General features: G+C 71.0%; 54 protein-coding genes (2 of these 54 running past the window's edge). 18 read left to right on the top strand and 36 right to left on the bottom strand.

The window, feature by feature from the left end; all coding sequences use genetic code 11:
* Positions 1-658 carry the end of a SpoIIE family protein phosphatase gene (locus AC0665_RS02985; protein ID WP_478704306.1) on the top strand. 1,487 nt of this gene lie to the left of the window's left edge, so the window shows 658 of its 2,145 coding nt (coding positions 1,488-2,145); its start codon lies beyond the left edge, outside the window; it ends in the stop codon at positions 656-658.
* Between the two features lie 61 nt (positions 659-719).
* Here the strand turns inward: AC0665_RS02985 and AC0665_RS02980 are convergent, their stop codons facing one another.
* Positions 720-3,008 (bottom strand): transglycosylase domain-containing protein, encoded by a 2,289-nt coding sequence (locus tag AC0665_RS02980; protein ID WP_478604816.1) that lies wholly within the window; start codon positions 3,006-3,008, stop codon positions 720-722.
* Between the two features lie 262 nt (positions 3,009-3,270).
* Between AC0665_RS02980 and AC0665_RS02975 the strand changes: the two genes are divergently transcribed.
* The 5 genes from AC0665_RS02975 (at position 3,271) to AC0665_RS02955 (ending at position 8,148) form a co-directional block, all read left to right on the top strand.
* Positions 3,271-4,206 carry an SPFH domain-containing protein gene (locus AC0665_RS02975; RefSeq protein WP_468407181.1) on the top strand — a complete coding sequence of 312 codons (936 nt, stop codon included), beginning with the start codon at positions 3,271-3,273 and terminating at the stop codon, positions 4,204-4,206.
* Positions 4,203-4,472: a type II toxin-antitoxin system antitoxin gene (locus AC0665_RS02970; protein ID WP_468407179.1), complete on the top strand. Its 270-nt coding sequence runs from the start codon at positions 4,203-4,205 to the stop codon at positions 4,470-4,472. Before AC0665_RS02975 ends, AC0665_RS02970 begins: the two co-directional genes overlap by 4 nt.
* A gap of 129 nt (positions 4,473-4,601) precedes the next feature.
* Positions 4,602-5,126 carry a PadR family transcriptional regulator gene (locus AC0665_RS02965; RefSeq protein ID WP_363117050.1) on the top strand — a complete coding sequence of 175 codons (525 nt, stop codon included), beginning with the start codon at positions 4,602-4,604 and terminating at the stop codon, positions 5,124-5,126.
* The gene (locus tag AC0665_RS02960) at positions 5,123-5,812 is read left to right on the top strand and encodes an ABC transporter ATP-binding protein (RefSeq protein ID WP_468407177.1); all 690 of its coding nucleotides are present in this window, start codon (positions 5,123-5,125) and stop codon (positions 5,810-5,812) included. The genes AC0665_RS02965 and AC0665_RS02960 overlap by 4 nt, the downstream gene beginning before the upstream one ends.
* Positions 5,809-8,148 (top strand): ABC transporter permease, encoded by a 2,340-nt coding sequence (locus AC0665_RS02955; protein ID WP_478704305.1) that lies wholly within the window; start codon positions 5,809-5,811, stop codon positions 8,146-8,148. The genes AC0665_RS02960 and AC0665_RS02955 overlap by 4 nt, the downstream gene beginning before the upstream one ends.
* Before the next feature lie 190 nt (positions 8,149-8,338).
* On the opposite strand, the gene AC0665_RS02950 is transcribed toward AC0665_RS02955, so the two are convergent.
* Entirely contained in the window at positions 8,339-9,289 is a 951-nt protein-coding gene (locus tag AC0665_RS02950) for a LysR substrate-binding domain-containing protein (RefSeq protein WP_478704304.1), read from the bottom strand.
* A gap of 133 nt (positions 9,290-9,422) precedes the next feature.
* On the opposite strand from AC0665_RS02950, the gene AC0665_RS02945 reads away from it, so the two are divergent.
* Complete coding sequence (locus tag AC0665_RS02945) at positions 9,423-9,977, top strand: peroxiredoxin (RefSeq protein ID WP_363117046.1); 555 nt, start codon at positions 9,423-9,425, stop codon at positions 9,975-9,977.
* A 6-nt stretch (positions 9,978-9,983) separates the two neighbouring features.
* Entirely contained in the window at positions 9,984-10,517 is a 534-nt protein-coding gene (locus AC0665_RS02940) for an alkyl hydroperoxide reductase (protein ID WP_361301283.1), read from the top strand.
* A gap of 82 nt (positions 10,518-10,599) precedes the next feature.
* On the opposite strand, the gene AC0665_RS02935 is transcribed toward AC0665_RS02940, so the two are convergent.
* From AC0665_RS02935 to AC0665_RS02920, 4 genes are all read right to left on the bottom strand, one after another.
* The gene (locus tag AC0665_RS02935) at positions 10,600-11,907 is read right to left on the bottom strand and encodes an AI-2E family transporter (protein WP_478507288.1); all 1,308 of its coding nucleotides are present in this window, start codon (positions 11,905-11,907) and stop codon (positions 10,600-10,602) included.
* Between the two features lie 138 nt (positions 11,908-12,045).
* Complete coding sequence (locus AC0665_RS02930; RefSeq protein WP_468407168.1) at positions 12,046-12,747, bottom strand: aggregation-promoting factor C-terminal-like domain-containing protein; 702 nt, start codon at positions 12,745-12,747, stop codon at positions 12,046-12,048.
* A 419-nt stretch (positions 12,748-13,166) separates the two neighbouring features.
* Positions 13,167-14,492 (bottom strand): PhoH family protein, encoded by a 1,326-nt coding sequence (locus AC0665_RS02925; RefSeq protein WP_363117043.1) that lies wholly within the window; start codon positions 14,490-14,492, stop codon positions 13,167-13,169.
* Positions 14,493-14,870: 378 nt separating this feature from the next.
* Positions 14,871-15,644 (bottom strand): isoprenyl transferase, encoded by a 774-nt coding sequence (locus AC0665_RS02920; RefSeq protein WP_363117042.1) that lies wholly within the window; start codon positions 15,642-15,644, stop codon positions 14,871-14,873.
* An 807-nt stretch (positions 15,645-16,451) separates the two neighbouring features.
* On the opposite strand from AC0665_RS02920, the gene AC0665_RS02915 reads away from it, so the two are divergent.
* Positions 16,452-17,612 carry a winged helix DNA-binding domain-containing protein gene (locus AC0665_RS02915; protein WP_478704303.1) on the top strand — a complete coding sequence of 387 codons (1,161 nt, stop codon included), beginning with the start codon at positions 16,452-16,454 and terminating at the stop codon, positions 17,610-17,612.
* Between the two features lie 17 nt (positions 17,613-17,629).
* Here the strand turns inward: AC0665_RS02915 and AC0665_RS02910 are convergent, their stop codons facing one another.
* The 4 genes from AC0665_RS02910 to AC0665_RS02895 form a co-directional block, all read right to left on the bottom strand.
* Positions 17,630-18,544: a methyltransferase domain-containing protein gene (locus AC0665_RS02910; RefSeq protein WP_478604830.1), complete on the bottom strand. Its 915-nt coding sequence runs from the start codon at positions 18,542-18,544 to the stop codon at positions 17,630-17,632.
* Between the two features lie 50 nt (positions 18,545-18,594).
* On the bottom strand, positions 18,595-19,473 hold the full coding sequence (locus tag AC0665_RS02905) for an LLM class flavin-dependent oxidoreductase (protein ID WP_478604832.1): 879 nt from the start codon (positions 19,471-19,473) through the stop codon (positions 18,595-18,597).
* A 168-nt stretch (positions 19,474-19,641) separates the two neighbouring features.
* The gene (locus tag AC0665_RS02900; RefSeq protein ID WP_478605376.1) at positions 19,642-20,601 is read right to left on the bottom strand and encodes a hypothetical protein; all 960 of its coding nucleotides are present in this window, start codon (positions 20,599-20,601) and stop codon (positions 19,642-19,644) included.
* A gap of 53 nt (positions 20,602-20,654) precedes the next feature.
* Entirely contained in the window at positions 20,655-21,314 is a 660-nt protein-coding gene (locus AC0665_RS02895) for a hypothetical protein (RefSeq protein WP_478704302.1), read from the bottom strand.
* A gap of 311 nt (positions 21,315-21,625) precedes the next feature.
* On the opposite strand from AC0665_RS02895, the gene AC0665_RS02890 reads away from it, so the two are divergent.
* The gene (locus tag AC0665_RS02890) at positions 21,626-22,009 is read left to right on the top strand and encodes a DUF192 domain-containing protein (RefSeq protein ID WP_478704301.1); all 384 of its coding nucleotides are present in this window, start codon (positions 21,626-21,628) and stop codon (positions 22,007-22,009) included.
* Positions 22,010-22,196: 187 nt separating this feature from the next.
* Here the strand turns inward: AC0665_RS02890 and AC0665_RS02885 are convergent, their stop codons facing one another.
* From AC0665_RS02885 to AC0665_RS02810, 16 genes are all read right to left on the bottom strand, one after another.
* Positions 22,197-22,811: a hypothetical protein gene (locus AC0665_RS02885; RefSeq protein ID WP_478704300.1), complete on the bottom strand. Its 615-nt coding sequence runs from the start codon at positions 22,809-22,811 to the stop codon at positions 22,197-22,199.
* Between the two features lie 154 nt (positions 22,812-22,965).
* Positions 22,966-25,521 (bottom strand): Flp family type IVb pilin, encoded by a 2,556-nt coding sequence (locus tag AC0665_RS02880; protein WP_478704299.1) that lies wholly within the window; start codon positions 25,519-25,521, stop codon positions 22,966-22,968.
* Positions 25,522-25,716: 195 nt separating this feature from the next.
* On the bottom strand, positions 25,717-26,361 hold the full coding sequence (locus AC0665_RS02875; RefSeq protein ID WP_478704298.1) for an OmpA family protein: 645 nt from the start codon (positions 26,359-26,361) through the stop codon (positions 25,717-25,719).
* 8 nt (positions 26,362-26,369) lie between these two features.
* Positions 26,370-26,954 (bottom strand): hypothetical protein, encoded by a 585-nt coding sequence (locus AC0665_RS02870; protein ID WP_478704297.1) that lies wholly within the window; start codon positions 26,952-26,954, stop codon positions 26,370-26,372.
* A 16-nt stretch (positions 26,955-26,970) separates the two neighbouring features.
* On the bottom strand, positions 26,971-27,588 hold the full coding sequence (locus AC0665_RS02865; protein WP_478604853.1) for a pilus assembly protein TadG-related protein: 618 nt from the start codon (positions 27,586-27,588) through the stop codon (positions 26,971-26,973).
* Positions 27,585-27,818, bottom strand: a complete 234-nt coding sequence (locus tag AC0665_RS02860; protein ID WP_361301215.1) for a hypothetical protein — start codon at positions 27,816-27,818, stop codon at positions 27,585-27,587. Before AC0665_RS02860 ends, AC0665_RS02865 begins: the two co-directional genes overlap by 4 nt.
* A gap of 145 nt (positions 27,819-27,963) precedes the next feature.
* Complete coding sequence (locus tag AC0665_RS02855; protein ID WP_478704296.1) at positions 27,964-28,926, bottom strand: response regulator; 963 nt, start codon at positions 28,924-28,926, stop codon at positions 27,964-27,966.
* 25 nt (positions 28,927-28,951) lie between these two features.
* Positions 28,952-30,406 (bottom strand): sensor histidine kinase, encoded by a 1,455-nt coding sequence (locus AC0665_RS02850; protein ID WP_478704425.1) that lies wholly within the window; start codon positions 30,404-30,406, stop codon positions 28,952-28,954.
* A 622-nt stretch (positions 30,407-31,028) separates the two neighbouring features.
* Entirely contained in the window at positions 31,029-31,916 is an 888-nt protein-coding gene (locus tag AC0665_RS02845) for a DUF5936 domain-containing protein (protein WP_363118347.1), read from the bottom strand.
* Positions 31,917-31,930: 14 nt separating this feature from the next.
* Positions 31,931-32,875, bottom strand: coding sequence for a type II secretion system F family protein (locus tag AC0665_RS02840; protein ID WP_468407135.1), 945 nt, complete (start codon positions 32,873-32,875; stop codon positions 31,931-31,933).
* A gap of 9 nt (positions 32,876-32,884) precedes the next feature.
* Entirely contained in the window at positions 32,885-34,222 is a 1,338-nt protein-coding gene (locus AC0665_RS02835; protein ID WP_478704295.1) for a CpaF family protein, read from the bottom strand.
* Positions 34,223-34,247: 25 nt separating this feature from the next.
* Positions 34,248-34,604, bottom strand: a complete 357-nt coding sequence (locus AC0665_RS02830) for a TadE/TadG family type IV pilus assembly protein (RefSeq protein ID WP_478604864.1) — start codon at positions 34,602-34,604, stop codon at positions 34,248-34,250.
* The gene (locus AC0665_RS02825; RefSeq protein ID WP_468407129.1) at positions 34,601-34,993 is read right to left on the bottom strand and encodes a TadE family protein; all 393 of its coding nucleotides are present in this window, start codon (positions 34,991-34,993) and stop codon (positions 34,601-34,603) included. Before AC0665_RS02825 ends, AC0665_RS02830 begins: the two co-directional genes overlap by 4 nt.
* Positions 34,990-36,225 carry a CpaE/TadZ family protein gene (locus AC0665_RS02820; RefSeq protein WP_363118352.1) on the bottom strand — a complete coding sequence of 412 codons (1,236 nt, stop codon included), beginning with the start codon at positions 36,223-36,225 and terminating at the stop codon, positions 34,990-34,992. The genes AC0665_RS02825 and AC0665_RS02820 overlap by 4 nt, the downstream gene beginning before the upstream one ends.
* A 9-nt stretch (positions 36,226-36,234) precedes the next feature.
* Positions 36,235-36,942 (bottom strand): Flp pilus assembly protein CpaB, encoded by a 708-nt coding sequence (cpaB, locus tag AC0665_RS02815; RefSeq protein WP_363118354.1) that lies wholly within the window; start codon positions 36,940-36,942, stop codon positions 36,235-36,237.
* Between the two features lie 70 nt (positions 36,943-37,012).
* Positions 37,013-37,846: a hypothetical protein gene (locus AC0665_RS02810; protein ID WP_468407650.1), complete on the bottom strand. Its 834-nt coding sequence runs from the start codon at positions 37,844-37,846 to the stop codon at positions 37,013-37,015.
* 431 nt (positions 37,847-38,277) lie between these two features.
* Between AC0665_RS02810 and AC0665_RS02805 the strand changes: the two genes are divergently transcribed.
* From AC0665_RS02805 to AC0665_RS02785, 5 genes are read left to right on the top strand one after another with little or no spacing between them, the layout of a single operon-like run.
* A complete protein-coding gene (locus AC0665_RS02805) occupies positions 38,278-39,837 on the top strand; it encodes a hypothetical protein (RefSeq protein ID WP_478604870.1) in 1,560 nt (519 codons plus the stop codon).
* A 19-nt stretch (positions 39,838-39,856) separates the two neighbouring features.
* Positions 39,857-40,417 (top strand): hypothetical protein, encoded by a 561-nt coding sequence (locus AC0665_RS02800; protein ID WP_478704294.1) that lies wholly within the window; start codon positions 39,857-39,859, stop codon positions 40,415-40,417.
* 2 nt (positions 40,418-40,419) lie between these two features.
* Positions 40,420-40,854, top strand: a complete 435-nt coding sequence (locus tag AC0665_RS02795) for a DUF3592 domain-containing protein (protein ID WP_468407124.1) — start codon at positions 40,420-40,422, stop codon at positions 40,852-40,854.
* Positions 40,851-41,240, top strand: a complete 390-nt coding sequence (locus AC0665_RS02790) for a hypothetical protein (RefSeq protein ID WP_468407122.1) — start codon at positions 40,851-40,853, stop codon at positions 41,238-41,240. Before AC0665_RS02795 ends, AC0665_RS02790 begins: the two co-directional genes overlap by 4 nt.
* A gap of 31 nt (positions 41,241-41,271) precedes the next feature.
* Positions 41,272-42,960: a chitinase gene (locus AC0665_RS02785; RefSeq protein ID WP_478704293.1), complete on the top strand. Its 1,689-nt coding sequence runs from the start codon at positions 41,272-41,274 to the stop codon at positions 42,958-42,960.
* Between the two features lie 6 nt (positions 42,961-42,966).
* On the opposite strand, the gene AC0665_RS02780 is transcribed toward AC0665_RS02785, so the two are convergent.
* The 5 genes from AC0665_RS02780 to AC0665_RS02760 form a co-directional block, all read right to left on the bottom strand.
* Positions 42,967-43,431 carry a hypothetical protein gene (locus tag AC0665_RS02780; protein ID WP_478604880.1) on the bottom strand — a complete coding sequence of 155 codons (465 nt, stop codon included), beginning with the start codon at positions 43,429-43,431 and terminating at the stop codon, positions 42,967-42,969.
* 25 nt (positions 43,432-43,456) lie between these two features.
* Positions 43,457-44,773 carry an Nramp family divalent metal transporter gene (locus AC0665_RS02775; protein ID WP_478604882.1) on the bottom strand — a complete coding sequence of 439 codons (1,317 nt, stop codon included), beginning with the start codon at positions 44,771-44,773 and terminating at the stop codon, positions 43,457-43,459.
* A gap of 166 nt (positions 44,774-44,939) precedes the next feature.
* Positions 44,940-45,422 carry an ATP-binding protein gene (locus AC0665_RS02770; RefSeq protein ID WP_478704292.1) on the bottom strand — a complete coding sequence of 161 codons (483 nt, stop codon included), beginning with the start codon at positions 45,420-45,422 and terminating at the stop codon, positions 44,940-44,942.
* Positions 45,423-45,516: 94 nt separating this feature from the next.
* Entirely contained in the window at positions 45,517-46,419 is a 903-nt protein-coding gene (locus AC0665_RS02765; RefSeq protein WP_478704291.1) for an anti-sigma factor RsbA family regulatory protein, read from the bottom strand.
* Between the two features lie 51 nt (positions 46,420-46,470).
* On the bottom strand, positions 46,471-49,086 hold the full coding sequence (locus AC0665_RS02760) for an ATP-binding protein (protein ID WP_478704290.1): 2,616 nt from the start codon (positions 49,084-49,086) through the stop codon (positions 46,471-46,473).
* A gap of 275 nt (positions 49,087-49,361) precedes the next feature.
* Here AC0665_RS02760 and AC0665_RS02755 point away from each other — a divergent pair, with 275 nt between their 5' ends.
* A complete protein-coding gene (locus AC0665_RS02755; RefSeq protein ID WP_468407108.1) occupies positions 49,362-50,714 on the top strand; it encodes a M14 family metallopeptidase in 1,353 nt (450 codons plus the stop codon).
* Here the strand turns inward: AC0665_RS02755 and AC0665_RS02750 are convergent.
* The 5 genes from AC0665_RS02750 to AC0665_RS02730 form a co-directional block, all read right to left on the bottom strand.
* Positions 50,711-51,256 carry a hypothetical protein gene (locus AC0665_RS02750; RefSeq protein ID WP_468407106.1) on the bottom strand — a complete coding sequence of 182 codons (546 nt, stop codon included), beginning with the start codon at positions 51,254-51,256 and terminating at the stop codon, positions 50,711-50,713. The genes AC0665_RS02755 and AC0665_RS02750 overlap by 4 nt on opposite strands.
* Before the next feature lie 82 nt (positions 51,257-51,338).
* Positions 51,339-52,817 (bottom strand): GntP family permease, encoded by a 1,479-nt coding sequence (locus tag AC0665_RS02745; protein ID WP_478604890.1) that lies wholly within the window; start codon positions 52,815-52,817, stop codon positions 51,339-51,341.
* A 103-nt stretch (positions 52,818-52,920) separates the two neighbouring features.
* Positions 52,921-53,331, bottom strand: a complete 411-nt coding sequence (locus AC0665_RS02740; protein ID WP_468635794.1) for a RidA family protein — start codon at positions 53,329-53,331, stop codon at positions 52,921-52,923.
* Positions 53,328-54,089 carry an IclR family transcriptional regulator gene (locus tag AC0665_RS02735; protein WP_468407100.1) on the bottom strand — a complete coding sequence of 254 codons (762 nt, stop codon included), beginning with the start codon at positions 54,087-54,089 and terminating at the stop codon, positions 53,328-53,330. Before AC0665_RS02735 ends, AC0665_RS02740 begins: the two co-directional genes overlap by 4 nt.
* Positions 54,086-55,120 (bottom strand): sugar kinase, encoded by a 1,035-nt coding sequence (locus AC0665_RS02730; RefSeq protein ID WP_478704289.1) that lies wholly within the window; start codon positions 55,118-55,120, stop codon positions 54,086-54,088. Before AC0665_RS02730 ends, AC0665_RS02735 begins: the two co-directional genes overlap by 4 nt.
* Before the next feature lie 135 nt (positions 55,121-55,255).
* Here AC0665_RS02730 and AC0665_RS02725 point away from each other — a divergent pair, with 135 nt between their 5' ends.
* Entirely contained in the window at positions 55,256-56,530 is a 1,275-nt protein-coding gene (locus tag AC0665_RS02725) for an amino acid deaminase (protein WP_478704288.1), read from the top strand.
* Positions 56,531-56,544: 14 nt separating this feature from the next.
* A protein-coding gene (locus tag AC0665_RS02720) for an N-acyl-D-amino-acid deacylase family protein (protein WP_478604897.1) crosses the window boundary here: on the top strand, positions 56,545-56,839 show its 5' portion. Its footprint extends 1,319 nt past the window's final position; 295 of the gene's 1,614 nt are visible here — the first part of the coding sequence; its start codon is at positions 56,545-56,547; the stop codon falls past the right edge of the window.

The raw sequence follows: 56,839 nt of genomic DNA, 5'->3' as shown, positions 1-56,839 counted from the left end.
CGCCCCGATCGGGGTCGGCGGCGTGGACTTCGAGGCGGTGGAGCTGGACGCGCCCGCCGGAGCGACCCTGCTCCTGTACACCGACGGCCTGGTCGAGTCCCGGCTGCGTGACGTGTGGACGGGCATCGAGCAGCTGCGCGAGAAGCTCGCCGCGGTTGCGCAGCTCACCGGGCCGGACCATCCGCCGCCCCTGGAAGCGCTCTGCGACGAGGTGCTCGACATGCTCGGCCCGGGCGACCGGGACGACGACATCGCGCTGCTCGCCGCCCGCTTCGACGGGATCGCGCCCAGCGATGTGGCGTACTGGTTCCTGGAGCCGGAGGACGCCGCCCCCGGCCGGGCCCGTCGGCTGGCCCGGCGCGCGTTGCAGCGCTGGGGCCTGGAGGAGCTCAGTGACTCCGTCGAGCTGCTGGTCAGCGAGGTCGTGACCAACGCCGTGCGGTACGCGTCGAGGCCGGTGACCCTGCGGCTGCTGCGCACGGACGTGCTGCGCTGCGAGGTCGGCGACGACGTGCCCCAGCTGCCGCGGCTGCGCCAGGCCCGCGCCACCGACGAGGGCGGGCGCGGGCTGTACCTGGTGAACCGGCTGGCCCGGCGCTGGGGCGCGACCCGGCTGAGCACGGGCAAGGTGGTCTGGTTCGAGCTGAACCGCGGCTGACCCGCCGTAGCGACATGCCGAAGGGCGCCCGGTGTCCACCGGGCGCCCTTCGCGTGCGCTGCTATCCGTCGTCGCCCGGCTTGAGCGGGTCCAGCGGGTCACGGCCGTCGCCCGGCGGTGTCGTCGGCGGGGCCGTGGGCGGGGTGGTGGTGGGCGGTGTCGTCGACGGGCTCGGCGGCGGGGACGACGACGGCTTCTCCGACGTGGGCGGCGGGGACGACGACGGCTCCTCGGTCGTCGGCTCCTGGGAGGGCTCCTTGGTCGGCGTCCGTGAGGGCGTCGGCGTCCACGTCGGCTGGACGGCGGCGCCCTGCAGGGTGTCCAGGTCGAACTTGCTGACGTCACCCATCACACCGAAGGTGTACGCCGCCCAGATCTGCGCCGGGAAGTCACCGCCGTTGATGCGGGGCTCGCCGGCCGCCTTGTACATCGGGACCTGGGCGTGGGTCTTGGCGTCCTCGCCGAACAGGCCCACCGAGGTGACCAGCTTGGGCGTGTAGCCGGTGAACCAGGCCGACTTGTTGTTGTCGGACGTACCCGTCTTGCCCGCGACCTGCTGCCCGTCACGCTGGGGGTTGTTCCGTACGGACTTCTGGGCGGTGCCGTCGTCGACCACGCCGGTCAGCACCGAGGTGACCGAGTCGGCGGCCTCACGGCTGATGACCTGGTCGCCGACCGCGTCCGGGATGGTGACCGTGCGGCTGTTGTGCTCGACGGACTTCAGGAGCGTGGGCGTGACCTTCCGGCCGTGGTTGTCGAGGGTGGCGTAGACGCCGGCCATCTGGAGCGGGCTCGCGCCCATGGTGCCCAGGGTCTGCGCGGGCACCGCCTGGAGGCCCTTGGTGTCCATGCCGAGCTCGCCCGCGACCTTCATCACCTCGGACATGCCGACGTCGACGCCCATCTGGGCGAAGACCGAGTTGATGGACTTGTTCATCGCCGTCTGGACGGTGACGTCTCCGTAGCTCCGGTCGTCCTCGTTCTCCGGGGCGAACCCGACCTTGGTGCCGTCGTCCACGACCGGCCGCTTGCTCGTGCCGTCGTAGACCGTGTTCGCCCGGATCGGGGTGCCGTCCTGGGTCTTGGCCTGGCCCTCTAGGGCGGCGGCGAGAATCACCGGCTTGAAGGTGGAGGCGGGCTGGTAGTCGGTGCGGGTGGCGTTGTTGACGTAGTGCTTGAGGTAGTCCCGGCCGCCGTACATGGCGACCACGGCACCGGTCTTCGGGTTCACGGACGCGGCGCCGGCCTGGACGTCCGCGTCGACCTTGCGCTTGGCCGGGTCGAGCCTGCTGTCCAGCTGTCGCTGGACGGACTTCTCCAGCGCCGCCTGCTTCTTCTTGTCGATGTTGAGCGTGACGGTCCAGCCGCCCTGGTCGACCATGGCCTCCGCCTGCTTGGCGTCCTCGGCGGTGCCCTGGGCGACGAGCTGCTTCTCCAGCGCCGCGTTGGCGGCCTTCACCAGGTAGCCGGTCTGGCCTCCCAGGCTCGGGTCGGCCTTCGGTTCCTCGGGGACCGGGAAGGTCAGGCCCTGGCGCTCGGACTCGCTGAGCCAGCCTTGCTTGACCATGTTGTCCAGGACGTAGTTCCAGCGCGCTTTCACCAGCTTCTTACCGGTGTCGGACGCGATGGCCCAGTCGTACTGGTTCGGTGCCTGCAGGAGCGCGGCGAGGTAGGCGCCCTTCGCGACCGAGAGGTCCTTGGCGTCCTCGCGGTAGTAGGCCTGGGCGGCGGCCTGGATGCCGTAGGCGCCACGGCCGTAGTAGCTGGTGTTGATGTAGCCGGCCAGGATGTAGTCCTTGGACTTCTCCCGGTCCAGCTTCAGCGAGATGACCAGTTCCTTGAGCTTGCGCGAGACGGTCTGTTCCTGCGTCAGGTAGTAGTTCTTGACGTACTGCTGGGTGATCGTGGATCCGCCCTGCGCGCCCTTGCCGGTGACCGTGTTGAGCAGACCGCGGGCCGTGCCCTTGAGGTCGACGCCGGCGTCCTTGTAGAAGGTCTTGTTCTCGGCGGCGACGAACGTCTTCTGGACGGGCTTGGGGACCTCGGCCAGATCCACGATCTCGCGGTTGCGGTCGCCGGTACGGCCCAGCAGGGAGCCGTCGCTGTACTTGTAGACGTTGCTCTGCCACTTGGCGTCGGCGTTCCCCTTCGGGATGTCGATCACCATGTACAGCACGATGAAGGCACCCATGCCCAGCAGGCACAGGCCGAGGAAGGTGCCGAGGATCTTCTTCCAGGTGAAGAGCCCGCGTATGCCGCTCTTGCCGGCCGCGCCCGACGGACGGCGGCGCTTGGGTGCCGCCCGGCGCCCACCGCGCTGTCGGGCGCGTCTCTCTTCCGCTCGTCCCATGGGTCCGATCTGCTCCGCTTCGTTCATGTGTGCTCACATGTCACACAGGTTCGCCGCTCAGGTCAGCTCAGAAAGCTAACACCGGGAGATAAGAGATAGGGCTGCCGATCCGGCCCTTTGCGGACGTGACAATCAGCACCCATCCCAACGGAACCGACGTACGAGACACGCGCAGGGTTGCCAGAACGCGGAAAAGTGATATCACTTAGCTAGACAGAAGCTATGCAGGAGTGGCTTCGACCGAAGAAACGGGGGACCACCCATGTCCACGCACGACACGCAGGTCACGGCCGATGTGCCCGAGATGCCGGCGCCACGGGTGCGGGAGTTCACCGCGCACAGCATCGGCGGCGGGCTCGCCCTGCTGCTGGGCCTGCTCGGGCTGCTGGCCGGCGCCGGGCTGATCGCGCTCGCCACCTCGGTGGACCCGGCCGGCGCGCGGGCCGGGCTGATCATCGGCGGCATCCTGGTGGCGCTGGCGGCGTTCCTCGCCATGTGCGGGCTGAACATGGTGGCGCCGGGCGAGGCCCGGGTGGTCCAGCTCTTCGGCCGGTACCGGGGCACCATCCGGCAGGACGGTCTGCGCTGGGTGAACCCCTTCACCTCGCGCACCAAGATCTCGACCCGGGTACGCAACCACGAGACCGCCGTCCTGAAGGTCAACGACGCCTACGGCAACCCCATCGAGCTCGCCGCGGTCGTGGTGTGGCGCGTCGAGGACACCGCCCAGGCCACCTTCGAGGTCGACGACTACATCGAGTTCGTCTCCACCCAGACCGAGGCGGCCGTGCGGCACATCGCCATCGAGTACCCCTACGACGCCCACGAGGAGGACGGCCTCTCGCTGCGCGGCAACGCCGAGGAGATCACCGAGAAGCTCGCCGTGGAACTGCACGCGCGCGTGGAGGCGGCCGGTGTGCAGATCATCGAGTCCCGCTTCACGCACCTCGCCTACGCCCCCGAGATCGCCTCGGCGATGCTCCAGCGGCAGCAGGCCGGAGCGGTGGTCGCGGCGCGGCGGCAGATCGTGGACGGCGCGGTGGGCATGGTGGAGGCCGCGATCGCCCGCATCACCGAGCGGGACATCGTGGAGCTGGACTCCGAGCGGAAGGCGGCGATGGTCTCCAACCTCATGGTCGTGCTGTGCGGTGACCGTGCCGCGCAGCCGGTCCTCAACACCGGGTCCCTCTACCAGTGACGGTCCCTGGCGAAGGTCCGGGCCCCCAGCGCCGGCCGCAGCAGCAGCGCAAGCAGGTGCTGCTGCGGCTGGACCCGGCGGTGTACGAGGCGCTCGCGCGGTGGGCCGGGGACGAGCTGCGGTCCGCCAACGCGCAGATCGAGTTCCTGCTGCGCAGGGCGCTGGCCGAGGCGGGGCGGCTGCCGCGGGAGACCGGGCCGCTGCCCCGCAGGGGGCGTCCGCCCGGGTCGCCCGGAGGCTCGCCCCCGGGCCCGCCGCCCGCCTGAGCGGACCGGCGTCACGGCTGTTGCGGAACCGTGACAACAGGCCCCGACCTGCACGGCCCTACCGCCCCGCCATGAACTGCACACCCAGCGTATACATGGGGCGTATACACGGTGTGTAGAGTCGTCGGCATGTCCATCGGTCACACTCTCCTGGGACTCCTGGAGTCCGGCCCGCGTCACGGTTACGACCTGAAGCGGGCCTTCGACGAGAAGTTCGGTCACGACCGGCCGCTCCACTACGGCCAGGTCTACTCGACGATGTCCCGTCTGCTGAAGAACGGTCTCGTCGAAGTCGACGGCATCGAGGCGGGCGGCGGGCCCGAGCGCAAGCGGTACGCGATCACCGAGGCCGGCATCACCGACGTCGAGCGCTGGCTCGCCACGCCGGAGAAGCCGGAGCCGTACCTCCAGTCGACCCTCTACACCAAGGTCGTCCTGGCGCTGCTCACCCACCGCGACGCCGGCGACATCCTCGACACCCAGCGCTCGGAGCACCTGCGCAGCATGCGGATCCTCACCGACCGCAAGCGCAAGGGCGACCTGGCCGACCAGCTCATCTGCGACCACGCGCTGTTCCACCTGGAGGCGGACCTGCGCTGGCTGGAGCTGACCGCGGCACGTCTGGACAAGCTCCGCGAGGCGGTGGCCCGGTGACGATTCCCGCCGGCTCTCTCCTCACCGCCCAGGACCTGCGCAAGTCCTACGGGCCGACGACCGCCCTCGACGGCGCCGAGTTCTCCATCCACCCCGGCGAGGTCGTCGCCGTGATGGGCCCGTCCGGCTCGGGCAAGTCGACGCTGCTGCACTGCCTCGCCGGGATCGTCATGCCCGACTCGGGCTCGATCACGTACGACGGGCGCGAGGTGACCGCGATGAGCGACGCCGAGCGCAGTGCGCTGCGGCGCTCGGAGTTCGGGTTCGTGTTCCAGTTCGGGCAGCTCGTGCCGGAACTGACCTGCGTGGAGAACGTCGCGCTCCCGTTGCGGCTGAACGGGTCGTCCCGCAAGGACGCCGAACGGACCGCGCTGGCCTGGATGGAGCGGCTGGAGGTCGACGACCTGCGCAAGAAGCGGCCCGGCGAGGTGTCCGGCGGTCAGGGGCAGCGGGTCGCCGTCGCCCGCTCGCTGGTGACGAACCCGCGGGTGGTGTTCGCCGACGAACCGACCGGCGCGCTCGACTCGTTCAACGGCGAGCGCGTGATGGAGCTGCTCACCGACGCCGCCCGGTCCGCCAGCACGGCCGTGGTGCTCGTCACGCACGAGGCGCGGGTGGCCGCGTACTCCGACCGCGAGATCGTCGTACGGGACGGCAGGTCGCGGGACATGGAGCGCGTCGTATGAGCCTCGGGCAGTGGGGCCGGGACCTGGCCATGGGCACCCGGTTCGCGTTCGCCGGCGGACGCGAGGGATGGACCCGGGCGCTGCTCACGGCCGTGGGCGTCGGTCTCGGAGTGGCGCTGCTGCTGCTCACCACGGCCATCCCGAGCGCGCTCGCGGAACGGGACCGGCGCGAGGCGGCGCGCAGCGACCACACGATCGGCCAGCAGGAGATACCGAAGGCCGACGACACGCTGATCATCCTGGACGCGGACACCACGTTCCGGGACCTGGACGTGCGCGGCCGGATGCTGGAGCCGGAGGGCCCGCGGGCTCCGCTGCCCCCGGGAGTCGCGAAGTTCCCGGCGGCGGGCGAGATGGTCGTCTCCCCGGCACTGAAGGAACTGCTCGCCTCCGACGACGGCAAGCTGCTGCGGGAGCGGCTGCACTACCGGATCTCGGGCACCATCGGCGAGCAGGGGCTGGTCGGCTCACAGGAGCTCGCCTATTTCGCGGGTGGCACGGGGCTCGCGAAGGTGCTGGAGGGTCCCGCCGGCGGGGCCCGGATCGACCGCTTCGGCAACGAGGACCTGAGGCAGTCCGACCGCTGGGACCCGGTGCTGCTCCTGCTGGTCCTGGTCGTCTTCGTGGTGCTGCTGATGCCGGTCGCCGTGTTCATCGCCGCGGCCGTGCGCTTCGGCGGCGAGCGGCGCGACCGGCGGCTGGCGGCGCTGCGGCTGGTCGGCTCCGACAGCCGTATGACCCGGCGGATCGCCGCCGGCGAGGCACTCGCCGGTTCCGTGCTGGGGCTCGTCCTGGGCACCGGGTTCTTCCTGCTCGGACGTCAACTGGCGGCCTCCGTCGAGGTCTTCCACGTCAGCGTGTTCCCGAGCTATCTGAACCCCTCGCCCGTGCTGGCCGTCCTGGTCGCGCTGGCGGTGCCGGCGGCCGCGGTCCTGGTGACGATCCTCGCCCTGCGCGGGGTGGTCATCGAGCCGCTCGGCGTGGTGCGCACGGCCAAGCCGGCGCGGCGCCGGCTGTGGTGGCGGCTGCTGCTGCCGCTGGGCGGGCTCGCGCTGCTCTACCCGATGATCGGGCAGGGCGACGACGGCGGGAACTTCAACCAGTACCTCGTCGTCGGCGGCGTGATGCTCCTGCTGGTGGGCGTCACGGCCCTGCTCCCCTGGGTGGTGGAGACGGTCGTGGCCCGGCTGGGCCCGGGCGGGGTCGCCTGGCAACTTGCCGTACGCAGACTCCAGCTGAGCAGTGGTGCGGCGGCCCGGCTGGTCAACGGCATCGCCGTGGCGGTGGCCGGTGCGATCGCCCTGCAGATGCTGTTCGCCGGGGTGGAGGGCACCTACACCAGGGCATCGCGGTACGACGTCTCCCGGGCCCAGATGAGCGTGGACGTGCCGGAGGGCTCCGACGCCGCGGCCGTAGCCGGGAAGTACCGCGACACCGAGGGCGTGCGCAAGGTCACCGCACTGTCCGACGCCTATCTGCGCGACCGGGACCAGGAGGACTCCTTCATCCAGATCACCATGGCCGACTGCGCGTCGTTGCGCGAGGTGGCCACGCTCCCCTCCTGCCGCGACGGGGACGTCTTCGCCGTCAAGGGCTCGCGGTACGACAGCGATAGTGATCACCTGGCCGAGCCGGGCACGGCCCTGTGGACCGAGCCGGACCGCGACGGCGCCCGCTCGGACGGCCACGCGGTCTCCTGGACCGTGCCGGAGGACATCCGTCCTGCCCGGCCCCGCGAGGACCCCACCGGGTACGAGCGCGGCGGCATCCTGATCACGCCCGGCGCGCTGCCCGCGAAGCTCGCGGCGGCCGCCTCCACCCGGCTCTTCGTGAGCGTGGACCCCTCGGTGCCGGACGCCTACGAGCACGTGCGCAACACGGCCGCGCGGTTCGACCCCGTGGTTCAGCCCATGACCTGGCACAGCATCGAGAGCAACGAGCGCTACGCCACCATCCGCACCGGCCTGTCCGTCGGCTCCGCCTGCGTGCTGGCGCTGATCGGGGCGAGTCTGCTGGTCTCGCAGCTGGAGCAGTTGCGCGAACGCCGCAGGCTGCTGTCGGCCCTGGTCGCCTTCGGCACCCGGCGCCGCACCCTCAGCCTGTCGGTGCTGTGGCAGACGGCCATCCCGATCGGGCTGGGCCTGCTGCTCGCCGCGACGGTGGGCATCGCCCTGGGCGCGGTCCTGCTGCGGATGACCAACACGTCGGTCCGCGTGGACTGGCCGAGCGTGCTGTCGATGACCGGCATCGGCGCGGGCGTCGTACTCGTGGTGACACTGCTGAGCCTGCCGCCACTGCTGAGACTGATGCGGCCGGACGGCCTGCGCACCGAGTAGCGACGTCGCCGCGCGCAGCCCGTACGGGCGTCAGCGTTCTGACCCGGCCCCCGTACGGGCGTCAGGTTCCGGACCGGCACCCGTACGGGCCGCCGGGCTTCCTGGTCCGGCACCCGTACGGGCGGTCAGCGCCCTGATCCCGCACCCGTACGGGCCGTCGGGCGGCCTGGACGGGCACCCGCACGAGCCGTCAGGCGTCCCAGTCCAGTACCCGTACGGGCAGGGGCCGCAGGGCCTGCCGGAGGGCGGACGCCAGTTCCTCGTACTCCGCGCCGCGTGCGGCCCCCGCCCGCATCGCCAGGGCGATCCTGCGGGCCGGGGCCGGGTCGGCGAAGTAGCCGGTGAGGAGCTGGTTGCTGCGGGAGGTCTCGACCTTGACGGCGGTGCGCGGCAGCAGGGTGACTCCGAGCCCGCCCGCCACGAGCTGCACCAGCGTGGACAGCCCGGCGGCGGTCGTGGTGACCGGCACGTCGTCGCGGCCGGCCTCCCGGCAGATGTCGAGGGCCTGGTCGCGCAGGCAGTGCCCCTCGTCGAGGAGCAGCAGGTTCAGCTCGCGCAGGGCGTCCCGCGCGATGCCCTCCCGTCCCCCGAGCCGGTGGTCGAGCGGGGTGACGAGCACGAAGTCCTCGTCGAAGAGGGGTAGTTCGACCACGCCCGGGACCCCGAGCGGCACGGCGAGCAGCAGCAGATCGAGCCGGCCGGCGGCGAGGCCGTCGAGCAGGTTGGCGGTCTGCTCCTCGTGCACCTGGAGGTCGAGCTGCGGATACCGCTCGTGGACGAGCCGCAGCACCGTCGGCAGCAGATAGGGCGCGACCGTTGGGATCACCCCGAGCCGCAGCACTCCGGTGAAAGGTGCCCGGACCGCCTCGGCCTCCTCGATGAGGGCGCCCATCTCCGCCAGCACCGCCTTGGCCCGTACGGCGATCCGCTCACCCTCGGGCGAGAGCAGCACCTTGCGCGTCGTACGCTCGAGGAGCGTCACTCCGAGTGTCTCCTCCAGGGCCGACACGGCGCCCGAGAGGGCGGGCTGGCTCATGCCGATCGCCGCGGCCGCGTCCCGGAAGTGAAGGTGTTCCGCCACCGCCGCGAAGGCCCTGAGCTGAGCCAGGCTGGGCTGCCTGCGCTTGTTACCGACCGTCACTGATAACCACCTCCGATCAACCCGACCGAGTGTAGCTATTTCCGTAATCAATCCAGCCTGTGCCAACATCAACACAGTCCAACCCATGGGAAACGCCCGCGATCCGGGTGTTTCTTCGCTGCAAGGAGAATGTGTGCTCACCGTCGGTGACAAGTTCCCCGAGTTCGACCTGACCGCCTGTGTCTCGCTGGAGAAGGGCAAGGAGTTCCAGCAGATCAACCACAAGACCTACGAGGGTCAGTGGAAGGTCATCTTCGCGTGGCCCAAGGACTTCACCTTCGTGTGCCCGACCGAGATCGCCGCCTTCGGCAAGCTGAACGACGAGTTCGCCGACCGCGACGCCCAGGTCCTCGGCTTCTCCGGCGACTCCGAGTTCGTCCACCACGCCTGGCGCAAGGACCACGACGACCTGCGTGACCTGCCGTTCCCGATGATGGCCGACTCCAAGCACGAGCTGATGCGCGAGCTGGGCATCGAGGGCGAGGACGGGTTCGCCAAGCGCGCCGTGTTCATCGTGGACCAGAACAACGAGATCCAGTTCTCGATGGTGACCGCGGGCTCGGTCGGCCGTAACCCGAAGGAGGTCCTCCGGGTCCTGGACGCGCTCCAGACGGACGAGCTGTGCCCCTGCAACTGGTCGAAGGGTGACGAGACCCTCGACCCGGTCGCGCTGCTCTCCGGGGAGTGATCTGACATGTCGCTGGACGCCCTGAAGTCCGCCATACCGGACTACGCCAAGGACCTGAAGCTCAACCTGGGCTCGGTCATCGGCAACTCCGACCTGCCGGCCCAGCAGCTGTGGGGCACGGTGCTGTCGACGGCGATCGCCTCGCGCTCCCCGATCGTGCTGCGCGAGCTGGAGCCGGAGGCCAAGGCGAACCTGTCGCCGGAGGCCTACACGGCGGCCAAGGCCGCCGCCGCGGTGATGGCGATGAACAACGTCTTCTACCGCACCCGTCACCTCCTGTCGGACCACGAGTACGGCACGCTGCGCGCCGGTCTGCGGATGAACGTCATCGGCAACCCGGGCGTCGACAAGGTCGACTTCGAGCTGTGGTCCTTCGCGGTCTCCGCCATCAACGGCTGTGGCATGTGCCTGGACTCGCACGAGCAGGTGCTGCGCAAGGCCGGCCTCGACCGTGAGGTCATCCAGGAGGCGTTCAAGATCGCCTCCGTGATCCAGGCGGTCGGCGTCACGCTGGACGCCGAGGCGGTCCTGGCCGAGTAGGCACGGCCGCACGTCTCACGACGCAGGGCCCCGCCCACCTGAACCGGTGGGCGGGGCCCTGCGGGCGTTCCGGGCTCCGGGACTATTCCGGGGCCGTCTGCGGGCCGGGCTCCGCGCTCACCGCCGTGGCCCCGCGGGGCCGCACCGAGTGCCGCAACGCCGCCCTCTGCGAATACGACCGCAGATATCCGGCGACCGTGTTCGTCACCGCCACCAGCGGCACCGCGACGACCGCACCGCCGATCCCGGCCACCATGCCGCCCGCCGCGACCGACAGCACGACCGCCAGCGGGTGCACGCGCACGGCGCGCCCCAGGATGAACGGCTGGAGGATGTGCCCCTCGATCTGCTGCACGGCGAGCACCACCGCCAGCGTCATCACGGCCGTGAACACCCCCTGGGTGACCAGGGCGACGACCACCGCCAGCGCACCGGACACGACCGCGCCCACCAGCGGGATGAACGCGAACAGGAAGATGAACACCGCCAGCGGCACGGCCATCGGCACATCGAGGAAGTAGATGCCGAGCCCGATGAAGATCGCGTCGATCAGGGCGACGATGACCGTGCCCCGCACATAGGCCGTCAGCGTCCGCCAGGCCGCGGGACCGGCCCCGGCGACCCCGGGCCGCGCGGCGGCCGGCACCAGCTTCAGGGTCCACTCCCAGATCCGCTTGCCGTCGTAGAGCAGGAACAGCGTGCAGAAGACGGACAGCAGGATCCCGGTCAGCGCCTCGACGACGACCGTGACGCCCTCGAGCCCGGCCGAGGTGATCTGGTCGGTGTTCGCCCCGACGGCCTCGCGCAGGTTGGTGGCGATCTCGTTGATCTGCTTGTCCGTGACGTGGAAGGGGCTGTTCAGCAGCCAGTTCCGCAACTCGTCGATGCCGTCCTGGATCTGGCCCGAGAGGTCGTCGATGTTCTCCATGACCTGCCAGGTCACGAACCAGCCGATGAGGCCGATGACGATGAAGCCGAACATCGCCGTCAGCGCCGTCGCCGGTCCGCGCGGCACGCCGTGGCGGCGCAGCCGCGCCACCGTCGGTTGCAGTATCGCCGTGATGAGCAGCGCGATGACGAACGAGAGCACCACGAGCTGGACGGCGCTGATGATCCGCATCAGCACCCAGACGGTGCCCGCGAGGATGAGGAGCCGCCAGCCGGCCTCGGCGGCGACCCGCACCCCCCACGGCACGGCCAGTGCCGGATCGGGACGGGCGGGGACGTCGGGCGCGTAGTCCGGGGGCGGCGGCACGTGTTCGTCGGAGAGGACCGGAGGGTCGGAGTCGTCCCGCTCCCGCTCGGCCTCGGCCCGGCGCTCGTTGTAACGCTCGCTGATCTCGGTCAGCCCGGCACCGAGCCGGCCGAGCCACCCTGGCACTCGCGACATGATCCGTCCTTTTCCCCCGTCTCAGCGCACCACTCCCGCTGGGAGTCGTCCGTCCGACCGTACATGGCGCGAGCCCCGCACCGGACGACGGTGCGGGGCTCGCGTAGGGCAACGGATCGGCCCCAGGGGCCGGTCGGCTCAGTACCAGTGGTTGGCCTGCCAGAACGTCCAGGCCTCACAGGGGCTGCCGTAGCGGTCGTTCATGTAGTTCAGGCCCCACTTGATCTGGGTGGCCGGGTTGGTCTGCCAGTCGGCGCCGGCGGACGACATCTTGGAACCGGGCAGCGCCTGGAACATGCCGTAGGCCCCTGAAGAGGGGTTGACCGCCTTGTAGTTCCAGTCGGACTCGTGGTCCACGATGTTGCTGAAGCACTGGAACTGACCCGACGGCACGATCTGCCGTGCCATCGCCTGGATCTGGGCGATGCTGTAGGAGCTCGCGACGGGGAAGTCCGAGATGTCCTTGGAGCGGCTGGCGGCGGCCTTGACCTCCGCGCGCTCCTTGGCTGCGGCCTCGGCGGCCTTGGCGGCCTTCTCGGCGGCTTCCTTCTTGGCGATGGCCGTCTCGGCGGCGGCCTTGCGGGCGGCCTCCTCGGCGTCCTTCTTGGCGCTCGCGTCGGCCTGGATGGCCTGCGCGTCGGCCTGCTGCGTCAGCGACGCGGTCTGCACCTGGGCCTGCTGGCCCGCGGGGATGTCCGCGAGCAGGGTGGCGCCGCTGGCCGTCGCTTCGGCGTCGTTGTTCTGCGCGGTGCTGCCCGAGGCAACTCCGACGACGCTTCCGACAGCGGTGACCGCCGTGGCCGAGGCCACTGCGAATCCCCGGACCGAGATCCGGCTCACACGGTTTTCCTTCCAGCATCGCCCGCTTCGGTGACCCTCGCGGACGCAATCGTGCCCCTGGCACTGGCCTCCCCAACTGCGGGGTCACGGGAGGCGCGGGCCCGGTGGGCAACTCCCGCGAGGGGAGCGCCGTGTGTAGCTCGGGCGGCATACGACATCGCTATGCAGTTGATGCTGTTGCTCTGTGGTGCCGTACCGCTGGGGGTACAGGTGTGTCGTATGCGGGGCCTGACAGGACTGAGACTCTGCCGTAACCCGACGGGGCAAGGCAATTCTGAGTTGCGTGTGAAAGCTCACATCCCGTTTGGTGCGGGAGATTCACAGGAACGCCCACACGCGAAGGCGCCGCCCGGCTAGGCTCTTCGCCTTTTCCGGACGGCGCCAACTATCGCATAACCGGCCCTACTTACTGGGCGTGGTCAGACCTGCCCGTCTTCGAGCATTTCGGTCACAAGCGCGGCGATCTGGGACCTCTCGGACCGCGTCAGGGTGACATGCGCGAAGAGCGGATGCCCCTTCAGCTTCTCGACGACGGCGACCACACCGTCGTACCGGCCGACCCTCAGATTGTCGCGCTGGGCCACGTCATGGGTGAGAACCACCCGTGAATTGGCCCCGATCCTGGACAGAACGGTAAGAAGTACGTTCCGTTCCAGTGACTGCGCCTCGTCCACGATCACGAACGCGTCGTGCAGCGAGCGGCCGCGGATGTGGGTGAGCGGCAGGACTTCGAGCATGCCGCGCGCGGTCACCTCCTCGATGACCTCCCGGCTGGTGACCGCCGACAGGGTGTCGAACACGGCCTGCGCCCAGGGGCTCATCTTCTCGGCCTCGGTGCCGGGCAGATAGCCGAGCTCCTGCCCGCCCACCGCGTACAGCGGACGGAAGACCATCACCTTCTGGTGCTGACGGCGCTCCAGCACCGCCTCCAGGCCCGCGCACAGCGCCAGCGCCGACTTTCCGGTGCCGGCCCGGCCGCCCATCGACACGATCCCGACGTCCGGGTCGAGCAGCAGGTCGAGGGCGATCCGCTGCTCGGCGCTGCGGCCCTTGATGCCGAAGACCTCGCGATCCCCGCGCACGACGCGGATGGTGCCCTCGGGCGTGACCCGGCCGAGGGCCTTGCCGCGCTCCGACTGGATCATCAGGCCCGTGTGCACCGGCAGGTCGGCGGCCTCGGGCACGTAGACGTGCCCCTCCTCGAAGAGGATGTCCACCTGCTCGCCCGGCAGGGTCAGTTCGGACATGCCGGTCCAGCCGGAGGAGTCCGTGATGGCGAGTTCCGCGCGGTACTCCTCGGCGAGGAGCCCGACGGAGGACGCCTTGATCCTGAGGGGGAGGTCCTTGGACACGACGGTGACGTCGAACCCCTCGGCCTGCAGATTGCGGGCGACCGCGAGGATGCGGGAGTCGTTGTCCCCCAGGCGGTAGCCGCTGGGCAGCACGCTGGGGTCCGAGTGGTTGAGCTCGACACGGACCGTCCCGCCCAGATCACCGATCGGGATGGGGGCGTCGAGGCGACCGTGCCGGACCCGGAACTCGTCGAGCAGGCGCAGGGCCTGCCGGGCGAAGTAGCCGAGTTCGGGGTGGTGCCGCTTGGCCTCCAGCTCCGTGACCACGACGATGGGGAGCACGACCTCGTGCTCGTCGAAGCGGTTCAGGGCGTGTGGGTCGGCCAGCAGGACGCTGGTGTCGAGAACATAGGTGCGCCGGTCTGGCTTGTGGCGCTTTGTGCTGGTCACCACGGAAGGACGTACCCCCTCGGATGAGGTCGGGGAGCGACGGTATGGAGCTGGACCGGTCGTCGGCCGCCCTGCGCGGGCCGAGAACCGGCCCTCCGCCTCTTCGTCCGTGCAGTGACCGCACGATCGGGCTGGTGCAAAGGGCCTCCCGGGCGGACGGCCCCGTGCCGTCCGCTGAGATCCGACACCCGTGGTTCGGGCGTCGACCTGTCTGGGTTATGCCCTCGAACGAGCGTCGCCATGCCACGGCATATGACGGCGAGCCGGTGAACTTGGCGTTACGTGCGCCGTCAACGGGGTACGGGGAGGTGTTGCGGACGTGGGACGTCCCGCGTCCGCGGGGGTGCGTGAGGGGTGCGTCAGCCGTGCGCGACGGGTGCGTCAGCCGCCGTAGCGCCGGTGGCGGGCCGCGTAGTCACGCATGGCGCGCAGGAAGTCGACCTTGCGGAACGCCGGCCAGAACACGTCACAGAAGTAGTACTCGGAGTGCGCGGTCTGCCAGAGCATGAATCCGGACAGCCGCTGCTCGCCGCTGGTGCGGATCACCAGGTCGGGGTCGGGCTGGTCGCTCGTGTAGAGGTGACGCCCGATCATGTCGATGTCGACTGCCTCGGCGAGCTCCTCCATCGAGGTGCCCTTGTCCTGGGCGTCGAGCAGCATCGACCGCACGGCGTCGGCGATCTCCTGGCGGCCGCCGTAGCCGATGGCGACGTTGACCACTATCCCGTCGACGTGCGCGGTGCTCTCCTCGGCCTCCTTGAGGACCGTCTGCATCCCGGAGGGCAGCAGGTCGGGCGTGCCCACGTGGTGCACGCGCCAGCGTCCGTCGGCGGCCAGGGTGCGGACGACGTCCTCGATGATGCCGAGCAGCGGGACGAGCTCGTCGCGCGGCCGGTCGAAGTTGTCGGTCGACAGGAGCCAGAGGGTGACGACCTCGACGTCGGTCTCACTGCACCAGCCGAGGAACTCCTCGATCTTCTCGGCGCCGGCCCGGTGGCCGTGGACGGTGCTGGAACCGGCGGCCTTCGCCCAGCGCCGGTTGCCGTCCATGATGACGCCGATGTGCTTGGGCACCTGAGCGTGGTCCAGGTGGCCTTCCACCCGGCGTGCGTACAGCCTGACCAGCAGGCCACGCAGCTTGTCGCGCAGGTTCACGTGTTTGTCAGCCCCTCCGTACGGATCGGACAGGCCGCGGCGTGCGGCCCGGTCGTGGCCCGCGGGCGGTCCCTGCCCGTATGGCAGTCCCCGGAGGCGAAGCCTACCCCCGCCGCGGCCGTGGGCCGCCAACGGGTGCGGAACGAAAGGTTCCGGCCCGGGTTCGAGCCGCCGGGCGGACCAACAAAAAACGGGCCGGTCCGTGGGGGGGAGACGGACCGGCCCGAGGGGGGGTTTCCACCATAACCCTTTGTAAGTGATGCTGCGTGCATTGGCGGGCCACAACTACTCTCCGGAGCCGCCCGGCGACGCGGCGATGACCGCGGAAGCTCTCGTTCAGGGCGCGCTTCTGGCCGAAACATGGCCCCTGTGCAGGGAAAACAGGATGCACCGGCACCAAATCCGGAGGATCGGACGCGCCGTCAGGGCCACTCGGGTGACTTGTCCCGACATCCCCCCGATGGGTGAACCGCCCGGCCGACATCCGCTTGACCCGGGCACTCCCTCGCAACCGCCCCGCGCCGCCCTTTGCCGAACGACATCGCCGCCCCTGCGGCTCGGCGTGGAGGCCCTGGCACCGCGCAGCCCCCTCCACTGCGCGGTACCGCCCGCGCAGCTTTGCTCACGCGAATCTCCTGGTCCGAATTTACGTGAGGGACGACGTTGAGGCGAGCCGCCGGCGATAACGATGTGAAAACTCTCGTCGGGAGTTGCGCAAGTGCGGTGAGCGAAAGGAGTGACAGGTATCGGGTGCCACCCGGGACCATCAGGACGGATTCTGTCCTCAATGGCATTTAGCGTCACCGCATGACGACGAGCCTCAGGATCACGTGGGACGCGGCGAGCGCGCGGCGGGCCGTGCGACAGCATCTGACCGGGCCGGCGCGCCCGGGCACCCCGGTCGCCGAGGTGGTCGGTGCGATGCGGGGCGCGCACGCGCAGGTGCTCTCCGCGGCCGAGGTGTCGGTGGGAATGCGGGCGGACGGCGTGACGCGGGCGGATGTACGGGCCGCGCTCTGGGAGGAACGGTCCCTGATCAAGACGTACGGCCCGCGCGGCACCGTCCATCTCCTCCCGACCCGCGAACTCCCCCTCTTCTCGGCGGCGTTGAGCGCGGTTCCGAGCGGGCCGAGCCCGTTCCCACCCGACGCGCGGCTCACCGAGGAGCAGGTTCGCCAGGTGGTGACGGCGATCGGTGACGCGCTCGACGGCAGGTACCTGACCATCGACGAGCTGTCCGAGGAGGTCGTCGCCCGGACGGGCCTCTGGGCGGGGGACCGCGTGATGCCGGCGTTCCAGGACATGTGGCCGCGCTGGCGCCAGGTGATGCACCGGGCGGGCTGGGCGGGCACGCTGTGCTTCGGCCCGAACCGCGGCCGCAAGGCGACGTTCACGCGACCGGTCCCCGGGGGCCTGGAGCCGGACCCGAGCGACGCACTGGCTGCCTTCGTCGGCCGCTATCTGCACACGTACGGCCCGGCGACGCCGCAGCACTTCGCGCGGTGGCTGGCGGCGCCGCCCGGCTGGGCCATGGCGCTGTTCGACGAGTTGGCCGCAGCGGGCCGTATCGAACAGGTTCTGTTCGATACGGCACCGGCGTGGGTGGCGGCGGGCGACACGGGCTTCCCCGACGGCCCGCCGCGGGGTGTGCGCCTGCTCCCCTACTTCGACGCGTACGTCATCGCCGGGCAGCCCCGCGAGCGGTTGTTCCCCGGGCAGGCGTCCCGCCGCGCCCTCGCCGGCGGCCAGGCGGGCAACTACCCGGTGCTGCTGGTCGACGGTGTGGTGGCCGGGGTGTGGCACCAGCGGCGCCGGGGCCGTCGTACGACCGTCACGGTCGAGCCGCTCGTCCGGCTGACGGCGCGGCGGAAGCGGGAACTCGACGAGCAGGCACAGCGGGTGGGCGAGGTGCTGGAGGCGACGGCGGAGCTGGTGGTGGGAGAGGTGACGGTGGGTCCGCACGCCTGATCGTGCGGCACAGGGCGTCAGCCCGGCTTGCGTGCGTCGACGAGGTGACGGGTGCTGTGGGCCACGAACGGGCCTTCCGCCTGGATCCGCTCGTGCAGCTCCCGCAACCGCGGCTCGTACGCCTCGACGGTGAAGCCGGGGACCATCCAGACCACCTTGCGCAGGAAGTGCACGACCGCGCCGATGTCGTGGAACTCCATGCGCAGCCGCTCCGCCCGCAGACCGACGACGTCCAGCCCGGCGGCTTCGGCGTCGGCGCGCTCGCGGTCGGGGTGGCGGGCACCGCGCACGTCGTCCGGCTGGGGCCCGAGGAAGTACTCGACGAGTTCGAAGACGCTGCTCGGCCCGACGTGCTGGGCGAAGTACGTCCCGCCGGGCTGGAGGACGCGGACGATCTCGTCCCACCGCGGACGGACGGGATGCCGGCTGACGACCAGGTCGAAGGCGCCGTCCGCGAAGGGCAGGGGGTCGTCCTCGGCGGCGGCCACGACGGCGACGCCGCGGGGGCGGAGGAGGGCGGTCGCCTTGGCGACGTTGGGAGGCCAGCCTTCGGTGGCGGCCATGAGCCGGGGCGGCTTCCGGGCGGAGGAATGGGCGGAGGCGTGGGCGGGGGCCTGGCCGGTGGTCTCGGCCGGGTCCCCGTCGGCGAGCTGGGCGAGGGCGAAGTCCAGGACTTCCCCTCCCCCGGTCTGCACGTCCAGCGCCGCGCTCGCCCGTCCCAGCCGCTCGGCCATCGACACGGCGTACCCCCAGGAGGGCCGTGCTTCTGTGGCCCGCCCTTCGAACCAGGAGAAGTCCCAGCCTTCCGTCGGGACGGAGGCCCCTTCGGCGAGAAGTTCCTCATAGGTGACGGGGTGTTCGGGGTGTTCGGCGTGTGGGTGTTCGGGGTGTGGGTGCACGGGGTGCCGGGGGTGGGGTGCCTGCTGCATCATGAACGCCTTCTACGGGATGTCTCTCATGGGACGTGTCTCATGGGACGGTCTCAGGGGACCAGCGGACGCACGTCCTCGGCCGTGAACCGCACGAACTCCTCCGGGTCGGGCTCGTCCGCCGTCGGCTGCAGCACGACACGGTCGGCCCCGGCCTCGACCAGTTGCTCGACGGCCTTGGCGACGGCGCCCGCGTCCCCGGCGACCCCGAGGTCCGGAACGGAGTCCAGCCCCTCGGCGGCGAGCTCCGCACGCAGCCGGGCGGCGGCGTCGGGCCCGGTGGCGGTGAGCAGATAGACGACGATGGGGTGCGGCGCGGCGTCGCGACCGGCAGCCGCCCGGCCCTCCTCCACGAGCCGGCGTGCCCGGCGCACGCCCTCGGCGTTGTGGGCGGCGGTGAGAATGGTCCCGTCGGCGGCCTCCCCGCTGAGCCGCAGCGACCGCGGCCCGGTGGCCCCGGCCAGCACGCCGTCCCCGGGACTCTCCGGCGGCCAGTCGAGGGCGACGTCGTCGAGCGTGACGTACCGCCCCTCGACGGTGAGCCGCTCCCCGGCCAACAGGGCGCGCAGCGCCATGAGATGCTCCCGCAGCAGGGTGACGGGCGACTCGACGCGGGCGCCGACCTGGCCCATCCAGTCCTGCACGCCGTGTCCGACACCGACGATGGCCCGGCCGGGGAACATCCGGTGCAGCGAGGCGATCTCCATGGCCGTGATGGCGACGTTCCGCAGCGGCACGGGCAACAGCCCGACCCCGACCCGCACCCGCTCGGTCCACGCGAGGGCAGCGGCGGCGGTGGAGATGCCGCCCTCTCTGAAACAGTCCTCCCAGAGCCAGAGCTCGTCGAGCCCGGCCCGCTCCGCGGTCTCACATACGGAGCGGAGCCGCTCGGGGGCCAGCTGGGGGCGGAACACTGCGCCTAGGGGGGTCATGGGGTGTTCCTACCCGGGCGGGGAAGCGCCGGACAAGGCGTTTTGCGACTCATGCGTGCCAAACCAGCCACGGGTCATGCCGGTTTGGCTCATGTGCGTCAGTCGTTCGGTGCACCGGGGCGGCCACTCACACGAGTGGCCGCCCGTGCGTGGGGGCCGTGGCCGGGCTCAGCGGTTGACGGCCTGGATCTCCTGCACGGTCACGTTCTGGGTCGCGCCGAACGTGCCGTCGGGGAGGTCGCCGCCCGTGCCGCCGGTGCCCGTCCACTGGATCTTCCAGGTGACGGTCGCCTGGAGGGGGTACGTGCCGTTGCCGGAGGAACGCAGGTACCTCACTCCGCAGGGTGGGGTGCGGTCCGCCTTGCCCTTGGCGTAGGGCTCGCCGATGCGGCCGTCGTTGATCGCGCAGACGCCGGAGGCCGGGTAGGTGACGGCGTCCTCGGTGCCCGGTTCGATGCGCAGCGACACGGGTTCCGCGGTCGCGGTCGCCTGGATGCCGATCGCGGGTACGGACGCGGTGACGGAGACCGGCTTGAAGTCGGCGGCGTCCAGCCAGGCCCAGGTGGGGAGGTTGACCTTCGTCTGCGCGGCGGGGGCCAGGGTCACCTTGGTGCCGGGGACCCGGACCTCGGCATAGGCGAGTTCGGCGAGGATCTCGGGCGTGACGGCGTTCTTGATGCCGGCGGGCGGCGGGGCGCCCTGGTCCACCCAGAAGGGCTCCTCTTTGCAGGCGTCCCAGCCGGGCGGGAAGTCCTCGTCGACGAACGAGTCCCAGAAGTAGCCCTTGCCGGTCTTGTCCTTGTTGAAGTCCTTGTACGGCTTGCCGTTGACGTACCGGTCGCGCTGCTTGGCGTCCCACTCATAGCCCGTGGAACCGGCTTCCCAGACCGGCTCCATGGCCTTCTGGAGCTGCTCCGGGGTGTACTTCGGGGCGTACCAGCAAGGGGGTGGGGTCCAGGACGTGGACGAGGTGAGGGCGCCGGCGGAGTTGCCGCTGCCGTTCTTGGAACGGTCGAAGACGACGCCGCCCACCGTGACGGAGACGGTGCCGTCTTTGCCTGCGTCGGCCTTTTGCGTTTCGCCGTCAGTGCCGCCGAACCCCTTCTCCGCATAGGCGGGTCCCGCCATGGTCAGGGCTGCGGCAATGACGCCCGAAGTGAAGAGTATGCGTCCTGTACGGATCAGGGCTGGCACTTCTCGCTCCCTCGCTGCGAGATCAGTCGCTCGGTGACCCATACGCCCTTGGCGTTCTTGCGCAGGGTGCCGGCATAGACGACGTAACTGTCCTTCGTCACCGGCGTGACATCCGTCTTGCCGGTTTTCAGGAACTTGTTGAACGCCTTGCTCTGGTCCTCGCAATACACCAGTGCGGCCGTGCCATCGCCCTTCAGGGTCAGGCTCTCGTTGTAGGAGCGGGTCAGACCAGTCGTGCGTGCTTTGTGGTCGACGAACTCGGTGATGTACTTCTGGCTCTCGGCGGCGGCTGCGCCTTCGGAGTAGAAACGGTAGGCCTTGTCGAGCGGATCCTGCTTGGCGATCGCCATGTCCACGGCCCTGATGCGCTGCTCGGCGTCGCTGAGCACGGCGTCCTTCTGGGCGTCGCCGGTCTTCTTCCATTCGAACTTGTAGGTCACGTCCGACGGGAGTTCGATCTTCGGGCGGCCACCGGCGGCCGGCTCACTCGGACTGGAGGACGGCGATGCCTTGTCCCCCGTGTCGGCTCCCGCGATCTTGTCGCTGTCCTTGTTCTTGGAGCTGTCATCGCTCCCGCACGCGGACAGCGTCAAAGCCGCAGCGGCGGTCAGCGTGAGCGCTGTGAGGAGGGTGGGACGGCGGTTCACGGTCGACTCCCGGTCAGAGGCGAGGCTTCTCTCGAGCGAACCAAAGCTATCCAGCGGGGTGCGGCCGCACCAGGGTGAAGGTTGTCAACGGGCGGGGCGTATGGGGAGGAATTGGCGATTGGCCGACCCATTCCAGCCGTAACGGTTGCATAACGCGCCAGCACCGCCCCCAACAGCGGCACGCTGCGCGGCGTTTCCGTCAGGAACGAGCAAAGAGCATGGGTCCGTGGGCCCATGTGAGGGACTGCCCGCTGCGGATACGTTCGGGGTCGCAGAGCTGCCGACAGGCGGCGTGGTCGAAGGGGGGCCTGATGGGGCGGCGTTGGCGGGACGGGCGTGGGGAACTGATCGTGCACGGGGGTGGTGAGGGACCGTCCCTCAGGGTGCCGCTGGAGGTCGCCACCTCGTATCGGGCTCGCACAAAAGGGCTGTTGGGGCGGAACTCCGTCGACGGGGCGATCCTGCTCTCCCCTGCCAACAGCGTGCACACCTTCCGGATGCGCATGCCGATCGATGTCGCCTACCTCGATCGGCACCTGCGCGTCATCGCCGTCCGCACCATGCGGCCGGGCCGGCTGGGAATGCCTCGGCTGCGTGCTCGGCATGTGGTGGAGGCGGAGGCCGGGGCGATGGGTGAGTGGGGGGTGCGGGAAGGGGCTCGGGTGGAGATCGTCGTGTCGGCGGACGGAGGCTGAGGCGTCGGCAGAAACACGAGCGGAAGGTCAGGCTCCCTCTCTTAACGCTCGTACAGTCCGTGCAACTCGCTCACCGAGCTCGGTCAGCTTCATCTTGGTGGTGGACTTCGGGCTCACGTGCAAAGAAGCTCTTGTGCAGGTGGAGCAGGAGAGGCCGGCTCGCCCTTTCCTTCAGCTTCCGCGCCTCCTACCACTGGGGCCTCTCCGTCTCCAGATCGAAGAGCCTCCCCTGTGCCGCCTCCGCGTTGTCCCAACTCGCCGGACCGCCCGGCTTCACCGACAGGCGATTCAGAGCCGCCCTGGCTTCGGGACTCCCCATCGCGCCCAGCAACTCGATGGCAGAGTCCGCGCCGATGTCCTCGATCACGCAGCGCTCGGCCGTATCCACCGCCCAGTCGGCGAAACGGCCGGGGTCGGAGTCCAGGGCCAGCCAGCGGAACACCGAGTCGGCGATGTCGTCCCGCAGCCGCGGGATCATGGCGAGCATCGCCGCTTCGACGTGATCGACGACATGCCGCTGAAGCGGGTACAGCCTCTCCCGTCCCCGCCACTCGCGCACCAGCTCGTCCACACCGGCCCACGTCACCTGGCTCATGCGGGGCATCCTCTCCCCCACCGCCTGGTGGAACTCCTCCCATACGTGCCACAGCAGGCCCGGAGACGGCGGTTGAGGCACATTCGGCACCAACTCCGGGTCCTCCAGCAGCTGGGTCACCACCTGCCGAGCCTCCGCCACCCGCTCATCGGTGCGCGGCAGGGCAACGATCCGATCCCAGTCGCCCTCGTCCCAAGGCTGTGGCAAGGACCGAAGGGCACGGGGCAGAACGTATTCACCCTCCGGATGACGCCATCGCACGACCTGCGGATCCCACATCTCCTCGGCACTCGGCTCCGCGTCCGACTCGCTCATGTCCGCCGTCCTGCCACGTCTCGTGGCTGTCGTCCACTCGTTCGTCTCATTCGATGCCCAGGTACGCCTTGGCGCTGTCCGGGTCCTTCATCTTCGACCAGTCCATCGTGCCGTTCGCCGTCCGCTCGTCGATGACACGCTGCATCCTGCCGAGCTGGTCGGCGGACAGACCCTGGCCCGCCACCTTCACGTCCACACCGTTCTTGGCCATCTCACCGGCCGCCGTTCTGGTGTCCTTCGCCGGCTTGCCGTTCCGGGCGGGCTTGAACTCGCTGAAGACCGACGTCCAGCGGTCCGCCGTCTCGATCTCCACGGTGGCCTTGCGGCCCGGCTCCTTGCTCGCCCACTTCTTGAGCCTCTCGACCTGGTTGGCGAAGTCGCCCTTGCGTGTGGCCGAGCCGGCGTTCTTGACCTCCTTGACGTGCACGGTGCCGTTCTTGTCCTTGTAGACCACGTCCGCGTCCGGGATCTCGTCGAGATTCACCTTCTCCCCGTTGCCCAAGTCAGCCTCCTTGCGGTTCATCTTGCCGCCGACTCCGGCGTCCACGTGGGTTCCGGGTGCCGCGTCGTCGGCAGCGCGGCGTACGGCGTTCACCTCCGCGCGTGCCTCGGCGAGCTTGTTGGCGTCGGAGGCGTTGGCGACCTTGCCTTCCAGCGCGGCGGCGGCATCGCCGTTGACGTTTCCGCGTCGTGCGAGGTCAGTGATCTCGTCGAGCGAGTCGGCCGCGTCCTTCGTGCTGATCTCACCGGGTTCCGGGGGGTCCTTGGCGCGGTTGACTAGCCCGTCGATCTGGTCGCCAGGCACCGAAGAGCCCCGCTCCCGCAGCGCGGCCTTCGCTGCTTCAGCCCGCGCTTCCAGGGCCTGTTGCTGGGCCTGGCGTGCGTCGTCGGCGTCGTCGCCCGTGCATTCCTTGCCGCCTCCTGCGGCGACGACGATCCGGTCGCCCTGCGGGGCTGCCAGGACACCTGTGCCGGTGCCCGTGACGCCGCGCAGGCCGCCGCCACCGCCGTACGGGACGCGCCCGATCGCGATGGTGCAGCTGCCGTTCTTCTCGGCCTTCTTCTTGGCCTCGTCGGCATGCTTCTGGGCCTCGTCCGCGGCCTTCTTCGCGCCGTCGAAGTCGCCCGCCCTGGCCGCCTTGCGCGCCTTCTCCGCCGCGTCGGACGCCTTGTCGAGGGCTTCACCGACCTCGGCCAGCTTCTTGAACTTGGTGAACTTCGTGATGGTCTTCGGGCTGAAGATGCCGATGACGCCGACCACGGTGTTGCCGATGGAGGCGCCGTAGTTGCCCTTCTCCCAGTTCTCCTTGTCGACCAGCGTGTCGGTCGCCAGGTCGGAGACGAAGTCCTCGGGCGAATTGACCCAGCCCCATACGGAGGAGACGTAGCCCCCCTTGTCCCACTTCTCGCCCAGCTCATCGGACTTGTCGCCCCACCAGTCGGTGGTGTAGCCCTTCAGACCGTTCCAGGTGTCCTTGACCGAGCCGACCGGGTCGCTGACGACGTCCATCGTGTCGGCCAGGAAGCTCTTGGTCGGGGCGACGAAGAAGCCCCGGACGTGGTCCATGAAGGTCTTGTCGTGGCGTTCCTGGTCATGTACGTCGTCCCAGAGCGACCTGTCTTCGAACGGGCCCGGAGCGAGCGGGATCGTGTCGTTCGGGCCGGCGCCCTCGTAGGTGATGAGCTGGGCCGACGCGGGGATGTCGCTGCCGCCCGTGTCACGAACGCCCGTGGCTGCGTTCGTGCCGTCGCCGGCTTCGGCGCGGCCGTCGGCTTCCGTGCCGCCGTCGGCTTCCGTGCCTTCATGGGTGCCCGCACCGCCCTGGGTGTCCGAGCCGCCCCGGGTGTCGGAGTCTCCCTGGGTGCCCGCATCGCCGTTCGTGCCCGTGCCGCCGTCTGCGCCCGCACCACCGTCCGCGTGAGCGGTGCCGTCCGGGTCCGCGCCGTTGCCGCCGTCGGCGCCGGCGTCCGCATCGCCCTGGTGGGCGGCGTCGTTGTCCCCGGCCGCACCCGTCTCCGTGCCATCGCCTTGCGCAGCGGGGCAGGCCGTGCCCGTCACCGAGCAGACCGCCGACTGGATGCCGTCGGCGATACGCCCGCCGAGGCCGCCCACCGACAGCGCGAGGATGATCGCCGCGACCACCGCGACGAGCCCCGCGTACTCCACCGCGGTCTGGCCCTCGTCCCGCCGCCAGAGGATCATCCTCTCCAGGCTGAAGGCCCGCCGCGGCTCCCTGTCCTCGGGAGCGGTCGCGAACCACTCACGCGACCGGGTTCGGCGCAACAGCACGATGACCGCCACCGGCATCGCCGCCTGCGTGACGCCCCGCAGATCACCGTGCAAGAGAGTGCCGAACGACAGCCACACGATCCACGCCTGCACGGCGATCAGTGCGCGGCTCGTCCACACCCCGCCCTGCCACAGGCGCCGAGCCAGGTAGATCCCGGCCACGCCGGGCAGCGCGTCGTACGCCAGGATCCCGAAGATCTCGCCGGAGTAGTACGTGACCACCGACAGCACGGTGATCACGTACAGCACGGTCAGCGCGAACTGCACCCACAGCAGTACCTGCGCCCAGCCCAGCTCCCTCGGCAACGGCACATGCCGTTCCCAGGACGGGGCGTTCTGTGCACCCCCCGTCCCGGACGGGGGTATCCAGTCACCGGCGTGGGACATGCGCGACCTCAGCTCAGCTCGATAAACGGCCGTTCAGGACGGACATCGAGCCGAGGCTAAGGAACGTCGATCACTCACGCATGGGCCCGTGGCCCCAACCCTGGGCCCACTTTCGGTCACTCAACTCCCTGTGCGCGGGAAGGAGACCTCGACCCGGCGGTTCTTCTTGCGGCCGGTCTCCGTGGAGTTGTCGGCGATGGGGTACTGCTCGCCGTAGCCGCGCACCTCGTACGTGACGCCGGAGTCGGCCAGTTCCTGGTCGAGGACGTTCTGGACGGCGTCGGCCCGCTTCCTGGACAGAACGTCGCCGTGGGCGGAGGAGCCGAGGTTGTCCGTGAAGCCGAAGACGCGGACCTTCGTGGCGTTCTGGGTCTTGATCTCCTCGGCGATCGTGGAGATACGGGACTTCGCCTCGCCGCTGAGTTTCGCGCTGTCCTTGCCGAAGAGGACCTCGGCCTGGAGGGCGAACTTTACGTCGGCGTTGGTGTCTTCACGCCGTTCGTCACCGCTCTGGTCCTCGACGACCTGCTTGATGTCGAGGACCTTGGGTTCGGCGAGGGTGGCGCCCTCAGGGATCTTGAGGTCGGGGTCGTTGGGGTCGACCTCCACAGGGGCGGAGGCGGAGGCCTCGGTGCCGGGGGGCACACCGGGGGTTTCGTCGGCGTGGGCCGAGACGGCGCCGTAGAGGTTCGTGGCCACCATGAGGCCGGCGGCGGTGAGGACCAGGGCGAGCCGTGGAGTCGCCGTTCGCGTGCGGGTCTTCATGGCCGTCCTCACCCGGAGATCTTGATGGTGCCGCTGGAGAACGTCGGGACCTGCAAGTCGACTTCGGTCGTGCTCGTGGGTGGTGCGGGGAACTGCATGAAGACCGGGAGGGTCTGCCCCGCCTCCAGGTTGCCCAGACCGGTCGTCGTCAGTGGGCGCCCTTCCGTGTCGCGCAGCGTGTAGTAGCGCTTCTTCCCCTTTGCGTCCACGAGGGTGGCACCACCGAGCGAGGGGCCGTGCGCGATGACCTCCGTCTCGTCACCGCTCGTCTGAGGCGGGACCACCACGGACTTGTCTCCGTCGTTCTTCACGATTCCGTTCACCGTGAGGAAGCCGCCGGAGTCCCTCGCGGCGGAGATGATCTGAAGAAGGAGTCCGTCTGTCCCCTTCAGTTCCGCCAGCGGTGTCTCCGACTGCCCCTCCTGAGCACTCGGCTCGGACCCACGGCCCTTGGAGGCCGATGCGGACGGGGACGGCTTGTCATCGCCGCCGCCGCCACCGCCGCCGCACCCGGCCACGCCGAGGGCCAGTCCGGCCGCGATGGTCAACGCGACCGCTCCCCTGCGGGCCTTCGCAGTGAACCGCATGCTCATCTCTCTGCTTCCTTCGTCACTCGTCGTTCGCTTGAGGGTCGGCCAGGTGGACGTCGAAGAGGTCTTCGGGTTCCGGCAGAACATCGAGGTCTTCGGGGTCGAGCTCCCACTTCTCCCCGTCGCAGGAGAGCACCGGCAGCACGTCGGGATCTGCGCCACCGGCCGGAGGCTCGAAGTCACAGCGAGGCTCGATCACGGCGGTGGCGGTCGCGTCGGACTTGCGATCCGCGGTACCGGGGACCACGGACTCACCGACGGACTTGTTGGTCTCGACCTCGACGGTGAAACCGAGGAGGCCGTCAGGCCCGCAACTGATCACCCGGGCGTCGTTCCGTTCGGCGAGCTCATATGCACGCCAGCATGAGGGACTGAGGCCCTCGGCGGTGCCCTCGAAGATCGCCCGCCACTTGGCCGGATCGAGTACGTCCTTCACCCACGCGCCGGCGAGTTGATCCCGCCTGTCCTGCGCTGCCGCGAGAGCCGCCGCGTCGGCGGCTGTCTGGGCGCCGTTCCTGTTGGCTGCGGCCTGGCCGACCGCGAAGTACGCGAACGCGAGAAAGAGCAGGCCCCCCACCACCGTGATGTAGATGGGGAAAGCCTGCCCTGCGTCGCCGTACCGGCGGGGTCGCGTCAAGGAGCGACCTTGGCGATCTGCGCCTGGATCTTCCCGAGGATCGTCTGACCGATGTTCGTACCCGTGATCGCCAAGACGATCGCCACCACCACCGCGATGATGCCCAGGTACTCGACCGCCGTCTGTCCCTTGTCCCCGGCGCGGCGCTGCATCGCCTCGACCGTCGTGTTCTTCCAGCCGTTCACACGGACCTTGGTCGCGACGGCGGTCTTCAGCATCAGGTCGCTCATGGTGTTCCCCTCCGGTTTCGGCTGTGTCGTTTTCGACACGAGGAACGTACGGCGGCACGGCCCCTCCGCCAGAGGGCCCCTGGGCCCAATCGCGGGCCCAATCGCTCGGGCCCAGCGGGTTGTTCCCCCCTCGAGTCATCGGAGGTCACCCCCGTCCCCGGTGCGTGTCCGGTGCCGTGCCGATCCACTTCGCGGCGGCCTCGGAGCGGCTGGTGCTGTGGAGCTTGGCGAAGATGCGGTTGATGTGGTTCTTGACGGTCTTCTCGCTGATGAAGCACGTGGCGGCGATCTGCTGGTTGTTCATGCCGGACGCGATGAGGTCCATGATCTCCGCCTCCCTCGTGCTCAGCTGGAACCGCGACTTGTCGGGAGCGGCCGGACGGCCACTCGTCCACCCAGACGAAGACTGTCCCACATGCGGTTGCACTTGCGAAAGGTTTTCTGAAGAAATGGAGGGCGAGTAGGGCGGGGTGCCTACGAAATTCCCTGGTGGGGGCGGTGATTGAGTCTGCGTATACGGTTGCCCGGAAGCGGATATTCCGTATGCAGTCGCACTCGATGACCCACCCAAGCCGTCCGGCAGGGGTGACGCCGGGGCTTGGTCCTGGCGCAGTTGGGCCAGCAGCGCGCCCGCCGCCGTCGGGGTGAAGTGGGCCCGGCCGTCCTTGATGTCCCGTACGGCGATGACCAGTTGGTCGGCCGTGAACTCGCCGTGCACCAGGTAGCCGCCCGCCCCCCGGCGCAGGGCCTCCTGGACGATCTCCGACTCCCTGCTGTAGGTCAGCATCACGACAGGAGCGATCCGCACCAGGTGCGGCAGGGCCGAGATGCCGTCCACGCCGGGCATGCGGACGTCCAGGAGGACGACGTCCGGGCGGTGCAGGTGGGCGGCCTCGTAGGCCTGACGGCCGTCGGCGGCCTCCGCCACGACCTCGATGTCCGCGCGGCCGGAGAGCAGGGCGGTGAGGCCGGCGCGGACGACGGGGTTGTCGTCCGCCACGACGACCCGGAGGCGGCGCACCGGCTGTGCCGACTGCGGGAGGTCGGCGAACGGGTCGTGCGGTGGCGGCTGGGGAGCGCCGGTGGGGTGGGGCGTGTGGTCCGGCATCAGGGCCTCCTCTCGAGTGGTGGGGTCATACGCCGGGGGTGGTCAGGGCGGCCAGGGGGAGTTCCAGGCGGACCTCCGTGCCCTGGGGGTGACTGCCGCGGCCTATGCGGATGCGGGCGCCGACCGAGGCGGCGCGTTCGACCATGCCGACCAAGCCGAAGTGACCGGCCCTGCGCAACTGTTCGAGGCTGGTGCCCGGCGGCAGGCCGCGGCCGTCGTCGTGGACGCTGATGCGGAGCAGGTCGCCGTGGACGCCCGCGCGAACGTCGACGCGGGTCGGGTGTGCGTGGCGGTGGGCGTTCTCCATGGCCTCCGACGCGATGGTGAGGAGCTGGCGTGCCACGGCCGGGGGGACGGGCGGGACCGCGTGGGCACCGGTGGGGCTGTAGACCGCCGGGAGGCCGGTGCGGCTGCTGAAGTCGCGGGTGCGGGCGGCGAGTTCGACCAGGACGTCCGTGCCCTGGCCGGGGTCCGATTCGCGGCGCAGGTCGGCCAGGAGTTCGCGGGACTCGGCGGCGGCCCGGCGGGCCGAGCGGGCGACCAGGGCCGCTTGCTGTCTCACCAGGGCCGGGTCCATGCGGTCGGCGTTCGCCGAGGTGGTCAGGCCGTCGGCGGCCAGGGCCACGCCGTGCAGGGTCTTCGCGACCGAGTCGTGCATCTCGCGGGCCAGCCGGGCGCGTTCGGCACTGACCGCCTCCGTCACGGCGAGACGGGCCTGGGCGGTGGTGAGGGCCTGGGTGGCGGCGCCGAAGCGGAGCATGAGGTTGCGGAGGCTGGAGCCGACGGCTCCGGCGATGACGCAGAGGCCGGGCAGGAGGGCGGACTCGGTGATGCCGGGGGCCGGGTCCTGCTGTGCCGCGTGGACGAGGAGCAGCAGGAGTGCCTGGCCGGAGGCGAACACCGCCGCACCACGCCAGCCGTAGACCAGGCCCGCCAGGAGCGGGGTGCAGACGCTGACGTAGGCGAGGGTGCTGTCGGGGCCTGCGGCGATCAGGAGCAGGGCGCCGAAGAGGGTGTCCACGGCGAGGAGGGAGGGGTGGCGCAGGAGGAGGGGGCCGAAGCGCTCCCAGTCCCGGAAGAGGACGTAGGAGGTCATGAAGGTGACGACCACGGCCGCGCCGACGAGGCGGGTGGGGAGGCCCTCGTTCGCGTTGACGAGGGCGGTGGGGGTGGCCAGGGCGATCATGGCCAGGCGGAAGCCGAAGACCTGGCGGCACATGGCCTGGAGGGCGTTGACCTGAATGTCGATCGCGGGACCTGCGGGCTGGGCGGTGTCCTGGCCTTCGCCCGGGAGCCGATACGCGACCGCCCCACCCGGGCCGCCGTCGCCGTCCGGTGCGGACGGTCCCTGCGGGGGCGCGGAACCGTCGGGTGCGGGTCGCCCCGGCGGGGGCGCGACGCCGTCCGGTGCGGGCCGCCCCTGCGCGAGCGCGCCGCCATCGGGCGCGGGCCGTCCCTGCGGGGACGCGGCACCGTCCAGTGCGGGCCGCCCCTGCGCGGACGCGGCACCGTCCAGTGCCGGTAGCCCCTGCCCGGACGCGCCCCCATCCGGTACGGGCCGCCCCTGCGCAGGCACGCCACCGTCCAGTTCGGGCCGCCCCTGCGCGAGCGCGCCGCCATCGGGTGCCGGTAGCCCCTGCGCGGACGCGCAACCGTCCGGTGCCGGTAGCCCCTGCGCGGACGCGACGCCATCCAGCGCGGGCCGCCCCTGCGCGGACGCGCCCCCATCGGCGGCCCAGCGGCCGCTCACCGACGCTTGTGGCTCACCGCGCGCTTCATCCTCCGCTGCACCGCCCCCGACCGGCATCGGGCCCGGCGCGGGGGCGTTCGCCGCGGGTGTCCCCCGCGGCACTCCGGCCTTCCGTCGCCCGCCCGACTTGATCCGCAGCGTCGGCTCTCCGCCCACCGCCGTCTCCCACCCCGGTGGCAGCGCCGGCGTCACCGACGTCACGGGTACGTCCGGCGCGCCCGTGCGGACATACGCGGGCAGCACCGTCCCCGCCGGAGGCGTCGTGATCTCCGGTGTCCGCTCGGCCCGGCGGCGGCGAAGCCCCAGCAGCCCCGTGCGCTCTCCTGCCATCGACATGCCGTCGCCCCCTTCCCTACTTCCCCGTCACCGAGCCGAAGTCCGTGCCCGAGCCGAGGATCAGGCCCGCGCCGAGCAGCAGCATCGTGGCCGGGACCATGAAGGTCGTGATCATCATCGTGGCCTTCGGGACGGCCCGGGCCGCCTTGCGGCGGGCGTTCTGCGCGTCCGTGCGGCGCATGTCCTTGGCGAGGGAGACCAGCGTGTCGACGATCGGCGCGCCCAGTTCCTCGCCCTGCTGGAGCGCTGTCACGAACATCGCCACCTGCTCGGAGTCGTTGCGGCGGCGCAGTTCCGTGAAGGCCTGGCGGCGGCTCATGCCGAGGTCCATCTGGCGCAGGGTGATGCGCAGTTCGTCGGCCCAGGGGCCCTCGTAGCGGGACGCGACCCGGTCCAGCGCCTGGCGGAAGCCGAGTCCGGCGCTCACCACGACCGCCAGGACGTCCAGGAAGTCCGGCAGGGTCCGTTCGATGACGTCCTTGCGGATGCGGATGGCCGACCAGATGCCGACCTCCGTCCAGAACGCGCCGAAGGCCAGCAGGAGCAGCGCGACGAAGAGCTGGCCGCGCAGGAGGAAGACGAGGAACCCCACGGCCCCGAGGAAGCCGTAGACGGCCCGTCGCGCCCCGTACCGGTCGATCGTCAGGCCGCCGGGGTTGCCCGCGAGGTCGATCTTGCGGCGGTACTTCGCCACCTGCTTGGGGCCCATCAGGCGCAGGACGGCGGGGGCGTAGCGCATGCCCAGGCGGTCGACGAGGGAGTCGACCGCGCCGGTGCGGGTGGAGCCGACCTCCAGGGCCAGGGCGAGGTCGCCGGGCAGTTTCGCCTCCGCGCGGTACATGCGGATGCCGGCGAAGACGCCCCAGACGCTGAGGCCCATCAGCAGGGCGAGGAGCAGTCCCATGGTTGCCTCCGGGCTCAGACGTCGATGCGGGACAGGCGGCGGATGAGGACGAAGCCGACGGCGTAGAGCGAGAAGGCGATGATGACCGCCGCCTGGCCGAAGGCGGAGCCGGTCATGCGGTCCAGGGCGCCGTCCTTCACCCCGTTCATGAGGAAGAGGGAGCCGACGCCCAGGACCGGGACGGCGTACGACGTCATGTTGACCTGGGAGAGCTGGGTGCGGACCTCGCGCCGGGTCTCCTTGCGTTCCTCCAGCGTCTCCGTCAGGTTGCGCAGGGCGCTCACCACCTGACCGCCGGCCCGGTTCGACAGGACCAGCGTGGTGACGAGGACGACCAGTTCGCGGGACGGGAGACGGTCGGCCAGTTCACCCAGCGCGTCGTCCATCGAGGCGCCGACCGCCAACTGGGCGGCCACCTTGCCCAGTTCCTCGCCCGCCGGAGCCTCCATCTCCTCCGCCGCCATGCCGATCGCCGTGCGCAGGGCGAGGCCGGCCTGGGTGGCGTTGGCGAGGATCCGGGCCATTTCGGGAAGCTGGTTGATGAACTTCTCGATGCGTTTCTGGCGTTGCCAGTTGAGGAACTGCACGGCGACCCCGATGCCGAGCAGCCCCGCGAGCGGCCCGAAGAACGGCGCCAGGGCCGCCTGGCCGATCAGCCACAGGCCGGCGACCGTGGCGAGCATGTAGACGAAGAACTCGCCCGGGGTGATGTCCAGCCCGGTCGCCGCCAGGCGCAGTTCCAGCTTCTTGCCGAGTTTGGTGCGCCGCAGCCGGCGGTCGATGCCGGGGAAGTTGCGGCGCCGGCCGCCGGTGTGGACCTGGCCGGTGGCGGACAGGCGGTCGACCAGGGCCTGCCGCTGTGCCTTGCCCATGGCGTAGGAGTGCAGGCCGGCGACCACGAGGACGCAGGTCAGCAGCGTGATGCCGGTGGTGAGCGTGATGAGCGGTTGCAGTTCCATCGGTCGGTCCTACCTGGCTTCTCGGGTGGCTAGCTGGTCCGCGGACCCGGCGATGCCGAAAGCCTGCGGGAGGGGCTGGCCCGCCATGTAGAGGCGGTCGGCGGTGCGGCGCGGTAGCGGGAAGTACTCGAAGGCGCCGTGGATACGGCCGTCGGGGGTCATGGGCCGCGCGTTGAAGCGGGCGACCGTGACCAGGCGGTACGGGTCGCTGCCGTGGCTGTCCATCAGCGCGACCTCGGTGATGCGGCGGGCGCCGTCCGCGAACCTCGTCAGCTGCACGATGACGTCGATCGCGCTGTTGATCTGGTCGTGCAGCGCCACGAAGGGGATCTCCACGTCCGACATGGACGCCAGGGTTTGGAGCCGCATCAGCGCGTCCTCGGCGTTGTTGGCGTGGACGGTGGCCAGCGAGCCGTCGTGGCCGGTCGACATGGCCTGGAGCATGTCGAGGGACTCGCCGCCGCGGACCTCACCGACGACGATCCGGTCGGGGCGCATACGCAGGGAGTTGCGGACGAGGTCGCGGATGGTGACCTGGCCCTTGCCCTCGACGTTCGGCGGGCGTGACTCCAGGCGGATGACGTGCGGCTGCTGGAGCTGGAGTTCGGCGGAGTCCTCGATGGTGATGATGCGTTCGCCCTCGGGGATGAGACCGGAGAGCGCGTTGAGCAGCGTCGTCTTGCCGGTGCCGGTCGCGCCCGAGACGATGATGTTGAACTTGGCCTGCACCAGGCCCGCCAGCAGGTACAGCATGTGCTCGTCGAGCGAGCCGAGGCCGATCAGCTCCTGGAGCGTGAAGGAGCGCGGGAAGCGGCGGATGGTGAGGGTGGCGCCGGTCAGGGACAGCGGCGGGATGATGACGTTGACGCGCTCCCCGGAGGGCAGGCGGGCGTCGACCATCGGGTTGGACTCGTCCACGCGGCGGTTGACCGTGGAGACGATCCGCTCGATCGTCTGCATGAGCTGGTCGTTGGAGGCGAAGCGCAGGGGCAGTTGCTCGACCCGGCCGCCTCGCTCCACGAAGATCGCGTCGGGGCCGTTGACCATGATCTCCGTGATGGAGGCGTCCTCCAGGAGCGGTTCCAGGATGCCGAGGCCGAGCGCCTCGTCGACCACCCGGCGGATCAGCTGCGAGCGCTCCACGGTCGACAGGACCGGGCCCTCGCGGCTGATGATGTGCCCGAGCACCCGCTCCAGCCGGGCCCTGCGCTCGGCGGCGGCCAGCGAACTCATCTCCGCGAGGTCGATCTCCTCCAGGAGCTTGGCCCGGTAGGAGGCGACCATGTGGCCGTCCTCGCCCCGGTTGCCGTTCTCCTCGGGGGTGTTGATCCGTGCTCGCAGGCTCATGAGTGCGGTGCTCCTAGCTCGTTGCTCAGTGGTCGAGCGGCATCGTGGCGGTCTTGACGGCCGGGTCGAACCTCCAGCCCGGCACGAGGGACGGGATCTGCACGGTGGCCGTGACCGTCACCTCGTCCCCGCCCGGCGCCGAGAGGCAACTGGTCCGGTCGGCCAGCCAACTGCTCACCGCCGCCCGGCAGTCCGCCTCGTACGGTCCGTCCAGCGACGCGCTGCGCGCCCCCGTCCGGGCCGCCGTTCCGGCCTGCTGGGCGGTGTAGGCGATCAGGCCGAGCTGTACGGCCCCCAGGGCGACGATCAGCAGGATCGGCAGGAAGCCGATGTACTCGATGGCGACCTGGCCGCGGTCGCGGCCCTTGCGGATACCGGTCATCTCGGTTTCGCCTCCTCGACCGCCCCGGCGTGGCCGTGGACCGTGAACCCGGCGGACAGGGTGCCCGGGAAGAGGACGGGGACCTCCAGGCGCACGTCGGCGGTGACGTAGCCGGAACCCTCGCAGGTCACACTGGCGCCGGAGCGCCACGCGTCCGACAGGTGCTTCAGTCCGGCCGCCTCGCACGCGCCCTGGCGGGCCCCCGGCTCGGCCGCCGTCGCCTGCCGTACGGCCTCGTCCGCGGCGTTGCCCGCGAGGATGTAGGTGTAGCCGACGAGGACGGCCTGCCACAGCGCGATCAGCGTCACGATGATCGTCGGTGTCATCCCGAGGAACTCGATGGTGACCTGGCCCCGGTCTCGCTCCCGTCCGGCACGCGGCACTCTCATCCCCCCTCCTTCCTCCGTCGGAAGCTCACCGGTCCCCGGCCCCCCTTGTGGGTGCCGTCCGCGGCCTTGACCAGGCCGAGTTCCCCGGCGAGGCCCCACAGGGCCTGTTTCACCGAGCTCTTGCTCTCCAGTTCGTGGACACGGCCCGCGTCCACGACGCTCTGGAGTTCCTTGAAGTTGGCGGGGACCACGGTGGCGGCGACCGCGGTACCGGTGATCTTCTGGATCAGGGGCGGCTGGATCTCCGTGGCGCGGCTGTGCCGGTTGACGACGACCGTGGTCTCCTCGGCCTTGCGGATCTGGAGCCGGTCCCACATCCGTACGGCTCGTTTGGCGCCCCGTACGGCGACCACGTCCGGGGTGGTGACCAGCAGGGCCCGGTCGGCCATCTCCACGGCCGCCGCCCCGGCGCCGCCGAGCTGGGCGCCGCAGTCGATGACGACGATCTCGTAGCGGGAGCGCAGGGCGCTGACGATCTGCCGGGCGGCGCGGTCGGTGACGTCCTCGCCGCGTTCGCCCTCGGCGGGGGCGAGCAGCAGGGCGAGGCCGGAGTCGTGGCGGAAGACCGCGTCGGCCAGGACGCGCGGCGAGATGTCGGTGATGGCGGCCAGGTCGACGACGGAGCGCCGGAACTGGACGTCCAGGTATGAGGCGACGTCGCCGGTCTGGAGGTCCATGTCGACCAGGGCGGTGCTGCGGCCGGAGGCCTGGGCGGCCAGGGCCAGCTGGATGGCGGTCAGGGTGGTCCCGGCGCCGCCCTTGGCGCCGCTGACGGTGACGACGGTGCCGCCGACGCCGGTGAACACGTCGCCTCCGGCGCCCAGGTGGCGTCGTACACCGACGGACCACTGGGCGACCGCCTGGACGCGGCTGGCGAGTTCCTCGTAGCTGAGCGGGAGGGCGACCAGGCCGCGGGCGCCGTAGTCCATGGCGGCCTGGAAGAGGCCGGGGCTCGCGTCGGAGGTGACGAGGATGACGCCGACGGCCGGGAAGCGCAGGGCCACTTCGCGGATCAGCTCCAGCGCGGGGACGGGGCCGATCCGCTCGTGCACGACCACGACCTCGGGCAGCTCGTCGACGGACTCGGCGGCCAGCCGGGCGAGGGTGTCGATGAGCTGCGTGGAGTCGACCACCGGGGCGACGGGCTCGGCGTCCGGTAGCTGGCTGAGCAGTGTCGTGACCGAGCGGACCGCGTCCGCGTCACCGACTGCCGGGAGGATCCTCGTGGGCATGGCAGCCTCTCACTTGTCCTTCGCGAGTTCGTACGTCCGGTCCCGCTCGGGGACGGTGGTGTCGCTGCCGGGCGCGACGAGGGCGAGCCGGACCCGCTTGGCGAACGACTCGGCGTAGGTGATGCGCTGGGCGTCGAGGGCGGACAGTGCGAACGTGATCGGTACGGCGTCGGTGGGCTGCTGGGTGCGGTTGCCCTCGTCGGGCTTGAGCGCGGTGAGTTCGCCGACGTCGAGGACCTTGGCGTTGGTGACGATGATCTTCGACTGGTCGGGATCGCCCTCGCGTGCGCCCTCGAAGGTGGCGTAGACGTTGACCGAGGCGCCGGGCGTGATCTTTCCGGCCACACCGGTCGCCGAGTCGATCATGATGGCGACCTCCTGCTGGCCGGGCTGGAGGGCCGGCTGGCGCACGATCATGTCGGACTGGAGCAGGGAGCCCGCGCGCAGCGTGGTGACGGCGATCTTGCCCTGGATCTCCCGCAGGTCGGTGACCGCGTTGTCGGACAGCCACCGTTCGGGCATCTTGATCTTCTCGAACTGGCCCGTGGTGAGGGTGGTGTAGGGCGGCACCTCGGTTTTGAGCCGATAGGCGGTGACCTCGGGGCCGACCTTCGACTTCACGTCACTGATGACGGAGAGCACGCCGGCGAAGGCGCCGAGGGCGCAGACCACCGACAGGAGCAGGAGAATCACGCCGCGGCGCTGACGGGAGTTCATGAACCGTACAACCTCGTTGGGGATATCGGTCGAGCCGGATCGGAACAGTGCTGAGGGGCGGGGTCAGGCCTCACCCGACGGCCGTCCGGTTCTCGAGCTGCTTGCGGGGCGGGCCGTCGTGGACGGGTGGCATGGCCGAGCAGAACACGCAGCGGTCGCCGATGACGTCGATGCCGCACCAGTGGCACTGGCCGCGCCGGACGGATGTGACCAGCTGGTAGAGGACGGACAGGTCGGGCAGGTAGCTGCAGAACTCGACGAGCTTGCCGGTGCCCCACCAGCCGGGTGACTCGGCCGGGAGCGGGACCTCGCGCAGCCCCTGCGCCTTCCAGGAGGGGGCGAGGGTGCCCGTGACCCAGTCGGAGGGGAGCTGCCCCTTGGCGACCAGCATCCAGGTGCCGAACTCGGGGCCGGGCAGGGACGCTTCGGGGGTGATCCTGACGAGGTGCGGCTCGGGGTGGGCGAGGACGGCGAACTGGCTGCCCGGCACCCAGGACTTGGCGTGCGACTTCAGGCCGACGGGGACGCGGTCGAGCCGGGTGACCGAGTTCAGCAGCGCGCCGGCGTGGATGTAGTGGACGAGCAGCCGGCCGGCCGAGGCGAGCACGCCGGGGCTGATGTCGCAGGAGGCGAGCTGCCGTAACTGCCGGGCCAGGACGGCGAGTCCGAGCGGTGGCAGATCGGGCCGGAACAGCGCGATGCGGTCGCTCTCCATGAGGGCGCGCAGGGTGTGCAGCCGCCGCTGCACCGGGGTGGGCGCGGCCGGTGAGCAGACCACGATGACATGGCCGTGGTGCTCGACCAGGGCCTGCATCTCCGCGAGTGCCTGCTCCAGCGGGCGGCTGTCGATGTCCCGGAGCACGACGGCGGGCAGGGTCCGTTCGTCCTGTGGCGGCAGCGCCATGTCGGCGCTGGTCACGGCAATGGCAGTTGGCACGCGCAGCTCCCCGTTTTCCCCATGCCGTCGGAACGCCGGGTGTCACTCCGGCGCACCGTGTCGACTTCACTGCGTGACTACCTCAGCACTGTATCCACGGCTCTGTGGCCGGAGAACAGCGTTTGTGTAGCTGGATAGCAACTGTCGTTGCACAAGAGGCGTCAAAACGGGGCAGGTTGAGCATCTTGCCGGTCGCCGACGGTGTCCGGGCGGTGGTCGGGCGGCGGTCCCGGTGGGTCCCGGGTCGGTGGTCGCGGTGGGTCCCGGTCGGTGGTCCCAATGGGTCCGGAGTTGACGGTGGGCCTTCGTTTGGGTCCTGAGGCCCACGCCCCGGGCGGTGGCGCCTCCTTACGCTCGCGGTCCACACAGAGGTGGTTCGCCGCGAGGAGGGGTGCCGTATGGCCGACGGGGGTGGCATACGGACGTACGGACGCAGACCGGTCTTCGACGACCGCGGGGCGACCGGCACCGAGTACCTGGGGATGGTCGTGGTCAGCGCGGCGATCGTGCTGGCGGTGTCGGCCACCGGGGTCGGGCAGCTGATCTACGACAGGATCGCCGCGCAGGTCTGCCGGGTCGCCGGGGGCGGTGACTGCGGGTCGGGCGGCACCGGCCAGGGCCGGCCGCTCACCGACGCCGACTTCGAGCCGGCCCTGTGCCAGGTCTCCTCGGTCACCGACAAGGCGGGATCCAAGGCGAAGATCCTGTTCTGGGAGATCGGCAAGGAGTACGGCTTCCAGGAGCAGCGTCTGAAGGCGAGGACGGACGTGAACGGGGACGGCAAGGTCGACGACAGCGACCAGCTGGTCTATCTGACCTTCACGGACGCCGCGTCGGTCGCCGCCAAGAAGGACTTCAAGCCGGGCATGAAGGTGGGCCGCTTCGGCGCCGACAAGGTGGAGCTGGGGCTCGGCATCAAGGTCACCAACGGCGACACCTGGGTGTTCCAGAGCCCCGAGGAGGCCCAGCGGTTCCGGGACGACGTGGAGAAGCTCCAGATGTACGAGATGCGCCGCACCATGCCGGGCGGCGCGGAGGCGAGCCTCGGCGACAGCATCCTCTACCTCTTCGGCAAGGGCGCCCTCAAGGACGAGGAGGACACCCAGAACCGCATCAAGGAGCACCTCGGCGACAACCGGAAGATCACGTACGGCAAGGTGGGCCTGGAGGCGTCGGCGTCGGCGGGCCTGAAGATCTCCGCGGGCGACGAGAAGAAGCTCAGCGCCGCGCTCGGCGGCTCCTTCAAGTACGCCCCCGAGGTGACCTGGACGGACAACGCCTACAAGAACACCAAGTCGTACACCTACTCCTCGTCCATCGAGTACGGCTCCAAGGTGGGCTACGAGGCGGGTCCGCTCAGCGGTGAGTACACGGCGAACACGACGCAGACGGGCACCATCACGGTCACCTACGACAAGAAGACCGGCAAGCTGGTCCGCGTCGACATGACCCGCACGGTGGAGGAGGGCGGCCAGAAGGACGGCGCCAAGGCCGGCGGTGACAACGGCAAGAAGGACGGCGACAAGCGGGGCGGCAACGCCGGTGTGAAGGGCACCGACTCGCGGACCGGCATCGAGGTCGTCACCAACACCCTCACCTTCGACCCCGGCCCGGCCGGTGACCGGGACCGGGCGGTGGCCGAACAGTGGCTCGACAGCAGCAACGAGCAGGTGGCGACGCCCTTCCAGTACATGTTCGCCGACCACGCGCCGACGGCCCGGCCGGGCGCGGACGACCCCTTCGGGCAGCTGATGTTCGACCGGGGCAGGTCGAGCCGGATGACGTACACGGGCGAGGTGAACGCGGCCGAGTACGGCTTCGAGTTGAATCTGGGGCTCAGTCTGGGCATGACGATCAGCACGGAGAAGAAGGCGGAGACCCTGACCGACGCCCAGTTCCTGGGCGCCCCCCGCGGGGACGGCCGCTCCTACCTTCCCTACAGCTACTGTGCGAACTGACGAGACGGGAGCCCCACCGATGAAGACCCGCCGTGCCTGCCTGGCCGCCGCCCTGCTGACGACCGCCATGGCCCTGACGGGCTGCGGGAGTTCCGACTCCGGCGCGGCCGGCGTGCCCGAGGGCTGGGGGACGCTGAAGACGAAGGGCGTCGACGTGTCCTACCCGAAGGGGTTCGAGGAGCAGAGCGCCGCCGAACGCGGGAAGCACAACGCCGCGGCGGCGGTGCGTACGCAGGGCGGGAAGAAGGTCGCCGTCCTCACCGTCCAGCTCGGTTTCACCGAGGCGAACTCGGCCGGGCAGGCCGCGATCGCCGCCGAGGCGGGCATCCAGCTGGGCGCGAGGGTCCGGGGGCAGAAGGACGTGGAGCTGGCCGGCACGGACGAGGCGAAGCGGATCGACTTCTCGTTCGAGGCGACCGGCGAGGACGGCGGTCCGGCCAAGGGCACCCCGGTCGAGGGCGTCATCCTGGCCGGGCTGGACTCCGGCGACACCGCCTTCGCGATCCGGATCGACGCCGCACGCGGCGCCCTGCCGGACGGGGACCTCGACCGGATCATCGACTCGGTCGAGGTGCACTAGCCGTGGAGGTGCCGGGGGCCGGCTACGTCGTGCTCGGGTCGCTCGTCGCCCTGTTCGGCGCGCTGGCGTGGAGGTACGCGCGCCGGCTGGTCACCGTGACGCGGGTGCTGCGGCGCGGGGTCCGGGCGCGGGGCGAGTGCGTCCGGGTGGAGACGGAGCCGTACCAGCGCTCCGACGCCCGGCGGCACTTCTTCGCCTTCCGTACGGCCGACGGCGCGCGGGTCGAGTTCGAGGACCTGGCGGGCTGGTCGACGACGCAGGGCAGTGCGGTCACGGTCACCTACGATCCGCGCGACCCCGCGGGCACGGCGACGGTGGCGGGCCGGGGCAGCTGGTCCCCGGTGCTCCAGGCAGTGGCCCTGGTCGCGGGCTGCGGCATGGCCGCGGCCGGTTTCGCGATCCTGCTCTTCTTCGAGATCACCGGAGGCGGTCGATGACTCTCGTGCGTTGCTGGGCCGTCGGCATCGTCGTGCTCGTCGTGACCGAGTACGTCCAGATGACGCTGGTCCACGATCCGCTGGTCGGCCCGCAGGGGGTGGGCTCGTTCGGGGCCGCGCTGGCGCTGGTGCACCTGCCCAACCTGGTCTGTGTCGTGCTGGCCACCTGGGCGGCGGCGCGGGTGCACCCGCGGCCGTGGCGGGAGATGCCGGTGCGTCACCTGGTGGCGGCGTGCGCGGCTCCGGCGGCGGCCCAGGTGCTGCTGCTGACCCTGCGGCCGGACGTACTGGACCCGGCGGGCGCGGCGTTCTGGATGTCCCTGGGCGTGCTGCTGGCGGGCTCCGCGGTGGGACTGCTGCTCGACAGGTTGGTCTGGACCTCTTGACACCTTCTCTGGTCTGGACCATTTTCTTGTCATGTCCAGACACAGACGATCCCTGCGGCTGTGGTCGGGTGCCCTCACGGCTGCCCTGGCCCTCACTGTCACGACCGTCGGCCAGGCCTCGGCCGCCGACGTCAACAACGTCAGGAACGCCGGCTTCGAGGCGGGCCTGAGCGACTGGACCTGCTCGGCGGGCAGCGGCACGACGGTCTCCTCCCCGGTGCACTCCGGGTCGGCCGCGCTGCGGGCGACCCCGTCGGGGCAGGACAACGCGCGCTGCGCCCAGACGGTGGAGGTGCGGCCGGACTCCACCTACACGCTGGGCGCCTGGGTCCGGGGCGGCTACGCCTACCTCGGCGTGACGGGCACCGGCACCACGGACGTGTCCACCTGGACGCCGGACTCCTCCTCCTGGAAACAGCTGTCGACGACCTTCAGGACCGGCTCGTCGACGACCTCGGTGACGGTGTACACCCACGGCTGGTACGGGCAGGCGGCCTACCAGGCGGACGACGTGTCGGTGTTCGGCCCCGACGGGGGCGGCGGCACGGACCCGGGCCCGGCGGTCCCGTCCGCGCCGGGCGGCCTGGCCGTGTCCGGCACGACGTCCTCGACGGTCTCCCTCGCCTGGAACACCGTCTCGGGAGCGACGGGTTACACCGTCTACCGCGACGGCACGAAGGTGACGGCCGTCTCCGGCACCTCGGCGACGGTGACCGGGCTCGCCGCCTCCACCTCGTACTCCTTCCAGGTCACGGCGACGAACGCGGCGGGTGAGTCACCGAAGTCCACGGCGGTGACGGCGACCACGAACAAGACCGACGGGCCGGGCCCGGCCCTGCCCGGGCACGCGCTGACCGGCTACTGGCAGAACTTCGACAACGGCGCGACGGTGCAGCGCATCTCGGACGTCCCCGCCGCCTACGACATCATCGCGGTGGCCTTCGCGGACGCGACGGGCACGCCCGGGGCGGTGTCGTTCACCCTGGACTCGGCCGGACTGAAGGGCTACACGGTCGACCAGTTCAAGGCGGACATCCGCGCGAAGCAGGCCGCAGGCAAGAAGGTCATCATCTCGGTGGGCGGCGAGCGCGGCACGGTGGCGGTCAACGACGCGACCTCGGCGGCCAACTTCGCCAGCAGCGTGTACTCCGTGATGCAGACGTACGGCTTCGACGGCGTCGACATCGACCTGGAGAACGGCCTGAACGCCACCTACATGACGCAGGCCCTGCGCGCGCTGTCGGCGAAGGCGGGCCCGTCGCTCGTCCTCACGATGGCTCCGCAGACCATCGACATGCAGTCGACGTCGGGCGGGTACTTTCGCACCGCGCTGAACGTGAAGGACATCCTCACGGTCGTCAACATGCAGTACTACAACAGCGGTTCGATGCTCGGCTGCGACGGCAAGGTCTACAGCCAGGGCTCGGTCGACTTCCTCACGGCGCTGGCCTGCATCCAGCTGGAGAACGGCCTCGCCCCGTCCCAGGTGGGCCTCGGCCTCCCGGCCTCCACCCGGGGCGCGGGCAGCGGTTACGTCTCCCCGATCGTGGTGAACAACGCCCTGGACTGCCTGGCCAGGGGCACCCACTGCGGCACCTTCACGCCGCCGCGGACCTACCCCGGCCTGCGCGGCGCGATGACGTGGTCGACCAACTGGGACGCGACGGCGGGCAACGCGTGGTCCGGCACGGTGGGGCCGCATGTGCACGGGCTGCCGTAACAGCCCCTATCCGGCCGGACGGTAGTGACCGAGCACCCAGGCCAGCTGCGGGAACCACTCCTGGAGCCGCGACCTGGGCTTGGCCTCCACCACGCACTCGAAGAACCGGCCGTCCACGTGGATCACGGCGACCATCAGCGCCTTGCCGCTCGGGCTCGCCTGGTAGTGGACGCTGCGGATCTCGGGCCAGCGGAACTCGATCGAGAGACCGGACGACTCGAAGGCGACGCCCGACGCGTCGACGACGACCGCGTTGCGCTTGTCCACGGCCAGGAAGTCCGGGCCCTGCGCCGCCGGCTGCGGCGGAGCCTGGGCGTACGGCGGCTGGGCGTACGGCTGCTGCGGCGCCTGGGCGTAGGGCGGCGGCTGCGGGGCCGCGTAGGGGGGCGGCGTCGGCGCGGGCGGCGTCGGCGCGTACTGCGGCGGGGGCGGGCCGAAGCCGGGGCCGGGTGGTGGGGGCTGCTGGGTCATCCGGCCATTCTCCCTGCCCCCTCCCCTAGAAGAACTCCCCCCACGGCTGGTCCCAGATCTGCTTCACGCACAGGATGAGGAACAGCAGGCCCGCGACGGCGAGCATCGCGTTGCTGAGGGGTCCGTTGCGCCATTCGCGGGGCGTGCGGGAGGAGTTGAGGAGCCAGATCAGGGTGGCGGCGAGGAAGGGCAGGAACGCCGCGCCGAGGACCCCGTAGAGGATGATCAGGCGGAAGGGCTGGCCCTCGAAGAGCAGGATCATCGGCGGGAAGGTCAGCCACAGCAGATAGGCGCGGAACGGCCAGGAACGCTCGCGGGTGCCCGAGGCGACCTCCTCGCCCTTGGCCTGGCCCCTGCCCGACAGGCGGGCCACGAAGTCGGCGAACATCAGACTCACACCGTGCCAGACGCCGATCAGCGAGGTGAAGGACGTGGCGAAGAAGCCGATCAGGAAGAACTTCGCCGTCGCCGAGCCGTACTCCTCCTCCAGGATGCCGCCCAGCTGGACCAGGCCCTTGTCACCGCTGGCGATCGCGACGTTCGCCGAGTGCAGCAGCTCCGCGCCGACGAACAGCATGGCGATGACGAAGATGCCGGTGGTGGCGTAGGCGACGCGGTTGTCCAGCCGCATGACCTTCATCCAGCCGGTGTCGGTCCAGCCCTTGGCGTTGACCCAGTAGCCGTACGCGGCGAGCGTGATGGTGCCGCCCACCCCGCCGATCAGGCCCAGCGTGTTGAGGATCGAGTCCTTCTCGTCCGGCAGCACCGGAAGGAGCCCGGCGAAGGCGTCGGGGATGTTCGGCGTGACCCGGATCGCCAGGTACACCGTCACCACGAACATGACGCCCACCAGGACGGTCATGACCTTCTCGAACACCGCGTACTTGTTGAACCAGACGAAGACCAGCCCGACCAGGCCGCAGACGATGCCCCACCACTTGAGGTCCATCACGTCCGGGAACAGCGCCTGGAGCGGCAGCGCGCTCGACGACATCGCCGCGGCGCCGTAGACGAAGCCCCAGACCACGACGTAGACCGCGAAGAACCAGGTGGTCCAGCGGCCGAGGCTCGCCCAGCCGTCGAAGAGGGTGCGGCCGGTGGACAGATGCCAGCGGCCGGCCGCCTCGGCCAGGGAGATCTTCACCAGGCAGCCGATGATCGCGGCCCACAGGAGGGTGTAGCCGAAGTTGCTGCCCGCGATGAGGGTGGCGACCAGGTCACCGGCGCCGACACCGGTCGCCGCGACGACGATGCCCGGGCCGATGTACTTCCAGCTCGCTTTCCGGGGCCGGGGAGGGTGCTGGGCTTCGTTCTCCGTGGTGTTTTCCGTGGTGTCCGCCATGCAGATCAAGAAACCGCAAAGAGCCCGGGCCGACAAGAGGGCACGAGCGGGCCGGCCCCGGAGGTCCGCGGGGAATCGCGCCTCCGGCCCCCGGCGGACCTCGCGGACGGGAACGGCCCCCCGGCGGCCGGGAAAGCCCCCGGGGACGGCCGAACCCGGCGGAGTGTCACGACTGTCGCCGACCGCAGCCGTCCGATCCGCACGTGCCGAGCTCGAACCACACGGTCTTGCCCGACCCGTCCCGATGGCAGCCCCAGCGCTGTGCGAGCGCGTCCACCAGGAACATCCCACGGCCGCTCTCCCCGGTGCCCGCGTCCAGCACCCGCGGCACACGGCGTTCGGTGTCCGCGACCTCGCAGCGCAGGACGCCGTGCGCGGCGAAGAGCGTGAGCCGGAAGCGGCTCCCGGCGTGCACCAGGGCGTTGGTGGCCAGTTCGCCGACGAGCAGTTCGGCCACGTCCGCGACCTCGCCGCGCTCGGCGAACCCCCATCCCTCCAACTGCCTGCGGACCTCCGCGCGGGCCTCGCGGACGGCGGAGAGCCGCGGTGCGTACTCGACACTCAGATGACCGGCTCCCAGGGGTGGTTGCGGGAACGGGCCGTAGTGGGCGTCGGGGTCCGGGAGGTGCCGCCCGGAGAGTTGCAGCATGCGTCCAGGGTGATCCGCGGGGGCGGTCCGGCACAGGGGGAGGACTACCCGATTCCCTACCTGCCCGCGCAGGTGAGGGGGTACGGGTGGGGGGTCAGGCGTACTGGAGGCGGACCGTCGCCCCCTCGGCGTCGTCGCGGATGTCCACGTACGCGCAGACCTGACGCGCGTACCACAGCCCCGGGCCCGGTTCCGGGTCCGCGGCCGGCGGCGGGACGAAACCGGCGAGCGGGTCGTCGAGACGGCGGGACGAGCGCAGTTCGCAGACGCAGGCGGGTGCCTCGCCCCACAGCAGGGTGTCGCCGCCCAGGGGCGCGAGGGCCGCGGCGGTCTCCGCCACGGCGGCGCCGAACAGCTCGGCGTCGGCGGCGGGCAGCCCCCGGCCCGCCGCCCAGCTCCGCACGGCCGCGGCGTGCGGCTGCTCCAGGCGACGCACATCGGCCGGGGGCAACGGCAGGGGTACGGCGTCGAGTTCAGCGGCGAGGCGCAGCGGGTCCTGGTACACCTCCGTGTCGGGGTGGGTGCGGCGGGCCGCGGCGACGACGGCGGGCCCGGCGGTGCGGGTGTCGTAGGCGCACAGGGCGGTTGTGGCCATGGGGGCGAAGAGGAGGTTGGCGAGGGCCTCGTAGCGGATCCACTCGGTGGTCTCGCGGGCCGAGCGGCCGGCGCGGCCGCTCCAGACGGGCTCCATGACGAGGTGGATCCTCCCGCCGGGGCCCGCGTGCGCGGTGAGGTACGCGGCGGCCCGGGCGACGGCGTTGGCGGCGGAGCCGGTGTACCAGTCGGTGTGCGGGATCCGGATGACGTCGTCGGCGTCACCGCCGAGGGCGTCCCGCAGGAGGTCCAGGTTGTGCGGGGCGGCGATGGCCACCGGCGGGGGCTCCCCGCAGGCGCCGAGTCCTTCGCCGAGGAAGGGCAGGGCGGCGGCCAGGAAGCCGTCGTCGGAGTCGAAGACGGCCATGCGGTGGTCGAACGGGCTGTGTGCTGCGGTGGTCACGTGATCCCCTCGGGTGGGTGCGGACGGGGGTGCGGGGGCGGGTCGGGCCGGTCAGCGCTGTGCCGTCACCCAGGCGGCGATCTGGGTGCGGTTGCTGAAGCCGAGCTTGCTGAGGATGCGTTCCACATGGCCTTCGGCGGTGCGGCGGGCGATCACCAGACGGTCGGCGATCTGCTGGTTGGCGAGCCCCTCGGCGACGAGCCGGGCGACCTCGGTCTCGCGGCGGGTCAGCCGGACCGCGGTGCCGTCGTGCGAGGCCGGGTGGGCGGGTTCGGTGGGGGGCCGGCCCGTCTCCTGAAGGGCGTGGCCGACCAGTTCCGTGAGGCCGAGCGCCCCGCCCCGCCGGTGGGCCCGCTCGAACGCCTCGCGCCCCAGGGCCCGGGCCGCCCGCTCCTCGCTGTCCCTGCGGACGGAGTTGAGGGTGTGGGCGCCCCAGCGGCCGGTGTCGATGTCGGCCCAGACGCGGTCGGCGCCGCCCAGCAGCAGGGCGGCGTGCTGGTGGGCGTCGCGTCCGGCCGCGATGGACGCGAGCAGGTCGAGGGTGAGGGCGATGCCGGTGACGTCGTGGACGGCGAGTTTGAGCCGCAGTGCCTCGCGGGCGTGCCGTTCGGCCCGGGGCCGGTCGCCGCGCACGGTGTGCGCGAGGGCGAGCATCCGCAGCACATAGGACCGCACCCATTGCTCGCCGTGCCGCTCGCACAGCCGCAGGGTCCGCTCGCAGACCTCGACGGCCCGCTCGGCCTCGCCCAGGAAGCCCAGCGCGCAGGCGAGTTCGACCTGGTCGAGGCCGAAGAGGCTGAGGTGCTGTCCGGGGACGGGACCGCGGGCGACAGTGGCCTCGAAGTGCTCCAGCGCCCCGGGCAGGTCGTCGCCGAACAGCCGGATGACGCCGATGACGTACTCGGCGTGGGCGGCCTCGGCCGTGTCGCCGAGCGCACGGGCGAGGGCGAGGGCGTCCTCCGCGTGGCGACGGCCCCGGGGGAAGTCCCGGGTGGCGGCGGCCAGCAGCCCGGCGACCCAGAGGCCGCGGGCCCGTTCCCGGGTCGGTCCGGGGGCGGCGGTCAGGGCCCGGTCGAGCCAGTACAGGCCCTCACGGGCGGCCCCGCAGGCGTGCCAGTGGAACCAGAGCGTGCCGGCCAGGCGCAGCCCGGCGAGGGCCTCGCCGGGGGTGCCGAGGCTGAAGTCGAGGGCGGCGCGCAGATTGTCCCGGTCGGCGCGCAGCCGGGCGGCGGTCCCGGGCTGCCCGGGCCCGAACCAGCCGCGCTCGTAGGCCTCGGCCCGCCGCGCCGTCCAGTCCCGCTGCCGCCGCCGGGCGGCCGCCTCCTCCCCGGCGCCCCGCAGCCGCTCCAGTCCGTACTGCCGCAGCGTGTCGAGCATCCGGTAACGCACCCCACCGGGCCCGGACTCCCGGCACAACACGGACTTGTCAACGAGCCCGGCGACGGCTTCCAGCACGTCCTCGGTACGCAGGGCCGGGGCGGTGGCCCCGGGGGGCGCCGCCTCGGGCGGGGTGGTCGTTGACCAGAACAACGCCTCGGGCGGGGTGGCGATCGCCGGGACCGCCGCCTCCGGCGAGGTGGCCGCCGCCCCCGGCGAGATGGTGACCGCCGGGGCCGCCGCCCCGAACGGGCTGGTCGTCGCCGGGGTCGCCGTCCCGAACGGCGGGTGCGTACCGGAGGCGTTCGGGGGCCGGGTGGGGGGATCGGTCCGGGCCCCCTGGTGGGCGGGGCGCTCCCCGACCGCCGGGTGTTCGGTGCTGTTCGTGCCGTCCGCGCACACCGCTTCCGCCGTCTCCAGGTCGAAGCTGCCGGCGAGCACCGACAGCCGGGCCCACACCGTCTGCTCGGTGGTGGTGCACAGGTCGTGGCTCCAGGAGACGGCCGCCCGCAGGGTCTGGTGGCGGGGCAGGGCGGTGGGGCTGCCGGTGGTGAGGAAGCGGTAGCGGTCGTCGAGGCGCTGAAGGATCTGGTCGACGTCCAGGACGCGCATGCGGACGGCGGCCAGTTCGATGGCGAGGGGCAGTCCCTCCAGGCGGTGGCACAGGCGGGCGACGGAGGCCCGGTTGGCGGCGGTGAGCCGGAAGCCGGGGACGACGGCGGCTGCCCGGTCGGCGAAGAGGGTGAGCGCGGGGTAGCCCTCGGCGGCGGACAGGTCGCCGTCCGGATCGGGCACCGGCAACGGCCGTACTTCCAGCAGGTGTTCCTCGGTGAGGCCGAGGCGGTGCCGGCTGGTGGCGAGGATCCGGACGCCCTCGGTGCCGTGCAGCAGGGCGGCCGCGAGCCGGGCGCACGCACCCGCCAGATGCTCGCAGTTGTCGACGACGAGGAGCAGCCGCCGGTCCCGTACCTGCTCGACGAGCACGTCCAGGGGCGGCTGGCTGGACCGGTCGTGGAGCCCGAGCGCGTCGGCGGCGGCGAGCGGGACGAGGGCCGGGTCGTGCAGTCCGGACAGGTGCACGAAACGCACGCCGTCCGGGAAGGCCCGCCGCACCCGGGCCGCGATGCGCCCGGCGAGCCGGGTCTTGCCGACGCCGCCGGGCCCGGTGAGCGTCACCAGCCGTGTGCGGGCCAGCAGTTCGCGGCCCTGGGTCAGTTCGCCACGCCGGTCGACGAAACTGGTCGTCTCGGCCGGCAGGTGGTGGTCCCGTCGTGGCGCTGATCCGCCCATGATCAGCCAGTCCTCTGAGGGGGTGTGGTCCGGGGGATCCGGACACTCCGGCTCCCCTTACGCGGACCCACACCTTCTCCCGTTCCGTACATATATGCACGCCGGAGCCACCCCTGCGGGTGCACTTCCGCCGGGACCCCTCAGCGTCGGAGCGGCGCGCGTACACTGCGCGGCCACTTTCAGTCTTGACCTGCTCATGCCATTGGCAGAACGATGTGCGCCACCCGCACCACGTACGTCGCACGGAGCAACCCCACCTCCCACAAGGAGATTTCATGCGACTTCGCATCCGAGGATCCGGTGCCCGCACCGGCAGACGCACCGCCGCCCTCGCCGGCCTCCTCGCCCTCGCGCTCGCGGCGCCCCTGTCCGCGACCACGACCGACGCCAGCGCCGACGGCGCCCGCAGGACGGCCGCTTCGGCCGACGACATCCGGCAGTACGAGGTCCATCTGCACTCGACGGCCAAGGACCGCACGGCACTTCAGCGCACGGGCGTGACCGTGGACGAGGTGCACGGCCACGGGGTCGTGGTCTCCGGCCGCGCGGACCAGATCAAGAAGCTGCGCGCGCTGGGCTACGAGGTCACCCGGCTCGGCGCGGTCCCCGACCGCTCCGCGGGAGAGGACGACCTCCGGCTCTTCGACTTCCCCTCGGGCGACTCGAAGTACCACAACTACGCGGAGATGACGAGCGAGATCAACGCGCTCGTGGCGGCCAACCCGTCCATCGCGAGCCAGCGCGTGATCGGCAAGTCGTACCAGGGCCGGAACATCGTCGCCGTCAAGATCAGCGACAACGTGGCCTCCGACGAGTCCGAGCCCGAGGTGCTGTTCACCCACCACCAGCACGCCCGCGAGCACCTGACCGTCGAGATGGCGCTCTACCTGCTGCGCGAGCTGACCTCCGGCTACGGCTCCGACTCACGCGTCACGAGCATGGTGAACAACCGTGAGATCTGGATCGTCCCGGACATCAACCCGGACGGCGGCGAGTACGACATCGCCACCGGCTCGTACCGCTCCTGGCGCAAGAACCGGCAGCCCAACTCCGGTTCCTCGTACGTCGGTACCGACCTGAACCGCAACTGGAACTACCGCTGGGGCTGCTGCGGCGGCTCCTCGGGCTCCACGTCGTCGGAGACCTACCGGGGACCGTCGGCCGAGTCCGCGCCCGAGGTGAAGGTCGTGGCGGACTTCGTGCGCAGCCGGGTCGTCGGCGGCACACAGCAGATCAAGGCCGGCGTCGACTTCCACACCTACAGCGAGCTGGTGCTGTGGCCGTTCGGCTACACGTACTCCGACACGGCGACGGGGATGACCGCGGACGACAACGCCGCGTTCAAGGCGGTCGGCCGCAAGATGGCCGCGAGCAACGGCTACACGGCCGAGCAGTCCAGCGACCTGTACATCACGGACGGGTCGATCGACGACTACCTCTGGGGCGCGCACAAGATCTTCGCGTACACCTTCGAGATGTACCCCCGCTCCGGCGGAGGCGGGTTCTACCCGCCCGACGAGGTGATCGAGCGGGAGACCTCCCGTAACCGCGATGCGGTGCTGCAACTGCTGGAGAACGCGGACTGCATGTACCGGTCGATCGGCAAGGAGAGCCAGTACTGCGGTTAGGCGCGCGGTTCCTCGCCCGCCTCGCCCGCCTCGGGTTCGCCGTCCTCGAAGTAGGCGTCGAGGACGGCGTCCAGCTGCTCGTCCCACACCTTGAAGTGGCTCCTGGCCGGCGCCTCGATCTCGATCGGGTACCAACGCCGGTCAGGGGTGTGGACGGTGACGGTGTACCGCTTGCCGAAGCGCGCCGTCTCCGTCTCGACCGCGCCGATCTCGTCCCAGCGGAACTCGCACTCCTGGTCGTCCAGGCACAGTCGTACGCCCCGGTGGTCGGCGACCAGCCTGGCGCGGCGGTCGGACGCCTCGAAGACGGGGCCGTCGACGGCTTCGGTGTCCTCCTCCTGCTCGGAGGGGGCCGCCTCGGCCGTGTCCTCCGGCTCGTCGGCGGCCTCCTCGGCCGCCTCGGCGTCCGCGACCTCGGGCTCCTTCTCGGACGCGTCCTCCTCCGTCCGTCCGGACACGGGTGACGTGAGCCCGGGAACGAAGGCCGGGTCGAACCCGGCGCCTTCCAGGGGCTGGCTGCTCGAACCTATGCGCTGCTCCACAGCGCAGCAGTATGGTCGACAAACCTGTGCGGTACACAGTCGAGTCCGACTTCGTTATCAGACGCCTACAAGATTCGGCCGTCTACACGAAGAGGCTGAGCACCGCCGCCACCGCGAACCCCGCCACCGACAGCACGCTCTCCAGCACGGTCCAGGTCTTGAGCGTGTCCCGCTCGCTGATGCCGAAGTACTTCGCCACCATCCAGAAGCCGCCGTCGTTGACGTGCGAGGCGAAGATGGAGCCGGCCGAGATGGCCATGATGACCAGGGCCACGAACGCCTGGGAGTGGTCGCCCTCGGACAGGAGCGGGGCCACGATGCCCGCCGTCGTCACGATCGCCACCGTCGCCGAGCCCTGGGCCACGCGCAGGACGACGGAGATCAGGTAGGACAGGACGAGCACCGGGAGGCCGACGTCGTTGAACGTGTCCGACAGGGCCTGGGCGACGCCGCTGGCTTTGAGGACGGCGCCGAAGACGCCGCCCGCGCCGACCACCAGCAGGATGTTGCCGACCGGCTTGAGGGACGCGGTCGACACCGTCTCCAGGGATGTGCGGGACCAGCCGCGGCGGATGCCCAGCAGGTAGTACGCGAGGAACAGGGCGATGGTCAGCGCCACGAACGGGTTGCCGAAGAACTCGATCACCGAGCGGAGCGTGGAGGGGCCCAGGGCGATCGAGGAGAACGTCGCGGCGAGGATGAGCACCAGGGGCGCGCCGATGATGCCGAGGACCGTGCCGAGGGAGACCGGCTGCTCGCTGGGCGCGACCCCGGCGGCCCGCTGCTCGTCGACGACGGCTTGCCTGGCCTCCTTTGCCGCCTCGACCATGTCCTGCGGGACGGGGACGAAGATGCGGCGGCCGATCCACGCGGCGTAGCCCCAGGCGGCCAGCACCGCGGGCAGGCCGCAGACGACGCCCATGAGGACGACCCAGCCGAGGTCGACGTGGAGCAGCCCGGCGGCGGCCACCGGGCCGGGGTGCGGCGGCAGGAAGGCGTGCGTGACGGACAGGCCCGCGAGCAGGGGCAGGCAGTAGAGCAGGATCGACTTGCCGGACCGCTTGGCGGCGGCGTAGACGATCGGGGCCAGGACGAAGATGCCGACGTCGAAGAAGACCGGGATGCCGAAGATCAGGCCGGTCAGGCCCATGGCGAGGGGTGCGCGCCGCTCCCCGAACAGGCCGAGCAGACGGCCCGCCAGGACCTCGGCCCCGCCGCTGACTTCGAGGATCGCGCCGAGCATGGTGCCCAGGCCGATGATGATGGCGACATGGCCGAGGATGCCGCCCATGCCGGATTCGATGGTGGAGACGGCGTCCGACCTCTGGACCGTGCCGAAGAGTTCGGTGACCGAGAGACCGGCGGCGAGGCCGACGGCTATGGAGACCGCCAGCAGGGCGACGAAGGGCTGGAGTCTCAGCTTGATGATGAGCAGGAGCAGCAGCGCGATGCCGAGCGCGGCGGTGAGCAGGAGTCCGGCGGTGCCGTCGACGAGGAGGAGCAGTCCTCCGGCGTGGGGCGGTGTCTCGGCGGGGGCGGACGCGGCGAGCGGATGGGACATACGGGGGTCCTCTTCGTAAAGGCATACGGCTTCTGGGTAGGGGGGAGCGCGACGCGGCGCATCGGGGCGCCGCGCCTCACGGACGTGCGGGTGCGGGGGTGGGTCAGCCGAGGACGGCCAGCGCGTCGATCTCGATGAGGAGACCCGCGGGCAGACCGACGTAGACCGTCGTGCGCGCGGCGGGCGGCTGGGTCAGGCCCTGCTCCTCGAAGTACGCGTTGTAGATCTCGTTCATCTCGGCGAAGTGGGCCACGTCCGTCAGGTAGACGCGGATCATCATCACGTCGTCCCAGGAGGCGCCGCCCTCCTCCAGGATGGCCTTGACGTTGGCGAGGGTCTGGAGGGTCTGCTCGCGCAGGGTCGGCCCGGCGGGCGTGGGCGCCTTGCCCTCCTCGGCGGGCAGGAAGCCGACCTGGCCGGCGACCTGGAGGATGTTGCCCTTCCTCACACCGTGGGAGAACTTCGCCGGCGGGGTGGTGTGGGTCTTCGGGGTGAGTGCGATCTTGTCCGTCATACGGTGCCCTTCACTGGTGATCTGCCGGAGTACTCCCCGCTGATGGCGTCCGCCGTGCGGCGCACCAGCGGCAGGAGGGTGAGGAGTTCGTCGGCGGTGACGACGACGTTCGGCGCGGAGACCGACATCGCGGCGACGACCCGGCCGTCGGCGCCGCGGATGGGCGCCGCGACGCAGTTGATGGACTCCTCGTGGCCGCCGAGGTCGGTGGCCCAGCCCTGTTCGCGCACCTTCTCCAGCTCGCGCAGGAACGCGCTCGCGCCTGGGGTCGAACGGGACGTGTAGGCGGGGTAGTCGAGCTTCTCCGCGACCGCGCGCCGCTCGTGCTCGGGCAGGTCGGCCAGCAGCAGCTTGGCGACCGCGGCGACGGTGATGGCGACGGGCTTGCCGATGCGGGAGTACATCCGCACCGGGTAGCGGCTGTCGACCTTGTCGATGTAGAGGACCTCGTTCTCCTCGTACACGGCGAGGTGCACGGTGTGCCCGCAGGCCTCGTTGAGGCGGACCAGGTGGGGGTGGGCGATCTCGCGGACGTCGAGGTTCTCCATCGCCTCCTGGGCGAGGGCGAAGAGCCGGGCTCCGAGGCGGTAGCGCTGGTCGGACTGGCGGTAGACGAGGCCGTGCTCGTGGAGGGTGCGCAGCAGGCGCAGGGCCGTGGACTTGTGCACGCCGAGGCGGTCGGCGACCTGCCCCAGGTCGGCGGGTCCCTCGGCGAGCAGCGGCAGGATGCTGAGCGCGCGGTCGACGGTCTGGCTCATGACGTACGTACCTCCTCGGCGGCCCGCTGTGTCTCCTCGGTCCAGCCCGGGCCGAGTCGCAGTCTCCCCCATGTGCCGTCGTCCAGGGCAGCGAGGCGGTCGGCGTGGTCGCGGGCGGGCGGGGTCGCGAGGTCGCCGGGCGCGGTCAGCGCGGCGGCGGCCATCAGGTGCCCGTGCCGCAGCCGCTGCCGCACGGGCAGCCCGCGCAGGGTGGCGGAGAGGAACCCGGCGGCGAAGGCGTCCCCGGCACCGACGGCGGCGACGACGTCCACGCGGGGCGCGGGGACGAAGGTGACGTCCCGCTCGTGGAAGACGGTGGCCCCGGCGGCGCCCTGCTTGACGACCAGCACCTCGGGTTCGGGAAGGGCGGCGCGGACGGCTTCGGCGCTGTGCAGTCCCCACGCCTCGTCCTGCCCGACGAACACGAGGTCGGCGCCGCGGGCGAGGTCGCGCAGCACCTCGGGGGCGTCCGCGCCGCGCCACAGGCCGGGGCGGTGGTTGACGTCGAAGGAGACGAGCGGGCGGCCGGGGCGGCGGGTGGTCAGCTCGCGCATCAGGTCGAGGCAGGTCGCGGAGAGCGCCGCGGTGATGCCGGACAGGTGCAGCACACGCCCGGCGCGCACCGCCGACGGGTCGGGATCGGTCGCGCTCATCGCGGAGGCCGCGGAACCGGCCCGGTAGTACGCCACCTCGTGGGTGTCGCCGGCCCGGTCCCCTGCGGTGCGGAAGTAGATGCCGGTGGGGCGGTCGGGGTCGCGCCGGACATGCGCCACGTCGACCCCGTACCCGCCGATCGCCTCCACCAGGTGGTCGCCGAACGGGTCGGCCCCCACCCTGCTGACCCACCGCGCGGAGTGCCCCGCCGCCGCCAGCACGCAGGCCACGTTGGACTCCGCCCCGCCGATGCCCCGCGCGAAGGACGGCACGTCGGCGAGGCGTCCCGGCCGGGAGGGCAGGAACGTGACCATGGACTCGCCGAGCGCGACGACGTCCACGACATCGGGGGCGTCGCAGGGTCCCGTGGGGGTCACGATGCTCGTAGCTCCTCGGCGAGGTCGGTGGGGGGCGGTTTCATTGACCGGCGGTGGCCGAGATGTTAGACAGCGGTCAGCGACATACGCAATGAATGTTGCATCTACTGCAACACCGCAGATCAGGGAGGCTCCATGACGGCCGACTCCGCCCAGTCCCTCGCCCGGCTCGCCGCCGAGCGCGTCGATCACCGCTTCAAGGGCCTCCCGCCGGACGCCGACGGCCTGACCGTCGCCGAGCTGGCCGGACAGCGCCGCAACCTGTTCACCGGCGGCTTCGCCACGCCCGTGCTCGCGCTGTCCGCCGAGCGCCTGGAGCACAACCTGAGGCTGATGGAGACGTACGCGGCCCGGCACGGCCTGGCGTTCGCGCCGCACGGCAAGACCTCGATGGCACCGCAGCTGTTCCAGCGGCAGATCGAGCACGGGGCGTGGGGCATCACGCTGGCCGTGCCGCACCAGGTGCGGGTGGCGCGGGCGTTCGGCACCCGGCGTGTGTTCCTGGCCAACGAGCTGGTCGACGCGGCGGCCCTGCGCTGGATCACCGCCGAGCTGGACGCCGACCCGGGGTTCCGGTTCGTCTGTTACGTCGACTCCGTGCGCGGAGTGGAGCTGATGGACGCGGCCCTGCGGGGCGCCTCGCGGCCGGTGGACGTCGTCGTCGAGCTCGCCGCCGGTGAGGGCGCCCGGACCGGGGTGCGGACGGAGGCGGAGTGCGCGGCGGTCGCGGACGCGGTGGCGGGCACCCGCACCCTGCGTCTGGTCGGTGTCGCGGGCTACGAGGGCGAGGTGCCGAAGGCCGACACCGAGCGGGTGACGGCGTGGCTGCGACGGCTGGTCGCCCTCGCCGCCGACTTCGACAAGGGCGGGCGCTTCACCGGCCTGGACGAGATCGTGGTCAGCGCGGGCGGCAGCGCCTGGTTCGACGCGGTCGCCGAGGTCTTCGCCGAGATCCCCGAACTCTCCTCCCCCATACTGAAGTTGCTCCGCTCGGGCGCCTACGTCTCGCACGACGACGGCCACTACCGCAAGCTGACCCCGTTCAACCGGGTCCCCGAGGAGGGCGCGCTGGAGCCGGCGTTCCGCCTGTGGACCCAGGTGGTGTCACGCCCCTGCCCCGAGCAGGCCTTCGTCAACGCGGGCAAGCGGGACGCCGCCTACGACCTCGATCTGCCCTTCGCCCAGGTGATCCGCCGCGACGGCGCCGAGCGCCCGGCCACCGGCGTCTCGGTGACGGCCCTGTCGGACCAGCACGCCTGGCTCGCCACCGCACCGGAGGCGGACCTGGAGGTCGGCGACTGGGTCGGGCTGGGCCTGTCCCATCCGTGCACCTCGTTCGACAAGTGGCAGCTGATCCCCGTCGCCGAGGCGGACGGCACGGTCGTCGACTACGTGCGCACGTTCTTCTAGGAGGGGCGGGAGCGATGGAAGAGCTCGTCATCCGGGACGCGGACGTCGTCGACGGCTCGGGCGCGGACTCCTACCGCGCCGATGTCGTGGTCGACGGCGGCCGGATCGTGGGGATCGTCAAGGAGGCCGCCGCGGCGGGCTGCCAGCGGCCGAAGGCCCGCCGGGAGCTGGACGCGGAGGGCCTGGTCCTCTCCCCCGGCTTCATCGACATGCACGCGCACAGCGACCTCGCGCTGCTGCGCGACCCCGACCACAGCGCCAAGGCCGCGCAGGGCGTCACGCTGGAGGTCATCGGCCAGGACGGCCTGT

The organism is Streptomyces sp. NPDC043685 (assembly GCF_056436585.1).
This window is presented reverse-complemented; position numbering and strand designations above follow the sequence as displayed.

Coding starts and splice junctions, on each gene's coding strand:
- AC0665_RS02870 (WP_478704297.1), bottom strand. CDS start 26,954: ATGAGCATGCGGTTCACTGCGAAGGCCCGCAGGGGAGCGGTCGCGTTG.
- cpaB (WP_363118354.1), bottom strand. CDS start 36,942: ATGAACTCCCGTCAGCGCCGCGGCGTGATTCTCCTGCTCCTGTCGGTG.
- AC0665_RS02785 (WP_478704293.1), top strand. CDS start 41,272: ATGTCCAGACACAGACGATCCCTGCGGCTGTGGTCGGGTGCCCTCACG.
- AC0665_RS02890 (WP_478704301.1), top strand. CDS start 21,626: ATGGGGCGGCGTTGGCGGGACGGGCGTGGGGAACTGATCGTGCACGGG.
- AC0665_RS02735 (WP_468407100.1), bottom strand. CDS start 54,089: ATGAGCCAGACCGTCGACCGCGCGCTCAGCATCCTGCCGCTGCTCGCC.
- AC0665_RS02935 (WP_478507288.1), bottom strand. CDS start 11,907: ATGTCGCGAGTGCCAGGGTGGCTCGGCCGGCTCGGTGCCGGGCTGACC.
- AC0665_RS02940 (WP_361301283.1), top strand. CDS start 9,984: ATGTCGCTGGACGCCCTGAAGTCCGCCATACCGGACTACGCCAAGGAC.
- AC0665_RS02725 (WP_478704288.1), top strand. CDS start 55,256: ATGACGGCCGACTCCGCCCAGTCCCTCGCCCGGCTCGCCGCCGAGCGC.
- AC0665_RS02855 (WP_478704296.1), bottom strand. CDS start 28,926: ATGCCGGACCACACGCCCCACCCCACCGGCGCTCCCCAGCCGCCACCG.
- AC0665_RS02780 (WP_478604880.1), bottom strand. CDS start 43,431: ATGACCCAGCAGCCCCCACCACCCGGCCCCGGCTTCGGCCCGCCCCCG.
- AC0665_RS02980 (WP_478604816.1), bottom strand. CDS start 3,008: ATGGGACGAGCGGAAGAGAGACGCGCCCGACAGCGCGGTGGGCGCCGG.
- AC0665_RS02805 (WP_478604870.1), top strand. CDS start 38,278: ATGGCCGACGGGGGTGGCATACGGACGTACGGACGCAGACCGGTCTTC.
- AC0665_RS02830 (WP_478604864.1), bottom strand. CDS start 34,604: ATGACCGGTATCCGCAAGGGCCGCGACCGCGGCCAGGTCGCCATCGAG.
- AC0665_RS02810 (WP_468407650.1), bottom strand. CDS start 37,846: ATGGCGCTGCCGCCACAGGACGAACGGACCCTGCCCGCCGTCGTGCTC.
- AC0665_RS02740 (WP_468635794.1), bottom strand. CDS start 53,331: ATGACGGACAAGATCGCACTCACCCCGAAGACCCACACCACCCCGCCG.
- AC0665_RS02760 (WP_478704290.1), bottom strand. CDS start 49,086: ATGGGCGGATCAGCGCCACGACGGGACCACCACCTGCCGGCCGAGACG.
- AC0665_RS02820 (WP_363118352.1), bottom strand. CDS start 36,225: ATGCCCACGAGGATCCTCCCGGCAGTCGGTGACGCGGACGCGGTCCGC.
- AC0665_RS02845 (WP_363118347.1), bottom strand. CDS start 31,916: ATGGGACTGCTCCTCGCCCTGCTGATGGGCCTCAGCGTCTGGGGCGTC.
- AC0665_RS02915 (WP_478704303.1), top strand. CDS start 16,452: ATGACGACGAGCCTCAGGATCACGTGGGACGCGGCGAGCGCGCGGCGG.
- AC0665_RS02790 (WP_468407122.1), top strand. CDS start 40,851: ATGACTCTCGTGCGTTGCTGGGCCGTCGGCATCGTCGTGCTCGTCGTG.
- AC0665_RS02965 (WP_363117050.1), top strand. CDS start 4,602: ATGTCCATCGGTCACACTCTCCTGGGACTCCTGGAGTCCGGCCCGCGT.
- AC0665_RS02875 (WP_478704298.1), bottom strand. CDS start 26,361: ATGAAGACCCGCACGCGAACGGCGACTCCACGGCTCGCCCTGGTCCTC.
- AC0665_RS02975 (WP_468407181.1), top strand. CDS start 3,271: ATGTCCACGCACGACACGCAGGTCACGGCCGATGTGCCCGAGATGCCG.
- AC0665_RS02770 (WP_478704292.1), bottom strand. CDS start 45,422: ATGCTGCAACTCTCCGGGCGGCACCTCCCGGACCCCGACGCCCACTAC.
- AC0665_RS02840 (WP_468407135.1), bottom strand. CDS start 32,875: ATGGAACTGCAACCGCTCATCACGCTCACCACCGGCATCACGCTGCTG.
- AC0665_RS02775 (WP_478604882.1), bottom strand. CDS start 44,773: ATGGCGGACACCACGGAAAACACCACGGAGAACGAAGCCCAGCACCCT.
- AC0665_RS02955 (WP_478704305.1), top strand. CDS start 5,809: ATGAGCCTCGGGCAGTGGGGCCGGGACCTGGCCATGGGCACCCGGTTC.
- AC0665_RS02835 (WP_478704295.1), bottom strand. CDS start 34,222: ATGAGCCTGCGAGCACGGATCAACACCCCCGAGGAGAACGGCAACCGG.
- AC0665_RS02910 (WP_478604830.1), bottom strand. CDS start 18,544: ATGATGCAGCAGGCACCCCACCCCCGGCACCCCGTGCACCCACACCCC.
- AC0665_RS02825 (WP_468407129.1), bottom strand. CDS start 34,993: ATGAGAGTGCCGCGTGCCGGACGGGAGCGAGACCGGGGCCAGGTCACC.
- AC0665_RS02905 (WP_478604832.1), bottom strand. CDS start 19,473: ATGACCCCCCTAGGCGCAGTGTTCCGCCCCCAGCTGGCCCCCGAGCGG.
- AC0665_RS02755 (WP_468407108.1), top strand. CDS start 49,362: ATGCGACTTCGCATCCGAGGATCCGGTGCCCGCACCGGCAGACGCACC.
- AC0665_RS02745 (WP_478604890.1), bottom strand. CDS start 52,817: ATGTCCCATCCGCTCGCCGCGTCCGCCCCCGCCGAGACACCGCCCCAC.
- AC0665_RS02800 (WP_478704294.1), top strand. CDS start 39,857: ATGAAGACCCGCCGTGCCTGCCTGGCCGCCGCCCTGCTGACGACCGCC.
- AC0665_RS02900 (WP_478605376.1), bottom strand. CDS start 20,601: ATGGCGGGACCCGCCTATGCGGAGAAGGGGTTCGGCGGCACTGACGGC.
- AC0665_RS02860 (WP_361301215.1), bottom strand. CDS start 27,818: ATGAGCGACCTGATGCTGAAGACCGCCGTCGCGACCAAGGTCCGTGTG.